General features: G+C 47.5%; 37 protein-coding genes and 2 pseudogenes (1 of these 39 running past the window's edge). 16 read left to right on the top strand and 23 right to left on the bottom strand.

Annotated features, from left to right (window positions below; genetic code table 11):
- The 10 genes from OXH00_08285 to OXH00_08330 all read right to left on the bottom strand — a co-directional run.
- Positions 1 to 436: the 5' portion of a WD40 repeat domain-containing protein gene (locus OXH00_08285; GenBank protein ID MCY3741005.1), read on the bottom strand. Its footprint begins 1,532 nt before the window's first position; the window shows 436 of its 1,968 coding nt (coding positions 1-436); its start codon is at positions 434 to 436; the stop codon falls past the left edge of the window.
- 128 nt (positions 437 to 564) lie between these two features.
- A complete protein-coding gene (locus OXH00_08290; protein MCY3741006.1) occupies positions 565 to 1,302 on the bottom strand; it encodes an NAD(P)-dependent oxidoreductase in 738 nt (245 codons plus the stop codon).
- Positions 1,303 to 1,391: 89 nt separating this feature from the next.
- A complete protein-coding gene (locus OXH00_08295; GenBank protein MCY3741007.1) occupies positions 1,392 to 3,560 on the bottom strand; it encodes a hypothetical protein in 2,169 nt (722 codons plus the stop codon).
- Between the two features lie 228 nt (positions 3,561 to 3,788).
- Positions 3,789 to 4,649, bottom strand: a complete 861-nt coding sequence (locus tag OXH00_08300) for a phytanoyl-CoA dioxygenase family protein (GenBank protein ID MCY3741008.1) — start codon at positions 4,647 to 4,649, stop codon at positions 3,789 to 3,791.
- A 117-nt stretch (positions 4,650 to 4,766) separates the two neighbouring features.
- Positions 4,767 to 5,582, bottom strand: a complete 816-nt coding sequence (locus OXH00_08305; GenBank protein MCY3741009.1) for a serine/threonine protein kinase — start codon at positions 5,580 to 5,582, stop codon at positions 4,767 to 4,769.
- A 116-nt stretch (positions 5,583 to 5,698) separates the two neighbouring features.
- Entirely contained in the window at positions 5,699 to 7,765 is a 2,067-nt protein-coding gene (locus OXH00_08310; GenBank protein MCY3741010.1) for a WD40 repeat domain-containing protein, read from the bottom strand.
- Positions 7,766 to 7,784: 19 nt separating this feature from the next.
- Positions 7,785 to 8,327, bottom strand: a complete 543-nt coding sequence (locus tag OXH00_08315; GenBank protein ID MCY3741011.1) for a hypothetical protein — start codon at positions 8,325 to 8,327, stop codon at positions 7,785 to 7,787.
- 132 nt (positions 8,328 to 8,459) lie between these two features.
- Positions 8,460 to 9,767, bottom strand: coding sequence for a WD40 repeat domain-containing protein (locus OXH00_08320; GenBank protein ID MCY3741012.1), 1,308 nt, complete (start codon positions 9,765 to 9,767; stop codon positions 8,460 to 8,462).
- An 18-nt stretch (positions 9,768 to 9,785) separates the two neighbouring features.
- The gene (locus tag OXH00_08325; GenBank protein MCY3741013.1) at positions 9,786 to 11,783 is read right to left on the bottom strand and encodes a WD40 repeat domain-containing protein; all 1,998 of its coding nucleotides are present in this window, start codon (positions 11,781 to 11,783) and stop codon (positions 9,786 to 9,788) included.
- A 19-nt stretch (positions 11,784 to 11,802) separates the two neighbouring features.
- A complete protein-coding gene (locus tag OXH00_08330) occupies positions 11,803 to 13,773 on the bottom strand; it encodes a WD40 repeat domain-containing protein (protein ID MCY3741014.1) in 1,971 nt (656 codons plus the stop codon).
- Positions 13,774 to 14,090: 317 nt separating this feature from the next.
- Here OXH00_08330 and OXH00_08335 point away from each other — a divergent pair, with 317 nt between their 5' ends.
- From OXH00_08335 to OXH00_08345, 3 genes are all read left to right on the top strand, one after another.
- Entirely contained in the window at positions 14,091 to 14,585 is a 495-nt protein-coding gene (locus OXH00_08335) for an HIT domain-containing protein (GenBank protein ID MCY3741015.1), read from the top strand.
- A gap of 146 nt (positions 14,586 to 14,731) precedes the next feature.
- Positions 14,732 to 15,946: an L-rhamnose isomerase gene (gene rhaI / locus OXH00_08340; protein MCY3741016.1), complete on the top strand. Its 1,215-nt coding sequence runs from the start codon at positions 14,732 to 14,734 to the stop codon at positions 15,944 to 15,946.
- Positions 15,947 to 16,088: 142 nt separating this feature from the next.
- Positions 16,089 to 17,033 (top strand): Gfo/Idh/MocA family oxidoreductase, encoded by a 945-nt coding sequence (locus tag OXH00_08345; GenBank protein ID MCY3741017.1) that lies wholly within the window; start codon positions 16,089 to 16,091, stop codon positions 17,031 to 17,033.
- Here OXH00_08345 and OXH00_08350 read toward each other — a convergent pair.
- Positions 16,961 to 17,365 (bottom strand): transcriptional regulator, encoded by a 405-nt coding sequence (locus OXH00_08350; GenBank protein MCY3741018.1) that lies wholly within the window; start codon positions 17,363 to 17,365, stop codon positions 16,961 to 16,963. The two genes, OXH00_08345 and OXH00_08350, sit on opposite strands and share 73 nt — an antisense overlap.
- Positions 17,362 to 18,153, bottom strand: a complete 792-nt coding sequence (locus OXH00_08355; GenBank protein MCY3741019.1) for an alpha/beta fold hydrolase — start codon at positions 18,151 to 18,153, stop codon at positions 17,362 to 17,364. Before OXH00_08355 ends, OXH00_08350 begins: the two co-directional genes overlap by 4 nt.
- An 86-nt stretch (positions 18,154 to 18,239) precedes the next feature.
- On the opposite strand from OXH00_08355, the gene OXH00_08360 reads away from it, so the two are divergent.
- The 3 genes from OXH00_08360 (at position 18,240) to OXH00_08370 (ending at position 23,799) form a co-directional block, all read left to right on the top strand.
- Positions 18,240 to 18,992, top strand: a complete 753-nt coding sequence (locus OXH00_08360) for a ComF family protein (protein MCY3741020.1) — start codon at positions 18,240 to 18,242, stop codon at positions 18,990 to 18,992.
- 167 nt (positions 18,993 to 19,159) lie between these two features.
- Positions 19,160 to 22,753 (top strand): chromosome segregation protein SMC, encoded by a 3,594-nt coding sequence (gene smc, locus OXH00_08365; protein ID MCY3741021.1) that lies wholly within the window; start codon positions 19,160 to 19,162, stop codon positions 22,751 to 22,753.
- A gap of 77 nt (positions 22,754 to 22,830) precedes the next feature.
- Entirely contained in the window at positions 22,831 to 23,799 is a 969-nt protein-coding gene (locus tag OXH00_08370; protein MCY3741022.1) for a hypothetical protein, read from the top strand.
- Between the two features lie 692 nt (positions 23,800 to 24,491).
- On the opposite strand, the gene OXH00_08375 is transcribed toward OXH00_08370, so the two are convergent.
- The gene (locus tag OXH00_08375; protein ID MCY3741023.1) at positions 24,492 to 25,199 is read right to left on the bottom strand and encodes a hypothetical protein; all 708 of its coding nucleotides are present in this window, start codon (positions 25,197 to 25,199) and stop codon (positions 24,492 to 24,494) included.
- 15 nt (positions 25,200 to 25,214) lie between these two features.
- Complete coding sequence (recG, locus tag OXH00_08380; protein MCY3741024.1) at positions 25,215 to 27,959, bottom strand: ATP-dependent DNA helicase RecG; 2,745 nt, start codon at positions 27,957 to 27,959, stop codon at positions 25,215 to 25,217.
- A 180-nt stretch (positions 27,960 to 28,139) separates the two neighbouring features.
- Here recG and OXH00_08385 point away from each other — a divergent pair, with 180 nt between their 5' ends.
- Positions 28,140 to 28,976, top strand: coding sequence for a phytanoyl-CoA dioxygenase family protein (locus tag OXH00_08385; GenBank protein ID MCY3741025.1), 837 nt, complete (start codon positions 28,140 to 28,142; stop codon positions 28,974 to 28,976).
- 275 nt (positions 28,977 to 29,251) lie between these two features.
- Here the strand turns inward: OXH00_08385 and OXH00_08390 are convergent, their stop codons facing one another.
- The 8 genes and pseudogenes from OXH00_08390 to OXH00_08425 form a co-directional block, all read right to left on the bottom strand.
- Positions 29,252 to 30,175 carry a nucleoside hydrolase gene (locus OXH00_08390; GenBank protein ID MCY3741026.1) on the bottom strand — a complete coding sequence of 308 codons (924 nt, stop codon included), beginning with the start codon at positions 30,173 to 30,175 and terminating at the stop codon, positions 29,252 to 29,254.
- Positions 30,176 to 30,737: 562 nt separating this feature from the next.
- Positions 30,738 to 30,944, bottom strand: coding sequence for a hypothetical protein (locus tag OXH00_08395; protein MCY3741027.1), 207 nt, complete (start codon positions 30,942 to 30,944; stop codon positions 30,738 to 30,740).
- A gap of 105 nt (positions 30,945 to 31,049) precedes the next feature.
- On the bottom strand, positions 31,050 to 31,442 hold the full coding sequence (locus OXH00_08400) for a thermonuclease family protein (GenBank protein ID MCY3741028.1): 393 nt from the start codon (positions 31,440 to 31,442) through the stop codon (positions 31,050 to 31,052).
- A 65-nt stretch (positions 31,443 to 31,507) separates the two neighbouring features.
- Positions 31,508 to 33,541: a tetratricopeptide repeat protein gene (locus OXH00_08405; GenBank protein ID MCY3741029.1), complete on the bottom strand. Its 2,034-nt coding sequence runs from the start codon at positions 33,539 to 33,541 to the stop codon at positions 31,508 to 31,510.
- A gap of 3 nt (positions 33,542 to 33,544) precedes the next feature.
- Positions 33,545 to 33,850 carry a type II toxin-antitoxin system HigB family toxin gene (locus OXH00_08410; GenBank protein MCY3741030.1) on the bottom strand — a complete coding sequence of 102 codons (306 nt, stop codon included), beginning with the start codon at positions 33,848 to 33,850 and terminating at the stop codon, positions 33,545 to 33,547.
- A 111-nt stretch (positions 33,851 to 33,961) separates the two neighbouring features.
- Positions 33,962 to 34,171, bottom strand: a pseudogene (locus OXH00_08415) (helicase).
- Positions 34,107 to 34,451 carry a hypothetical protein gene (locus tag OXH00_08420; protein ID MCY3741031.1) on the bottom strand — a complete coding sequence of 115 codons (345 nt, stop codon included), beginning with the start codon at positions 34,449 to 34,451 and terminating at the stop codon, positions 34,107 to 34,109. Before OXH00_08420 ends, OXH00_08415 begins: the two are co-directional and overlap by 65 nt.
- Before the next feature lie 199 nt (positions 34,452 to 34,650).
- The gene (locus OXH00_08425; GenBank protein ID MCY3741032.1) at positions 34,651 to 36,633 is read right to left on the bottom strand and encodes a hypothetical protein; all 1,983 of its coding nucleotides are present in this window, start codon (positions 36,631 to 36,633) and stop codon (positions 34,651 to 34,653) included.
- 716 nt (positions 36,634 to 37,349) lie between these two features.
- On the opposite strand from OXH00_08425, the gene OXH00_08430 reads away from it, so the two are divergent.
- From OXH00_08430 to OXH00_08460, 7 genes and pseudogenes are all read left to right on the top strand, one after another.
- Positions 37,350 to 38,063: a hypothetical protein gene (locus OXH00_08430; protein MCY3741033.1), complete on the top strand. Its 714-nt coding sequence runs from the start codon at positions 37,350 to 37,352 to the stop codon at positions 38,061 to 38,063.
- Between the two features lie 77 nt (positions 38,064 to 38,140).
- A complete protein-coding gene (locus tag OXH00_08435; GenBank protein ID MCY3741034.1) occupies positions 38,141 to 38,875 on the top strand; it encodes a hypothetical protein in 735 nt (244 codons plus the stop codon).
- Between the two features lie 92 nt (positions 38,876 to 38,967).
- The gene (locus tag OXH00_08440; GenBank protein ID MCY3741035.1) at positions 38,968 to 39,711 is read left to right on the top strand and encodes a hypothetical protein; all 744 of its coding nucleotides are present in this window, start codon (positions 38,968 to 38,970) and stop codon (positions 39,709 to 39,711) included.
- Positions 39,708 to 40,715 (top strand): Gfo/Idh/MocA family oxidoreductase, encoded by a 1,008-nt coding sequence (locus OXH00_08445; protein ID MCY3741036.1) that lies wholly within the window; start codon positions 39,708 to 39,710, stop codon positions 40,713 to 40,715. The genes OXH00_08440 and OXH00_08445 overlap by 4 nt, the downstream gene beginning before the upstream one ends.
- Before the next feature lie 47 nt (positions 40,716 to 40,762).
- Positions 40,763 to 41,053 carry an ArsC family (seleno)protein gene (locus OXH00_08450; protein ID MCY3741037.1) on the top strand — a complete coding sequence of 97 codons (291 nt, stop codon included), beginning with the start codon at positions 40,763 to 40,765 and terminating at the stop codon, positions 41,051 to 41,053.
- 21 nt (positions 41,054 to 41,074) lie between these two features.
- Entirely contained in the window at positions 41,075 to 41,842 is a 768-nt protein-coding gene (locus OXH00_08455) for an NAD(P)-dependent oxidoreductase (GenBank protein ID MCY3741038.1), read from the top strand.
- A 52-nt stretch (positions 41,843 to 41,894) separates the two neighbouring features.
- Positions 41,895 to 42,083: pseudogene (locus OXH00_08460) on the top strand (site-specific DNA-methyltransferase).
- Positions 42,084 to 42,101: 18 nt separating this feature from the next.
- Here the strand turns inward: OXH00_08460 and OXH00_08465 are convergent.
- Positions 42,102 to 42,443, bottom strand: coding sequence for a hypothetical protein (locus OXH00_08465; protein MCY3741039.1), 342 nt, complete (start codon positions 42,441 to 42,443; stop codon positions 42,102 to 42,104).
- A gap of 371 nt (positions 42,444 to 42,814) precedes the next feature.
- Between OXH00_08465 and OXH00_08470 the strand changes: the two genes are divergently transcribed.
- Together OXH00_08470 and OXH00_08475 are read left to right on the top strand one after the other, a co-directional pair.
- Entirely contained in the window at positions 42,815 to 43,888 is a 1,074-nt protein-coding gene (locus OXH00_08470; GenBank protein ID MCY3741040.1) for a hypothetical protein, read from the top strand.
- A gap of 446 nt (positions 43,889 to 44,334) precedes the next feature.
- Positions 44,335 to 45,762, top strand: a complete 1,428-nt coding sequence (locus tag OXH00_08475) for a site-specific DNA-methyltransferase (protein MCY3741041.1) — start codon at positions 44,335 to 44,337, stop codon at positions 45,760 to 45,762.
- Positions 45,763 to 45,934: the final 172 nt, after the last annotated feature.

The following is a 45,934-nucleotide window of genomic DNA, read 5'->3' on the forward strand; positions in this document are numbered from 1 at the left end:
TGAATCCATCGTCTCTAATTCTGAGTTCATCGTCTGCTTCAATGAATCTCTTCTTATGTGTGGCGCCAATGAATCTCTTCTTATGTGTGCCTGTGACCTTATTCCTGACGTGGATGGTACCATCCGAACTTCCAGTGGCGATCGTTTTTCCATCCGGACTGAACGCCACAGCTTTGACTAATGCTGTGTGTCCAGTGAGTAGGTCAATCTCTCGGTAGGTAGATGTATCGTAGAGCCAGACCCCAATACCACTCGCTACTGCGAGTTGTGTCCCATCTGGAGAATACTTTATTTCGGCGATCTTACCTTTCCCAAATCGCGCGATGGCACCTTCAGGGAGATTCATTTGCGTATAGTCTTCGCCGAAGGTGTTGGATAGCAGCAGAAATGAAATGAGAAAAAGCGGCAAAAAAATGGAGAATACCCTAATATTCATAACGAAGGTTCTCCTTTAGCGAAAACCGATTAGCCTCATAGCCTTTTCGCACGCGTGTGTCAGCGACCTTTTTGTAGGAGCGAGTGTTTTTGCTGGGGGGTTTCCCAGTGCTCGCGATCCGTTCCTTTTCACACACGCGTATGCGTCAACGGTTCCCAACCGAGTAGGCGTTTCGCTTTTGAGAGGTTGATTTCCTTCTGTTCGTGGTCTCCCGCGATGAAGAAAGCGTCAAAGCCTTCGTGTTCAACTGAGATGGCAGCGAGGTAGGCAGTCGCTAAGTCTTGCTCATCTGTCCACCAGATGTGCACTGACGAATTTTTCGGTTGGTTGTAACGCTCAAGCCACTGTTCACGTGTAGAAGGTCCCGTAATTCGCAAGGCGATAAGCGACATACCGTGTTCCCGCGCGAAGTATTCGCAGACCTGCTCACCGAAGCCTTTGGTTAACCCATAGACACCGGGATTATCGCGCGGCACGACATCTTCATAAGGGAAGTTGTTTCGCGTCCGCTCATGCACGGTGAAGGTGCTTGTATAAACAGCGTGTCGGATGCCTGCTTCCTTCGCTGCATGTAGAACGATATGCAGCCCCTTGGCGTTTACCTCATAGTTTGCGACAATATCGCTGAAATCCGCGACAGAGGAACGATCACTCGTCGGTTGCAGCATGACCATATAAACGAACGTATCCATCCCTTTCAATGCTTCTTGAACGATGTCGGGGTCGGTAACGGATCCTTGGATATAGTCTATAGCGGTATCCTTAGGCGGGTTGACATCAAGGACTCGGAAATTGTGATGGCTCTTCATGTAAGGGAGCGTCATGGTTCCAACGTGTCCCGAACCGCCTATCAGTAGAACGTTCATTAATTTCTCTCCTATTTCGTCAGTATTGCGTGATTTATCTGAATGTTTATTGGACGGTCAGCATTAATATTTGCTGTGATAGAGACGGGTTACAGTAGTGTGGAGAAATCCCATAAGAGTATCGTGCCATCTGTCCTCCCGCTGGCAAGCACTTTCCCATCGGGACTGAATGTCAGGCTTGAGATGCCCCCCGTATGTCCTGTAAGCGTTTTGAGATGTTCACCCGTGTGAGCATCCCAAACACGGATTTCTCCGCTTAAAGCCCCACTACTGAAATGTCCGTTGCCCCAGTAATACCACCAGTCTCCACTAACGATATAGCTTCCATCTGGACTGAATACTACGCTTGAGACCACATTTTTATGTTCTGTGAGGGTTTTGAGAAGTTCGCCAGTGTGAGCATTCCACAAGCGGACTTCCTCACCGGTGCTGTATGTGCCTTCATAACCCATCCAATGTCCGCTGCCGCTGGCGATAGTGCTTCCGTCTGGACTGAAAACCACACTATTGATTACAGACGTATGACCTTTGAGAGTTTTGAGAAGTTCACCAGTGTTAGCATTCCATAGGCGAATTTCTTGCCCCACACACGTTCCCTGATCCTCGCTTCCACCTAAATATACCAATCTCCCACTCCCACTGGCGATAGTGTTTCCATCCGGACTAAAGGTCACAGTGTTGGCGTTCTCTATATGTCCTGTGAGGGTTTTGAGGGGTTCACCTGTGTTGGCGTTCCATAAGCGGATGGTTCTGTCGTTACTTGCACTGGCGATTGTCTCGCCGTCCGAGCTGAAAGCGACACTATTCACCGAATCCGTATGTCCCATCAGCGTTTTGAGGCGTTTACGTGTGCTGACATTCCATAAGCGGATGGTTCTGTCGTTACTTGCACTGGCGATTGTCTCGCCGTCCGAGCTGAAAGCGACACTATTCACCGAATCCGTATGTCCCATCAGCGTTTTGAGGCGTTTACGTGTGCTGACATTCCATAAGCGGATGGTTCTGTCGTTACTTGCACTGGCGATTGTCTCGCCGTCCGGACTAAAAGCGACACTGTTGACAGCATCCGTATGTCCTATCAACGTTTTAAGGAGTTGATTAGTGTGGGCATCCCATAGGTGGATGTTGTTCCCTCCACAACTAACAATCGTGTTTCTATCTGGGCTGAAAGCCACACTTCCGATTGAACCTATATCTTTTCCTCTGAAGTTATTATCTTCTGAACCTCTATTTTCCCTAAGACCCTCGAGGAATTGGAGAGTATGAGCATTCCGTACAGATATACCTGTTTCGCTTGCAATCGCGCATGTCCTTCCATCCGGACTGAAAGCTGCACTGACCGCAGGAATTTGAACTTCCTTGATGTATTCACCGGTGTTGACATCCCATAAGCAGACACCGTCGGTGCCAGTACTAATGAGCCTATTTCCGTTTGGACTAAAAACCACGCTATTGACAGACTTCGTATGTCCTACAAGATATTTGATGAATTCACCTGTGTGAGCATTCCATAGGCGGATGGTTCCATTACCACTGCCGCTGGCGATCATATTTCCGTCCGGACTAAAAACGACACTGTTGACATCACGACCCTCAAAATCTTCAAAAGCCGTACGTTTTTTGAGGGTTTTGAGGAGTTTGCCAGTCTGAACATCCCACAAGCGGATATTGCTGTCCCATTCATTTCCACTATTGGCGAGCGTCTTTCCATCCGGACTGAAACATACGCTCAAAACTTCATAGGGTCCTCCGAATGATTTGAGAAATTCGCCTGTTGTGATATCCAATAATGTGGTTCCTATACTTCCCATCTCCGCTTCCTCTCCGCTGCCGGTGGCGATAGTCTTTCCATCTGGACTAATTGCAACGCTAAATATAGAGACAGAAATTTTGAAGGTTTGAATATGCTTGCCTGTGTGCCTATTCCACACCCAGGCGGTTCCGTTTTCATTGCCACTCACGATGATACTTCCGTCTGGACTGAATGCGATACTCCTGACAGGTCCCATATTTCCCGTAAGAAGTGCCACTTCGCTATGGACTGTCATATCATAGACCCAAATGCCAGCACTTCCCGCTGCCGCTAAATGCATACCATGCGGTGAATACGCTATTTGTTTGATGTTGCCTTTCCCGAGGCGAGCTTTAGCACCTTCCGGCAAACGCCAACGTGTGCTTTCTTCAGTGAAGCCGTTTGGTTGAGAGAATATAAACAAAAAGATGAACGTCAGGAATATCGAAGAGACGGTTTTCTTCATGGGATAAATCTCCTAAGACTTACGCAAATCGAGTAAATGTAGGACATTTGGACGCAAAAAGTGCTAATTTCGATATATTTAACCCCCTAAATCCCCCTTATCAGGGGGACTTTAAAAAGAAATGCCTGAGTCCTATCTCCAATAGATACACCCAACAGTGTGGTTTCAGATTGTGTTTGTTCTGGCAACCAAATACAATTGATAAGTCGTGCTTCCAGAAAATTGGCGTTATCCTTGATACGCATACGCACGGTGCTGAATCCGCAGATCAAAATTGTCGTTTAGATCCCACGTCGGCATATCTGTTGGCACTTCGTAGGCGAACTGTTCCGCATCCGACGAATATGGATTGGTGCGGCGTTCATGAAGCGCGCGTTGATACATTTTGCAGCGTTGTGTCAGGAACTCCGATTGCCACCACTTGTACCGCTCGTTCCACCGGGGTGTCCGCTGATCGAAGTAGATGACGCGCCGAAGTGTATCGCTCGTGTTGATTTTACTGCCGTGCAAGACTTTGGTATGATGGAGCAGAATGTCCCCCGGTTCAACCTCTGCTGGCACTGCGTCTTCCCGTTCAAAATTGACTTCACCGCGGTCGATAACCTCCTGAGCCTCTTCAATTCCCCAGAGATGGCTCTTCGGGATGACCCAGACACAGCCGTTATCGACGGTTGAATCATCAAGATATATGTCAACGTTGAAGATCGGGTGATTTTCGCGGATTGCATTGCCGTCTCTATGCCATCTGACAGAAGAACCGTGTTTCGGCAGTTTGAAAACAAGGGATTCATAACACGGAATAAAATCGGGTCCAATAATCCGGTGCAATAAATCACCTATAAATGGGTGCCCCAGTAACCTTAGAGAAAATTCATTCGGGTGGGAGTGGAGATAGGTCAGATAGTACGGGATTTTTTCAGGGCCACGGTTGCACCATTCATCTGCCGGTCCGCCTGCCAAAATCTCGTCAATCAGCCGTTGACTTTCGCTTTGTGTAACAGCGAGTTCATCGGGTTGGATAACCCCTTTCAGAATGAGATAGCCGTTATCGTTGAAGAATTGAATTTCATTGTCGGTAATTTTTTTCATTTTTTTAATTATGAACCTCCTATACATCATTCCATGATGGTGTTCGGTGAATTTACAGCGTCTCTGGAAATCTGTTCGGTTTCTTATGCCGCCTGGATCAAATCAAGCCATCAGAATTTAGTCATTAGCAATCGCGGCATGCCACGCCGAAACAAATTCTTGGACGGATTGATGTCTCAATTCTTTGTCCGCATTCGTCGCTTTTTTCGCGACGTGCCATAAGGCATCGTTGCCTTTCCAATCGTCTCGTGAATCGCTATTGTTAGCGAGGAGCACGAAGGCTGTCCGTCCTAACATAAAGACGTTTGTTCTTTCGTCAATGCGCGCACCTTTCTGAAATTCCTCCGGTGCCATAAAGCGAGACGAGCCGTACAACCGGCCGCGATTGTTTATGAAAGGTCCCGGATGGTAGAAGTCGAAATCGTACAGATGTATCTGCTTTTTCTCAAAGTTATAAATGATGCTGCCGTCGTAAAAGTCTTCAGCGATGAAGCCCCTTTTTGCGATGAGGATGTGGACATCATAAATAACGTTAAGTGCATCAATGATTTCAGACGCTGGCAGTGCACAAAACCTATCACGGGGATGGACTTCATCAGTACGGAGTTCCCTTTCCGGACGCAGCCCCTCGCCATCTATCCAGTCGTAGACCAATGTGAAGCCATTGGGTGTGGTGAAAGTATTGTGCAATTGAGGAACTGCTTCGTGCTGGACAGCGGCATGAAAATGAACGGCTTGCTTGAGCCACGCGATATTTTGTGGCGTGTTACCGTGTTTGACGAACCAACGTTGGTTGTCCACCACCATCTGGAATGAGTGATCCCTTGAGTCGTATATTGGAAACCGATATGTGATTTCGCCGATTCGTTCTAAATATACTTCGATATCTACATTAGTTTCGCTGACATCCAGAAGTGGGTGCTCGGTGGGCATTTCTTATGTCCTCATTGGGTGCGACGAAGTTATGGTCTAACCGTGTCGCGTCGGTTTTGTGAGATTGGAATAGCAGTATACACCAAAATGCGAAAAAAGTCATCTTTTTCTTTCATCTACAGATAGGGTATCAAATCCCAGAGAAGGATAGTCCCGTCAAAACTCGCGCTTGCCAAAAGTTCGTTATTCGGTGAAAAAGCGAGTCCTTGGATGTCCGTTGGATGCCCCAAAAATGTGCTGATTAGCTTACCTGTCTCAGTCTCCCACAAATGGATAGGAACCTTCTTAAAACCTTGCTGCCACCATAGACCACCAGCGAAATACTTTCCACATTGCGAAAATGCTAATGCCATCATATTATCATAATGTTTGGGTAAAGATATACATTTATGGATTTGACCGTGTTTTACGTCCCATAACAGGAGTTCTGGTTTTCTTAATCCTCCGCCACATGCTAAATATGAACCGCATGGCGAAAAAACAAATTTTAAATATCTTCCATTCGATAGTGGTGTTTCTACACTTTGTATGACTGCAGAAACTTCACGATGGCTAACGTCCCATAACATGTAATCTGGTCCTTCCTCTCCGCCACAAGTCACATACAAACCGCACGGAGAAAACCCTCCGACATCCCCAACCTTATCGCCTGGAAATTCATGTATCTCTTCACCGCGTTCTACATCCCAAAGTCGAGCAGACGGCTTGACGAACTCTTGACTTAGAAGAAATCTGCCATCTGGACTGAATTCCAATAGTGTAATTCGGGATTGGTCGTGTGGAAGGTATTTAAGTTGGTGTTTGAGTTTACATTGTTCATGCCCACTTTGTGCGTTCCATACAACGATTGTTCCCTCTTCATCAGCACATGCAAGGAGGTTCGCCATAGGTGCGAATGCCGGTCGAACCCACTCTTTTTCATGTTCCATGAATTCAATAGTTGGCAACTCGTCGTTTCCGGTTTCTTGAAGCGTGAGTCTCTTCCCGCTAATGCTGACGACATAGGTTTCCGTACTCGTAGAAGGATATAGGTATTGCCTTTTTCCTGTCGGTTGTGGGCGTTTACTTTCAATGTCCCATAATAATGCCTCAGTATAGTACCTCGACTCAACTCCTAACGTGTTGCCGTCCGCCGAAAATACGACTGAATATGGGTCATAAGTAGGTTGATAGTCAGATGCTTGCGTGTGTGGGTTTCCATAGAACCATACCTTGATACCGCCATCCTCGGATTCGTGTGCTAATCGTGAACCGTTTGAAAAACGGACTGTCCCCCATATTCCGCCAATATCCTCTATAGTAGAATAAAGTTTCTCATCACTTTCCAAATCCCATACAGTAATGATACTTTCACCAAACCTTTCAATATAGGAGATTGCCGTTGCACGCAGAACACCTTCCGGTGAGTAAGATGGATTCATGTCTGCTTCACCAAAATCGGTGTATATCTGAATCTGCTGCCAGTTAACAGTGTCCCAGACGCGGACTGTTCCATCTTCGCTCTCACCGCCGGATGCAAGAAACCTACCACACGGCGAAAAGCAGAGGCGATAGATAGAACCCGTGTGTCCTGTGAGGCAAGCGACTTGTTCACCGCTTTCTGTATTCCATACGATTATTGATTCAGCATCGCTACCTGCCTCGTCCCGACCTGTAGACGCAAGCAGATGAGTATCGGGCGAAAAAGCGATCGGCACGAAGCGACCGCCTTTTTCAGATTCACAACTAAATTTTCCAAGAGGTTCCCCCGTTTCTGGGTGCCAGAGGGTGACAGTACCCGTAGCACTATCGCTTGTAGCGAACCGTTGATTGTTAGGTGAAAAGGTGCAATGATTCCATTCTGTTTCTATTTGTGTTACACGCAAACCTCGCTGGACATCCCACACCTCTATGAGGTTCTCCCAGTCGCTTGTAGCGATCCATTTTCCATTAGGCGAAAAGGTGGCTACAAATACGCCTCGTTCCGCACCCCATAATGCGATGGGTGACATCGTTTCTACTTCATACCACCAAAGTCCTACCCTTGTTCCCACAGCAAGATAGTGTCCATCCGGGGAAAATACCAGAGTTTCCACAAGACCTTGACCCAATCGTGCGATCGCGCCTTCAGGAAGTGCCCAAGTTGTGACATCATCTCCACCGGCACCGACTGGTGCTGGGATTGTTAATTTTTGGTTTTCCACTAAAGCATCTCCTTGTGTTCTACAGATAAGGCTTCAGATCCCAGAGATAAATCACGCCATCATATCCACCGCTGATTAATAAAGTGCCGTCCTGCGAGAACGCAAAACACTGAACATCGGTAGTGTGTCCCCAGAAAGTCGCGATATTTTCACCAGTCGCTACTTTCCACAAACGAATAGGCACCTTCTGCAAACCGTCTTGCCACCAAGCCCCGGAAGCCAAATATTCTCCACACGGCGAAAAGCAAAACGCGATTGGTCTTTGGCTTCCTTCAGGGTGTGGTAGCCTCATGAGGGTTTTCCCGTCTATCGCGTTCCATAACACAGCACCGCCTTGATGTCCACCGACAATTATGTCACCAAATGGCGAAAATGCTACGCCCACGTCGGTATAACGCCCCCTCCTTTTTCCTTGTGATGGTGGTCGAGGTAAATCCATTTCGGCAATCTGTTCGCCTGTATCAACATCCCACAATAAGGCAGTTCGATCCATTGAGATGCTCGCGAGCCGTTTTCCATCGGGGCTAAACGCCAAAGCCCCAACAGATTTTGGATGTCCTATAAGTACTGCACACTTTTCCCAATTCTTCCTCCGAGCCCCACCATTTGATGGAGAAGGTCGTTCCCAGACATGGATATTGCGACCTATATCAACAGCGGCAAATCGGTGTCCTGTTGGCGCGAGTGCCTCTCTCTATATCAGTTCCAACTCAGGAAAAGGGATTTCAGCAATAGGTTCGCTGCTGCCAAACGCCCGCACTTTTAGGGTGTCTTCATCTCTACCCGTAGCAAAGATTTTACCGTTAGCAGATAGATAAACCTTATATGTTTTATCTGGCAGTTCTTTTTCAGTTGGGTGTCGCACGCACTGATTAGAAATGTCCCATAAGAATGCTTTCCGACCCCAGTACGTAGCCACTATAGTTTTTTCGTCCGGCGTGAGGACTAATGAACCGACAGTGACAGCCCTTGTGGGGCCTTGAATGGTCGGGGACGCTTGATCAGTAGGTCTACCTTCCGTCCAGATTTTGATTTCATAATTATCTGTATACGCCAGGTGTGTACCCCTCTCCGAGAAACGCACAAAGGGGCTTGGGCTCTGATATTCAAATGTATCGACTTTTTCGTCCTTTTCTAAATGCCAAATTTCGATCTTAGATTGAGATGGAAAAACCCCTGCGGCGATCAACCCACCCTCCGGTGGATAATAGGGATGCATCTGAGCGTCTTCATGTTTGGTATAGGTTTCCTCAAGGTTTCCAGTTTCCACGTTCCAAACCTGAATTCTGCCGTCTGGTCCCCCTCTGGCAAGAAACCTTCCACACGGCGAAAAGCGGAGCCGCCCCCACCTCTCCTCGGACCATTCAAGTCGAGCAACTTGTTCACCTGTCTCCACGTCCCACACGGCAATGAATTCAGCGGTCCGGCTATCTCTGATGTAACACGTCCCTGCTAATAGGCTTAAATCTGGAGAAAAGTAGGTAGGAAAGACACCATAGGTGGTCGATAAGATCTCAGTTTCGCTGAGTAGTGCACCGGTTTGTGGAGACCAAGCCTGAACTTTTTTGTTATACTCGCGTTCATTAAACACAACGAGACATTCTCCATCTTGAGAAAAAACAGGCTTGGAAAGTCCCCAACGGTCCTGTACCTTCGTAAGTTCCATCTCAGCAATACAGACCTTGTTCCGAATGTCCCACACCCTGATTGCTTCGTGGTATCTATGTAAGGCAATCCATTGACTATCAGGTGAAAATGTAACATTGTCAATATACCCCCTGTCCGTTTCCCACAGCGCGATTGGCGATAGCGTCGAGGGTTCATACAACCAAAGCCCTATATTTGTACCCACAGCGAAGTGCTGTCCATCCGGTGAGAATGTCATATCACTGAGACAACCTCGCCCCAATCGAGTAATCGCACCTTCAGGGAGTGCCCATTTGGCTATGTCACTGTCGTCAAGATTCAACGGCGTAGCTGCTTGTGTATTCCTATTTTCCATCAAATATCTCCTTGTGTTTTACAGATAAGGTGTGAGATCCCAAAGATAAATCGCACCATCATGTCCGCCGCTTACGAGAAGGGTGCCGTCTTGTGAAAATGCGAAACACTGGACATCAGTGGTATGCCCCCAGAACGTGGCGATGTTCTTACCCGTTGCTACCTCCCATAAACAGATGGATGTCTTTTTTAATCCACCTTTCCACCAGGCACCCGCAGCCAAATATCGTCCGCACGGCGAAAAGCACAATGTAATCGGTCGCTGATTTTCCTCTGATTGTGGAATCGTCATGAGTGTTTTGGCATCTGTTGCATCCCACAAGATAATCTCATTCCAGAACCCACCAGCGATGATATCGCCATCTGGTGAAAACGCTATACCTACATCAGTGCTGCGATAACCACCTCGTTCTAAAACAGTTGGCGGCAGTTGTGCAATCTGTTTCCCTGTATCAATATCCCATAATAGAATGGTTCGTTCCTGATACTTCTGAGGCCGTGTAATTGAAATACTTGCAAGCCGCTTCCCATCGGGACTCAATGCCAACGCCCTGCTATGTTCTGGATGTCCTATAAGTGTGGCACATTTTTCCCAGTTTCCGCTCTCGTCGATTTCATTTGATGAAGGTGTGTGTTCCCACACATAGATGTTCCGATCTCCGCCGGCGCGTGCCAACCGTTGACCTGTTAGGGCAAGCGCATCAGTACCTGTCCGCGATGATAACCCGGGTTCAGGGATAGCAATCTCAGCAAGCGGTTCGCTATTTCCAAACTCGCATACCTCTAAGATATTTTCGTCTCCGCCAACAGCAAGGATTTTACCGCTTGAAGTCGGATAAACATCACGTATTCTATCGGGGAGTTCCTCTTTGGTTGGACGTTGCGCACGCTGAGTTGAAACATCCCACAAAAACATGTTCCGGCCCCAGTATGCAGTCACTAAGGTTTTTTCGTCCGACGTAAAAACTAATGAACCGACGGTTCCTGCGTGTCCTTGAATGGTCGGAAATGCTTGAGCGGTGGATCTGCCTTTTGTCCAGATTTTGATTTCACCCTTATTGGTATAAGCCAATTGTGTGCCGCTCTCCGAGAAACGGACAAAGCCATATTTACTCTTATGTTCAAATGTGTCGATTTTTTCGTCTTTTTCTAAATGCTGGATCTCAATCTTGGATTGAGATGGAAAAACGACTGCGGCAATCAAGCCACCCTCTGGTGGATAATATGGATGCATCTGAGCATCCTCATGTTCGGTATAGATTTGCTCAAGGTTTCCGGTTTCTATGTCCCAAACGTGAATTCCGCCCTCTCTACCACTGGCTGCCAGAAACTTTCCACACGGCGAAAAGCAGAGTCTCCCCCACCTCTCCAACCAGTCAAACCGAGCGATTTGTTCCGCTGTTTCCACGTCCCATACGGCAATGAATTCAGCCGTAGGACGGTTATTTATGTCATAACTTGTACCTGCTAACAGGCTTAAATCTTGAGAAAAACAGGTAGGATATACATCGTAGGTGGATGGGATTTCAGTTTCGCTAAGACGTGTCCCTGTGTACGGACACCAAGCTTGAATCTTCTTCATGCGTTGTTGGTGTCCACTAAATACGACAAGGCGTTCTCCATCTTTGGAAAAAACAGGCTTGGAAAGGTCTCTACGATCCTGCCGATCCCGAAATTCCATCTCAGCAATGCAACTCTCGTTCTGGATGTCCCACACCCTGAGTGCTTCGTGAAGTGTATATGAAGCAAGCCATCGACTATCAGGCGAGAATGTAACACGGTCGATAAATCCCCTATCCGTTTCCCACAATGCTATAGGGGTTAGTGCCGAGAATTCGTATAGCCAGAGTCCAATTGCTGTACCAACAGCGAAGTGCTGTCCATCCGGTGAGAATGCCATATCACGGACACTACCACGTCCTAAGCGGGCAGTTGCCCCTTCAGGGAGTGCCCATTTGGCTACGTCACTGTCGTCAAAACTAAACGACATATCTGCTTGCGTATTTCTATTTTCCATCAAAACGTCTCCTTGTGTTTTACAGATAAGGTGTGAGGTCCCAGAGATAAATCGCACCGTCGTGTCCACCACTTACGAGAAGGGTGCCGTCCTGCGAAAATGTGAAGCACTGCACATCAGTGGTGTGTCCCTTGAAAGTGGCGATGTTCTTACCCGTTGCGACCTCCCATAAGCAGATAGCGGTCTTTTTTTCCCCGTTCCACCAAGCACCCGCAGCCAAATATTGACTGCATGGCGAAAAGCACAATGTAACTGACCTCTGATTTTCTTCCGATTGTGGGATCGTCATGAGTGTTTTGCCATCTGCCGCATCCCACAACACAATCTCGTGCCACAGTCCGCCAGCGATGATATTACCGTCTGGTGAAAATGCTATCCCAGTGTCGGATTCACGGTATGATCTGCGCCTTGGTGCCGGTGTTAAAGGGAGTTCAGCAATCTGTTCACCTGAATCAACATCCCACAAACCGGCTTTCCAATCCCGTGACCTTGACATACTTGCGAGTCGTTTTCCATCAGGACTAAACGCCAACCCAGCCGGGCTAAACCGCAACCCGTAAATAAATTCCGCATCGTTGATGACCGTGGTATGCTTTTTCCAACTTTCACCGTCCGAGCACTCCCAGATATGTATGTTGTCGTTTGTATCTACGCTTGCAATTCGGTGCCCTGTGAGAGAGAACGCTTTGGCGCGTCCCAACCCCCCTTCAAATCCAGTCAGTTCAGCAAGCGGTTCACGTTTACCAACCTCCAACACGTTTAATTTCTCTCCATAGACGTTGATGGCAATCATTTTTCCACTCGGAGATCGGTAGACATTATGTGAGCTTGCAGGTAATTTCTCACCCTGTGGATGGTACGAGTGTTTGCTTCTGATGTTCCAAAAAAGAACGTTGTCCCCCCAGCATCCAGTAGCAAGCATCTTTTCGTCTTTCGAGAAAACTAACGTATCCATCGTAGTGATATGTCCAGAGAGCGTTGAAACGGTATGAGCGTTGGAATTATTACCTTTGGTCCAGATTTGGATCTCGCTGGAGTTTGCGAGTGCTAATTGCGTTCCACTATGAGAAAAATGAACCGTGCTTCTGCTCCCGCGGTGTTCAAATTCATCCAGTTTCTCGCCTTTTTCTACCTGCCAAATCTCAATCTTGTGTTCAGAAGCTGCGGCAGTAATCAGTTCACCCTCTGGGAGAAAATATGGATACATTTGGGATTCTCCATAATCGGTATAGGTTGTCTCCAGTTGTTCGCTTTCCACATTCCATACATGTATTGTGCCGTGCCGATTGCCAGCGGCAAGGAATTGTCCACACGGAGAAAAACAGAACCTTCGCACCGGATCGGAGTATCCCGTGATGTTGGCAATTTGTTCGCCAGTCTCTATTTGCCAGATTGTGATTGAATCCGCCTCCCTAATATTCCTACCTACGTTGTCTTTGTCCTTGTTCTTACCCGCCAATAGGCTTAAATCTGGGGAAAAGCAGATCGGATAGACTTGGTAGGGCGGCTGTATTTCTGTTTCCCTTATTTTTTTACCAGTGTGTGAGCACCAAATGTAAAACCTGCTATCTCTCTCATCACTGATCGTGACAATGTGCTGTCCGTCTTGAGAAAAGACAGGGTCGGAAATTTTTCGTTTATCTGGTTTCTCAATCTGTATTACGCAAACGCCGGTCTGAACATCCCATATCTTTACGGTTTCGGAAAAAGTGCGTGTGACAATCCTTTGACTATCGGGTGAAAAACCAACGTGCCCGGTCATTCCGCGTTCTGTATCCCAGAGCGCAATCGGGGATAGCGTCGAGAGTTCGTATAACCAGAGTCCAATTGATGTGCCAACAGCGAAGTACTGTCCGTTGGGTGAAAACGCCATATCACCACCCTTACCGCGTCCCAATCGAGCGATCGCGCCTTCAGGAAGTGCCCACGTCGTCACATCTTCACCGTCTATACTGCGCAGCGCGGTGGCAGCAGAATTTTTATTTTCCATCAAAAATCTCCTACAGAATGCCCGTGATCTATGTTTCACGGACGTGGTTTGTTCATGTTATCTGGAAGGAACACTACATATAAAACGGTTGATGAGAAAAACAGCGTTGGAGAAAAATAAAGCGCGACTGATTGCTGATCGCTGATAGCCGACTGCTAATAATTATCTGCTTGCATGCTTTACTGAAATAGTATATCATATATGTATCAAAAAATATAATCATTTTCGGCGTAGTTTGCAAGCCGAAACTTGCTATACAAATGAGCGTCGCCTGCCTTTATGTGACATGGTGTGCTATATGAAATAGGAACGCTTCCATGCGACACAACCTCTTCGTACCGAATAAAATGCCTTATGCCAAAGGAAAAAACCGACCAGATGTCCCGTGTATCTTGTGTGCAATTGTGGAAAAAAATGATAAAGTCGAACGACTTGAGGTGCATCGAACCGAACGCTTTACGATCTCGCTTAACCTCTATCCTTACAGTCCGGGGCACCTTTTAATCTTTCCGAATCGGCATATCGTTGATGTACGGGAGTTGGATCAGAAAGAGGTTCAAGAACTTCACGAACTCCAATGCCTCTGTTTTGAGGTATTGACGCGCGCTTACCAGCCACGCGGCTTCAATGTCGGTTATAATATGGGTGATGCCTCCGGTGCGAGTATTCCGCATTATCATTTGCACGTTGTTCCTCGATATCCGCGTGAATTGGGGTTCATGGACGTTATCGGCGGCGCACGTATTATCATTGAAGATCCGAACGCCACGCAGGAAAAACTTGTACAGATATTTCAGGAATTGACAATGTAGTTGTCAGTTAACAGTTACCAGTTTTCAGTTACAAGAGGTTTTTGATAGTTCCAGGGTTTCCTCTTTAACTGAAAACTGAAAGATTTTTTCGCAGAAAACAATCGTACTGAAAACTGACAACTATTCTCCACGAAAGGAAAAGCATAATGAGCAATCCGGCGTATAATCTTTTAGCCGAAAACTTAGAGAAACAGGGAATCCAGGTAGAAACAGTCAAGGCTCATCTCAAAGAGCAGCACATTGAAACACCGTCATGGGGCTACGGTAATTCTGGCACTCGATTCGGGGTCTTTGAGCAGCCCGGTGCCGCGCGAAATGCCGCGGAACGTTTAGAAGATGCTGCCACCGTTCACCGCTTCACCGGCATTGCCCCTACGGTCGCACTCCACATCCCGTGGGATAAAACCGACGATTGGGGTGCCTTGAAACAGTACGCAGCGGATGTCGGTATCGGCATCGGTGCGATCAATCCGAACGTCTTCCAAGATCAGGCGTATAAACTCGGAAGCGTCTGCAACCCGGATGCTGAGATCCGGCGACTCGCCATTGACCACATGCTGGAGTGTGTTGACATTATGGAGAAAACAGGTTCCGATCTGCTGAGTTTGTGGTTCGCAGACGGCACCAACTTCCCCGGTCAGTCGAACTTCAGGAAGCGCAAGCAGTGGATGGAGGAAGCGTTAGCCGAAGTCTACGATGCGCTTCCAGATGCCACTCGGATGCTCATTGAATACAAATTCTTTGAACCGGCGTTCTATCATACCGACCTCCCCGATTGGGGTACTGCTTACCTCATGGCGACGAAACTCGGTGAGAAAGCGCAAGTCCTCATCGACTTGGGGCACCATCCACAAAGCACAAATATTGAGTTCATCGTCGCTTACCTCATTGACGAAGGGAAACTCGGTGGGTTCCATTTCAACTGCCGGAAATACGCTGATGACGATCTGACGGTCGGTTCCATCAATCCGCAGGAACTCTTCCTAATTTACACCGAGTTAGTTGCTGCCGAACTTGATCCCGATACGGAAACCGATATTGCTTACATGATTGATCAGAGCCACAATCTGAAACCGAAGGTGGAGGCGAGCATCCAATCTGTTTGCAATCTACAAAAGGCATATACAAAGGCACTTCTCGTTGATCGCGAAGCACTCGCAGCCGCACAAGATGCCGCTGACTTGGTTGAAGCGGAAAGTATTCTTCAACGGGCGCATGAAACGGATGTGAATCCACTGCTGGAGCAGGTCCGCTTGGAGATGGGACGCGACCCACACCCGTTGGCAGCCTATCGGAAAAGCGGTTATTATGAAAAGATTAGTGCTGCGCGCGTCGGTGGCGAAAGTCAAGGTTGGGCATAGGAATGGTAGGATAGACGCAAAAGTTGGAAGCGTGGAAGGTTGGAAGAGTGGGCACCTATCCTTCCTTTCTTCCATCCTTCCAGTCAAACGCTTTTAATCCCATAAGCAAACGCAAGAATCTTGCGTTCGTCTCATAGAAAATATGACCAAAATTAAAATTGGAATTATCGGTTCGGGTGGGATGGCGCGGCACCATCTCTCCCGATTTGATTCAATGGATGTCGCTGAAGTCGTGGCGATCGCCTCCAGAAATGAGCAGACAGGAAACCAACTTGCTGCAGCACATAACGCTGTATTTATCCCCGAATGGCATCGCCTTGTTCAACGTGAAGATATAGACGGCATTGTTATCTGTACACATAACGACAGCCACGGTGAGATTGTACTCGCAGCGTTACAGACGGATAAACATGTCTTTGTGGAATATCCACTCGCCAGTGATATTGGTGAAGGAGAAACGGCATTGAAACTTGCTGAGGAACGAGGTCGTGTGCTCCGCGTCTCACATCCAGAAGTCGTTTCCAACACCCATAAAGCACTCAAGCAGAAAATAGGCGAACTCGGCGACTTGTTACTTACTTCTTTTGTGCGTCTTACACCCGGTCGCGGTGCCCGTCCTGAGATTCTTTTCAATCTACCAGTGTCAGGCACGCCTGCGCATTTCTTTATCTATCATATCTACCCGATTGTGGATTTTTTCGGTGGTGCTGTCTCTGTTAAAAGGAATGAGGTCTACGAAGGATTGAGAGAAAACGGACAGTATGACCGGTTTATTAATACACTGACCGTTGAATTCAAGCGTGGCGGTATCGGACAATGGACATGGGCAGGTGGCATTGCTATTAACACTGCCGAAGAGCATGAACGCTACGTCCTCACCGAAGGCACGATAAGCGATGCAGGAGACGGATGGCACTGCACGACACCCGCTGGCGTAACACCGCTCATAATCCCCGATTCACCACAACCGACGCTTCAGGAGTTATGGCTCTCTGAAATCCGAGATGCTGTTAATCAACCGCCATGTTTAGAGGACGCAGCGGTTGCGCTAGAGTCAGTCCGTATCAGCCTTGCGTCTGGAGAATAAGCAGTGGGCTGGTGAGGATTTTCTGTCTTCAGAGGCTCAATTGAAAGTCTATATCCGAATGCGTTAAGAATGGTTTTGAGCGTATCAACCGTCAAAAATTTGTCGCTTGATAGTTCTTCCGAGAGTGCCTCCGGATCAGCGTTAATTCTCTTGGCAAGTGCTGATATGCCCCCTTCCGCCTCAGCGACGGTTCGGAGTGCCAGTAGGACTACTCGCGGGTCTCCAAAAGTTTGGTATTCTTCCATAATTGCTTGGAGATAACCCTTCACGCGGCTCGGATCAGAGGCGAGGCGTTGAACCATATATTCTCGCCATGTTCCCGAATTTTTCATCGTTGTGCCTCCTTATATAATGTCTGTTGAAACCATGCAACCGATTTGGAGATGACCGCTTGCTCCGCTGCAACGGTATTAAAGGTATGATCCCCTTTATCAATGATTTCAAGTTTTGTCAAAGCATCACGTCCGCGCATCAATTCGTAGTATCTTTTTCCGTGGGAGACCGGGACCGTTTCATCGCCACTGCCGTGAATCACGAGGAGCGCGCCCGTGAACTGCTGGATAAGCGCGGAAGGACTTATTTCAGGGAGTTCTTCATAGAACGCCTTCCCGACAACGTTTGCGTTTGATTGTGCTATTTCTTCTGGTGTCGGCGTATGCTTGGACCTCTCCAAGATTTCCTGCTTCCGATCTGGTGGGTCGTCCGAGAGCGGTGCCCACATCACTGTTGACTTCACGCGTTTATCTTGCCCAGAGACACACGCTGCCACACAACCGCCCATGCTTAATCCCAGAATACCGATGTGTTCAGTATCTATACCCGGCATAGCGGCGAGGACATCAATCGACTTGATAGCATCCGAAATCTCACCACCGATCGTCATCTCTGAAAAATCACCCTCGCTATCCCCAGAACCGCGAAAATCGAAGCGGAGCGCGTAAAACCCTATAGCGGCAAGTTCTCGCGCTGTTTTAACGAATATTCTATGCGGTTCGACCTTTGTCCCAGTGAATCCATGAAAGAAAGCAACCGCTGGACACGGGGTATCGGAAGCCGTTGGTGAATGCAGGACTCCGTTGAGTTGTTGTCCTTTGTTGTAGAATACGATAGGTCTTTCCATTTTGTTTTTTCCTTTCCTTGACATTAAAATCTATTTATGATAAACTTATTATATAATAACTTTTCATTCCAATAAGGTTAAATTTGATGGGAGCAAAGTCAATAGGTTTACAATTATCATCCCAATTACGGGAGATGTTTGAAACCGCAATCGTTTTCCTCTATCCTGCAAAATGCCGCGTCTGTGAGGGTTTTCTTGCCGTTGCTTCCATGCCTTATATCTGCGCGAACTGTTGGCAAGATGTTCAATACATCGAGCCCCCTTGGTGCGATATATGTGGTACACCGGATGTCAACGGGCTTTGCGATGAATGTGCTATTTCCCCGCCTCGCTACGGAAAGTTGAGATCCATCGCATTTTACCACAAGTCGCTCCAACAAGCAATACATCTCTTTAAGTTTGAGAAGAAAAAGGTGTTTGCGCAACCCTTGATTCAACTCATAAATGCGCATATACCTTCGGACTGCGATATTGCAGAATACGACTTTGTGCTGCCGATTCCGATTCATAAAAAACGACTTCGCGAACGCGGATTTAACCAAGCAGCACTGCTTGCCAACGGTATCGCGAAAGTTGGAGACATGCCGGTCCTCGTAAATACTTTGGTTCGGAAGCGACACACGGTCGCGCAAAGCAGCTTGGACAGAGACGCACGACAACAGAACATCATTGGTGCTTTTGAAGTCCGAAACCCGGATGTTATTCGTGGAAAACGACTCCTAATTATTGACGATGTTTTCACAACCGGTGCTACAATTCGTGAAGCGGTCAGCGAATTGTGGACTGCCGACCCCGCTGAAGTCGATGTTTTGACACTTGCGAGGACTTTGGACACCTGAAAATCCTGAAACTTTTTTCATCTATATTGCGTATTATATCAATGTTCAGGATAGAACTAAAGTTGAAGGCGTGCTTTCACCTTGCAAGATAACGGATTTGAAAGCTGCCTTTAAAAGTGCTTATCATTGCGATAATCATTTAAACTTGTAGTGGGAGGGCTGAACCTTTGCACTTAAATAGCATAAAAATTCGTGGATTCAAGAGTTTTGCTGAAGAGATTGAATTGATACTTGAACCCGGCATCACTACCATTGTCGGACCCAACGGTTGCGGAAAAAGCAACGTTTCCGATGCAATTCGATGGGTGCTTGGGGAGCAGAGTGCGCGTGCGCTTCGGTGTACCTCTATGCGAGACCTGCTTTTCAATGGTGGTGCTAATTTCGCGCCCGCACAGAAAACAGAGGTGGCATTACGCTTTTCAAATGTTAATGGCGGCGATCCTAATGCATCCGCAGAAGACGCACCCAATATTGTTCTCGGATCCCCCGAAGTTGAGGTGTCTCGTCACCTCACTCGCGGTGGCGAAAGTCGCTATCTAATCAACCAGAGTCCGTGTCGGCTCCGCGATATCAGCGAACTCTTTATGGATACCGGTATCGGTGTTGATGCTTATTCCGTTATGGAGCAGAGCAAGATTGACCTGATTCTGAACGTGCGCCCCGAAGAACGCCGCTTTCTATTCGATGAGGTTGCTGGCATTACCAAGTATAAGCACCGAAAAAAGACGGCACTCCGTAAACTCGAACAGACGGAGCAAAACCTTGTCCGTATCAACGATGTCATTCAGGAATTACAGCACGAGACGCAGGCACTCAAAGAACAGGCAGAGCAGGCGCGGCATTATAATACGCAACAAGAACAGTTAAAACAGTTTGAATTGGACCTCGCGCATCGGGAATACGATAAACTCCATACCGATTATAGCCAAGCACAAACCGACTTAGATGAGATTTTAACCACCGTCACGACGGCTTCTGAAACGCTTAAAGCTGCTGAAGAGCGCATTGAGGCATCCACAAACCGTCAGTCCGAGTTGGACGAAGCGATCCGTGCCGGGCAGACAGCTCTTCGCGAGATAGAAACACAAATTGAGCAAGTTGAGCGTCAGATAGTTCTTCATAAGGAACGACAGCTCAACATCCAAAAGCAACGCGAACGCGCCCTCCAGACGCTTGAATCCTTGAAGGCACAGCAAACGGCACTACTCACACAGAAACAAGAGCGGACCCAAGAGCACCAGAAGCTTGAGGCATCCCACAAAATAGAGGAGAGCCGATTGGCGGCACGTCGGCAGCTGCTCACACAACTCGCCGAACGTATCACTGCCGCTAAGGTGTCTGTACAAGATGCCCAGACTGCCTTACAGGAAACCGCAACCGAATTGGAAAGCAGCGAGCGCAAACGTCTGGCGATTGAGCACACGTTGAATAGCACCGAGGGCAATCTCAATCGTCTTAAGGAGAATACAGACGCATTAACAACCGAGCACGAGGCTGCTACTGATACTCGCGATGCGATCCAACGCGCTGAAACACAATTGAAGGCGGAATTGGTTCATATTGAAGCCGAGAGGAATCACGTGGAGACGAACCTGCAGGAAAATCAGGACGCCCTCCGCAAGATTGAAGCCGAAATTCAGGGTTTACAGAATACCTTAGGCAGTAACGTCTCACGGCTTAAATCGCTGCAGGAATTACAATCCGCTTATGAAGGATACTACGCCGGTGTTCGGGCGGTAATGCAAGCGAGAACTCACTATCCAGATCAGTTTCAGGGGGTCTGTGGTGTTGTTGCCGAATTGCTCATGACGGATGCCGAGTATGAGGTTGCGATAGAGGTTGCGCTCGGTAGTGATATCCAGAGTGTTGTTACTGAAACTGCTGAGGACGCACAAAGCAGTGTGGCTTTCCTTAAAAAGCATCGCGCAGGTAGAGTGAAGTTTCTCCCGCTGGATTTTATACGGGAACGTAGATTCTATGATGAGGCACTGCTCAACAATCCCGGTGTCATCGGCATCGCTCAGGAATTGATTGACTACGACCCTGAATATGAACCTGCTATGCAACATCTGTTGGGGAATACGCTCGTCATTGAGGATTTGGATGCTGCAGTCGCACTTACCCGTCAGTTCCGTCCGAGGGCACGTCTCGTTACTTTAGATGGAGATATCATTGATACGTCTGGGGCGATCACTGGCGGTCAAATGAGTCAGAAACAGGGTGGTTTACTTGGTCGCGCCCGCGAGCTTGAGACACTTGAAAATGAGATCGGAAAATTGACGCGGAACTCTAATCGAAAAACCGAGAAGCGTAAGGCGTACGCCGCGAAGATAGCGGATTTACAAAAGGCGCGGCAGACGCTCACCGCACAGTGGCAAGATAAACGGGTTGAGAAAGCGTCGGTGACGAAAGACATGGAGCAGGCGAACCTTCAGGTTACCCGACTTGAACACCAACTCGCTGAGATTCGGGCGGAAAACCGAGAATTAAGCAAAGCCGTTGATGCATCACGCGAGGAACAGGAAGCACTTGAGACTGAAATCGCGGCATTGACGCAAAAAAGTACGCGTACCCAACGATGGATTGAGCGCGTATCCGAACAGATTGAGAGCGAAAACAAGAAACATACTGAGGTTTCGGGAAGCTGCCAAGAGATGGAAGTCTTTTTGGCGGGACAGCATCAGAAATTGCAGGGCTTACTCTCCGAGTTGGAAACGATTGAGGAAACGTATCAACGGGCAGCAAAGGATATCGCTGAACAGCAGGCAATTATTGACTCCGATGAACAGACGAAGATTGACCTCGGAGAACAGGTCGCTGCGGCGCAACGCGAATTCCTCCGTTTAGAGGGCGACCGCGCCGAAGCTGAAGCGCATGTTGATGAGTTAACACAAGAACGTGAAGGACTTCTTCAAGAGGTAGCGGTCCTGCAAAAAGAGATGCGAGCCACCCGTAGAAACTTTGAGAGACAGAATAAGGCGCGCCATCAACTCGAAGTCAAAACGACACAGCTTGAGATGCGAATAAAATCGGTCTCGACCCGTATCCACGATAAATATCAAGTCTCGATTGATGCGCTACCGCCACTGATGAATGATGAACAGGCGATGGACGAGATTGATTTACTGGACAATATTGAAAAGTTGAAGGCAGAAATCACAGGCATGGGCGCAGTGAACCTTAAAGCAATTGAGGCTTACGAGGAACATAAGAAGCGACAGGATTTCCTTGTTGCCCAGCGCGATGATGTCCAGCAGTCGATGCAAGCCACCATTCAGGCGATACAAAAGATCAATCAGACCTCAAGAGAGGTATTTCTTGAGACGTTTGAGCAGGTACAGGCAAATTTCCAAGAGGTATTTACACAACTCTTCGGCGGCGGTGAAACGGAGTTACTATTGACGGATCCGTCCGATGTGCTTGAATCTGGTATCGACATTATTGCGCGTCCCCCCGGCAAACGTCCGCAGAGTATCACCCTGCTTTCGGGTGGCGAACGTTCGTTGGTCGCAATAGGACTCTTGTTTGCTGTCTTTAAAATCAAGCCGAGTCCGTTCTGTGTACTTGACGAAGTTGATGCCGCACTTGACGAAGCGAATGTGCTCCGCTTCGCAAATCTCATCCGTGCTTACGTCGAAAATACGCAGTTCATCATCATTACGCACAACCGCCGTACGATGGAAATCGCTGACGCGATGTACGGTGTGACGATGGAACAGGCGGGTATCTCAAAGATTGTCTCTGCCAAGTTTGCCGAATAGCCATCAGCCATCAGCCGTCAGTTAAGAGGTTTCTGGTGAACCTAATACCTCTTTGCTGAAAGCCGAAAGCCATTCTTATGAATAAACTGAATCGTGAGCAACTCACAATCCTCCCGCTCACTGAACGCCGGCACAAGATGACGGTGGCGGATGTCTACCCGTTAGACGCGGCTATCCTACCCTGTGAAAATCCCAATCTCCGTATTGTTGCGGATCGGATTGTTGAGGCGCGTCGTGCCGAGAAGCAAGTCATCTGGATGATGGGCGCACACGTCATGCGGCGTGGCAATTCTCGCTTTATCATCGACTTGATGGAACGTGGCATTATCACGCATATCGCCACTAACGGCGCATGCGCTATCCACGACTTTGAACTTGCACATATCGGCGCAACGCTTGAAGATGTGGAAGCCTACATCTGGGACGGTAAATTCGGGAATTGGGAGGAGACAGGACGCTACCTGAACGAAGCGATTGTTCGGGGTTACCGGGATAAAATCGGCTTTGGGGAAGCAATCGGTAGATTAATCCGAGACGGTGAACAGGGAATCTCTTTTCCGCATCGCGATGTGAGTATGTTTGCCGCTGCGTATCGCTTAGGTGTGCCGTTCACCGTTCACAAGGGGATCGGGTTTGACATCATTGATCAGCATCCTGCTGCCGATTACGCTGCGATGGGATGGACGACAGGCGAGGACTTTCTGCGATTTGCGCACAGCGTTTCACAATTGGAAGGTGGTGTTTTTCTTAATTTAGGTTCTGCTGTGATGGGACCCGAGGTCTACCTCAAAAGCCTCTCAATGGCGCGCAATATCGCAACCCAACGCGGAGACGAAATTCGGCATTTTACGACCGCGAACTTTGACCTCATCGACTTCCCCGATTTCCAAGATGAGGGTTCACCTACTGATGCACACTACTATCACCGCCCGAAAAAGACGATCCTCATCCGAACGGTGAAAGATGGGGGTGAGGGTTACCACATCTCCGGCGATTTTTCCGTTACTGTCCCACAGTTATATCGTCTGATAACAATCTCTTTGTAAGACATCTGTATCTGTCCAATTGCGGTTCCGGTATAAATATCACATCTATATTAACGCAAGTTGCTACCTATTTATTCTCACTGCGAAGCAATAGCACTCCGTATGAGGTTTAACAAATAAATTGGGTAATTGTCCCTACGCGACGTGCGATGAATCGCACTACTACGAACCGATCTACTTGTTATCACACGTCTTAGAATTACCCGATTAAATTCTTAATCTTCATACGGAGTGCGGTCGCTTAAATATGCTATTTCTATAGACATAGCACTCCTACGGAGTGAAGAAAGTGTCCAAAAGCTATATTACAATGCTCAAAATCCGTTGGTAGCAACTTGGGTTATATTATAGTAAATCCCATAATTATTTGCACACGGTAACTCATAGGGACTGGGTAACCCAGCCCCTACGAAGATGCGAAGTGTAAACACATTTTCCGATTTTACAATAATAAACACTGTCCCGATATTCAACATCGTGAACAACAATTGTTCTTGTTTGTCTATTGAAAGTATAGGTGACTCGGTAAGCACCAGCAACGCGTAAACGGAATTTGCCTCTATGTGGTCCTCGGAGTGCCTCGTGGTGATGTGTATCGCAATTTTCGCATAACGATTCCAATTTATTGAGGATTCGTGCTCGGACTGTGGCATCTAAACGCCGTAAATTTGACCTCGCCCGCGCCCTGAACGCTAACGTGTACATTTCAACTTGACTCCAAGTTCTTTGGCAACTTCCTCAAGTGAAATCAATTCTGCGGTTCCTGCTTCGACCTCTGCTACGCTGCGTTCCAGCCTTTCAGCCACCTCCGGACGTAATTCTAATCCCTCATCTGGGTCATAATAGTAATCTTCAAGGAACTGTTCTAACTCCAGATAGCACACGAAAAACTCAAAAAATGCAAATTTCAGCTGCTCTGCGCCCTCAACCGATGACACCATTTTCTGCAGCTTGACAACCTGCACACGCGCTGCAAATAGTTCCCAATTCACAAGCGTCTCCAGGAGCGCACGGAATTCGTCATCCGATAAGGCTAATACCTTTATCTCCGGTTGCGGATCGGTGGTCAGCGGTCTGTTGCTCATCCGTCGTGCTATCCGTCCTGCAGGCGAAGTTTTTCGCACAGCTTCCACAGCTGCGACGCGCTTCTGCAGGGGCGCGAATGTGTCGGATGCCTGCAATATTGAAAGCAGTGATTCCTCAGGTTCTTCTAACTCGAACGCCAGTCCGCAATAGCCTTCATAAAACTCTTGCAACTCAGTTTCCAATGCGTCCTTGTCGGCATTCTCGGCAAGCAAGGCAACGAGTCGTTCACGGGATTCAAAGAGTGAACAAGCGATAATTGGTGCAAGCCATGTACTGAACTCTGCGTGAGTCATGCTCGTTAGGTCGTGTGTCATTGGATTCTCCTTTCGCTAACCAACAGATGCGATTTCCAGATTGTCGCGCCAATGTTTCTGTAACATCCGTTTCAGCAATTGATGTGCCGGTGCGTTCAACTCACGATCGGCTTTGACTAATGACTCCGCCTCTTGTTTCGCTGTTTCCAAGAGCGTAGCATCGTGGATGATGTTTGCGATCTTGAAATTCGGGACCCCCGATTGCCGTGTGCCGAAGAACTCTCCCGGTCCCCGGATGTTCAGGTCTGCCTCTGCGATCTTGAAGCCGTTGTTTGTCCGAATCATCGCTTGAATCCGTTGGTAGGAATCGTCACCTTTTGGCGTCGCGACAAGGTAGCACGCCGATTGGTGCTTGCCACGTCCGACACGTCCCCGCAATTGGTGCAGCTGGGACAACCCAAAGCGTTCTGCGTTTTCAATCACCATTAGCGTTGCGTTCGGGATATCAATACCTACCTCAATCACCGTTGTTGAAACAAGGATGTCAATGTGCTTATTGTTGAACTTTGCCATGACTTCTTGTTTCTCAATGGATTTCATCTGTCCATGCAACAACCCAACGCGTAGGTCTGGAAATACGGCATTTTGAAGATGTTCTGCCATCTCTGTGGCGGCTTTAAGTTCTTCCAGTTTCTCGGACTCTTCAACGAGCGGATAGACAACGTATGCCTGTCTGCCGCGTTGAATCTCCTTCCGAAGGTTACCGTATAACTTTTCCCTGTCCTTCTCCTTTATCCAGTGGGTCTTAATCGTCTGTCTACCGGGTGGCATCTCATCAATGACAGAGACGTTCAGATCACCGTAGAGTGTCAAGGCGAGTGTTCTCGGAATCGGGGTTGCTGTCATGACGAGGACATCTGGTGGGAGTGCCTTGTTGCCCACCTTATTACGAAGTGTTGCGCGTTGCATCACACCGAACCGGTGTTGTTCGTCAATGATAACGAGTCCGAGTCTGTGAAAATCGACACCTTCTTGTATCAATGCCTGTGTACCGACGATGAGGTCTGCAGTGCCATCGGCAATTGCGGCTAACGCTTCTTCACGCTCCGCTTTCGGTAAGTCGCTTTTGAGAAGCACGACGTTTATTTTCTGATTATCCGTATGAGCGGTATCTTTGTGCAAAGACTCGAACATCTCAGAGAGGTTGTAATAGTGCTGTTCGGCGAGAATTTCAGTCGGTACCATCAGCGCGCCTTGGTACCCATTTTCGATGGCGCGGAGCAGTGCCATCGCCGCGACGACAGTTTTTCCTGAACCGACATCGCCTTGAATAAGCCGATTCATGACATTTTTCTGGCGCATATCGTTTTGGATTTCACCGAAAACCCGTTTTTGCGCGCCGGTCAGTTCATACGGAAGCGAGGCGATGAAATCTCGGAGTAGGGTGGGCGTATTGCCTTGTGTCTCGGTGCCAACTTGGAATGCGATACCCTCCTGTGAGATCTTACGGTCTTTTTTCAGTTCCATTCCAACGCTGAGGAGAAAAAACTCTTCAAAAGCGAGTCGTTTTTGCGCTGCTTTTCGATGTGCCTCCGAGGTCGGGAAATGGATCTCGTTGATAGCCGACTGCCTGTCAATCAAGCGTTGCCGTTGACGGAGTTCAAGCGGGAGGATTTCTGGTATCTGCTCTCCGTATGTATCAAGTGCGGTCCGCATCCACATCCGTAGCATTTTCGCTGTAAGTTTTGCTGTCAGTGGATATTTCGGAACAATCCGGTTTGTGTGAATCAGATTGTCTTCCTCAAACAGTTCAAACTCATAGTCGGTCGCTTGGATTTCGTTGTAACGCCGCGAGAACTTGCCACTAACAACAACTTCGGTATCAACGGGGAGCAGCGACTTCATGATACCGATACGTCTTCCGAAATTAACTAACAACGCAACGCCGGTCCCGTCATAAATTGAGATTTTGCCGATGCGTTTCCCTTTCGCAGTCGGAGATGAGGTATGATTAACGACTTTGCCTTGGATCGTCTCCGGTTCATCATCTTCTGCTCTGCCGACCCTATAAATCTCTACCATCTTCGAGCGGTCGATATAATCGCGGGGATAGTATGCCAGTAATTCACCGACTGTTTCGATATTGAGTTCTGCCAAAAGCATCGCGGCACGGCGGGGCCCAATGCCTTTAAGATATTGGAGCGGTTCAGACAGGAAATCGAGGGATGTGAGATCTGTTGAGATTGGGATATCAGAGATCGGCACAGGTGCCGCGGCTTCTTCTGTGAAAGTGCTTTCTGCCTGCTGAGAAGCAACCTCTGTATCTCCGAACAAGGATAAATGTTCTGCTTGCCGTGTATAAGTTGTAGGTACTGCTACGGGTTCCCGCTTTACAGGTGCGTTTTCTGAACGACTTCCTGGTTCCTCAAAGAGCGGCAACATCTCCGTTTGTGTTTTCTTTTTAGAACTGGTGCGTTTTGTTGGCTGCTGACGTTTCTGGGAGGGGGCTGTGCTTGTGTTACTTACATTCGCGAGGTTTCCCTGTCTACCGCCAAGTACGGTATCAATTCGTTTTGTTGCTTCTTCGAGCGTACGCTGTCGTTCGGTTGGTGATGCACCGGCGTAATTTTCAAAGAGACTTGCCAGACCGTTCAGGACCTCTTTTTCAGTTGCATCCAATGTGAAGGCATCACCATTTTTTACCCATAACTGGACGTAGCTTCCCAACCCATTGACGACAACATCGTCTTTACAGCCTTTTCGGAGTTCCTGTTGGAACGGACGGCGGATGGTGCTAAGAATATTTGCGAAATTGTTCATACTTTTATCTTGGTGACAAACCTTTTGACTTTAATATACGATATATCCGCCTTGATTGTAACAAATTAGACGTAAATTCACTGAAAACGTTGAGTGTGATTGCCAAAACAGACTTGACACAACGGTGCAAATTGTCTATAATCCTCTCACATTAACAGACTCGCAACAGAGGAGCAACGTATGCTATCTCCATACTTGACGGATGTCCAACAAAAGGTGTGGCAGACGGAAGGGTATCTGCTCATCAAGAACGTGCTTTCACCTGCTGAAATTGAAACGCTTTTGGCGGCTGTGGATTCAGCGATTGAAACGTATGTCCAAGAGACACCCAGTCTACAAGGCAATAATCGGTTCGGGAAAGGTGCTTATACGATTATCCGAGCAATTGAGCGGACAGATGCCTTAGATCCGCTCACCGATCATCCGCGGACCTTCGGCACGATCCTTTCATTGATGGGGCCATATCTCCAGATTATGGGCACGCAAATCTATGTTCGTCACCCGGATGTTGACGCGTTGATGGGATTTCATACGGATGCCGGTCCCTCGCTGCAACGGATTCATCCACATCCGGATAGTTTGCCTCTGCAATTCAAAATCCAATTTTTCTTGACAGATCTGACTGAACCCGATCAAGGGAATTTTATGTGTGTGCCGGGCAGCCACAAAGTAGATTTCCCCGAGAACGGATTTAAAAAGGGTGAGTATCCGAAAGGTGCGATTCAGGTCATTGCTGAAGCGGGAGATGCCGTCATCTTCCCTTGGGCGTTATGGCACGGTGTCGGTCCAAATCGGACGGATCGCATCCGCAAAAGCGTCACGTTCCGTTATGGACAGATGTGGTCCCGTCCTTATGACTATGACAAACTTCCCGCGGAAGTGCTTGAACGGATGACACCGCGTCGTCGCCGATTATTTGGAGACATGGGTGAAGATCACCATCCAACCGATTACTTCAAGCCGCATGATCAGCTTGAGGTTATTGGCATTGACGAATGGAATCTCACGCTCCCGTAAAATCACACACCCCAGGCCCGGTAGGTGCAGTTTCATGAAGATTAATTTTTTAATTCGGTAATGTCAGAACGTGCGATAATGCACTTCGCATTTGGGTGAGTACACCGCGATGCACATCGCATCTGGGCGAGTACGCCGCAAAAATCGCACTACTACAAGCCAAACCGTTTGTAGTAGGGCAATTCATTGCCCGTTTATTACCGAAATATTTTCTTAAACTTCATCCAACCGCACCGAATCCTATTCTAAAATTGCCCATATCCATTCCGTGTTGCTTAATCCGAGTGCGCTTGTAATTTCTCAAACAGATCCCTAAAAATCGCGTCCCGATTCACACTCGATGCAACGCGCATCAGATGACGGTTGTTGTCAAAACTCCACGTCACTGCTTCCGTCAAGATCGGACTGTGGACAATTTCTGTCGGTACCCACGCCGGGTTGATGAGGTATGCTGTCGCGGATATATCCCATATCACCTTTGACCAAGCAAAGTGGTCGCTTGCGTAATCCTTAAAGATTTCTACGAGGTAATCACCGACTTTGCCTCTACCTTGCACATAGCGTTCCATCTCAGCGACTGTCGTGTGCAGATGTGAGACGACCCCGCGTGCGGGTAGCCAAACGAATGGTACACCGCAGTCCAAAACCACTTGCGCGCTCTGAAGGTCCTGCATAAGGTTGAACTCTCGGGTGTGGGGCCAGTACAACGGATTCCCACCAAGCCAGACGATGACAATGCGTTCGATAATTTCGGGTGCTATGAGGATCGCGGAGGCGACGTTGGTTATCGCTCCCACAGCAACGACATAGAGTGGTTCTTCAGGACTTGCTGTTAATGCCCGTTCAATCATATCGGTGGCAGCATCGCTTGGCACGGGGGTCTCTTTATCAGAGAGAAACGCCCTGGAACCGCGATAGACAAATCCGTCGGCGGGGACATTCAGGAAATCCAAGAGCCTTAGAATTTCATCGTAGCTTTTCTCCATGCCATCTTCGGCGTTCGCTGAGCGGTTGTTGTGGAAAGGCGCAGCATAGAGTGCCTCAACGTTGAGGTGTTCCGGTGAAAGCAGCGCGTGAACGACTGCAAATTGATCGTCGATTTCGTTGTAAGTATCAGTGTCAAGTACCATCCGCACTTGTCCTGTCGGCGGTTGGAGCATCTCCAAGCGTTTTGACGCTGACAGCTTTGGAAAATTCATAAGCCGTTTTAACCTTGCAAATAGAGTATTTTCTTTAGTATATCACGTTTGGGAAAAGATGGGAATTTATTGTTGCGTAGCGAAATGCTGCGAAATTTTCTGCGGGTTGTTTTAATTTGGATTTCCTCAGACTTCTAACAGAACATATCTGAAGTATTAACGCCTGTGAAAAGGACAACACCAAAAACGGACAATTGAATGATCCTGACGTAAGTCCTAAAAATGTTACACCAGTGTAACATTTGATGTAAATTGATTATCGGTATAAACCCAGTCCCTGTAAGGGTTTAGAGGCAATTTTGGTGTTGCTTTCGTTTTGCAAAAAAAAAAATAATTTGGCGAAAAGTGTAACATTTGGTTGGGTTGTCAGTAGGTCGTCGGCAACGATTTATTTTTGCTATCCGGTTTTGAGGGTGCTCATCGGAATCTACGCGCTATGCTCCTTTAATACTTTAGATATTTCTAATTAATTCGAGTTTGTGTATATATGATAACATATATAATATGAGAATTCAAATGAAAAACAAAGTATTCTGCTTTTCTTACTATTTGCTCGGATTGATTAATCATCCAAGGCTTCTTCACTTTCGTCTTCAACGGGACGCTCAATTAAAATTCGTTGTGTGTAGGAATCGTCTTCGTCTGTCATGAAGACGAGAAGCCCGGCATCAAAGGCGATTTCAAGGATCTGTTCAAAGGCTTTATCCATCCGTTCGTCTTTTGTACATTCATCAACTGTGGTCGTTTCAATATCGATAGTTGGTTTCATAGTAACTCCTGCTCGTGGATTGTGAAATTGCTGAGCATCAGCATTTAAATCAGGCATGAGACCTCACTTGTTCTAAATCTCAGGTGGATGGGCGGAAGAGGGATATTAACGCGGAGGGTGCGACCATTTGGCGTGTCCGCTGTAGACCATGATTGCATTTACAAACACGTGGTCTGGATATCGCCATACATCGGCAACTACGCGATCGTGAGAAATACTGACTGGCTTGAATATGACCTGTTTTCCTTCCAGAAATTGTTTCAGATAGCGGATAGCCTTTTCACCTTGAGGCGTCCCGATTTCTGGGGCATCTATATTTTTTAAGCGAATCTTGTGAAACATATTTGGGCGGTTCAACCGTTCCGTAGGAGTTTCAGCAGCGAGGGGGGCTCCAATCAGTCTTTCCATCGGAGTCCGTAGTGCTGTCTGTCGAGAAATTTCAGGGCTGATCTCAAGCGTATCCCCATCAATGACTCTTGTGACAACATGAGTTTGCATCTTTTTGCTCCTTTTCTGAACCTACCGCTGCCTGTAATAGGTATTATTATTGTTAGGGTTCAAGTCTATGGCTTTGGTAAAGTCTTCAATAACGCGGTTAACTTTGCCTTTGTTGTGATAAGCATTGCCGCATAAGCATTATCATCGTTAGGGTTCAAGTCTATGGCTTTGGTAAAATCTTCAAGAGCCAAGTCGTACTTACCTTTCTCGTGGTAAGCCAAACCACGACTGGCATAGATCCTGGCATCTTTAGGGTTCAAGTCTATAGCTTTGGTAAAATCTTTGATGGCCAAGGTATACTCGTTTTTCCTACAGTAAACCACACCGCGATTGATATAGGCATTATCATCGTTAGGGTTCAAGTCTATAACTTTGTTAAAATCTTCAAGAGCCAAGTCATATTTACCATTGTTGCTGTAGACTACACCGCGACTGGTATAGGCACCGGCACTATCAGGGTTCAAGTCTATAGTTTTAGTAAAGTCTTCTATGGCCAGGTCGAACTCACCGTTCCTATCATAAGCCATACCGCGGCTGGCATAGATATCGTCATCATCGGGATTCAAATCTATAGCCTTGGTAAAATCTTCAATGGCGAGGTCAAACTCCCCCTTTATGCCGTAAGCCACACCGCGAAAGATATAGGCATCGGTATCATCAGGGTTCAAGTTTATAGTTTTGTTAAAGTCTTCAATGGCATGGTCAAACTCGTCATCTTCGAGGTAAGCACGGCCTCGGTTGTAATAGGCTGTGGGATGCTCGGGTTCAAGTTGTATCGCCTTGTTAAAGTCTTCAATGGCATGGTCAAACTTCCCTTTTTTGAAGTAAGTCGCACCGCGACTGGTATAGGTACTGATACAGATCTCGCCATCATCAGGGTTCAAGTTTATAGTTTTGTTAAAGTCTTCAATGGCATGATCAAACTCGTCATTTTTGAAGTAAGCACGGCCTCGGTTGTAATAGGCTGTGGGATGTTCGGGTTCAAGTTGTATCGCAGTATTATAATCTCTAATGGCTTGATCATAATCTCCTTTGCTGGTATAAACATTGCCACGATTGTTATAGGCTGATGCATAGTCTGAGTTGAGTTGTATCGCCGTGGTATAATCTTCAATGGCTCGGTCATAATCTCTTTTGTTGGTATAAGCATTGCCTCGGTTGTAATAGGCCTCGGCGTAATTGAGATTCAGTTGTATCGCAGCGTCATAATCTCTAATAGCTCGGTCAACCTTGCCTGCTCTGTCGTAAGCAAGTCCTCGATTGATATAGGCTATAGCATAATCAGTCCTCAATTCTATGGCAGTATTATAGTCTCTAATAGCTCGGTCGTAATTTCCTTTGCTGGTATAAGCATTGCCACGATTGTTATAGGCTGATGCATAGTCTGAGTTGAGTTGTATCGCCGTGGTATAATCTTCAATAGCTCGGTCATAATTCCCTTTGTTGGTATAAGCTGTGCCGCGATTATCGAAGGCTTCCCAAAAATTAGACTTCAACGCAGTCGCTTGATCATAGGCTGAAATGGCTTTTTCCGGCCGGTTCCCCTGATAAAGGAGGTAACCGATAGAAAAAAAAGCATGTGCGGCGAGTTCACTTTCACTCTGTTTAGGAATGTTTGAAGCGGGCTGCTTGCTTTTGTTTGCTGTTTCTATGGGTGCTTCTTCTGCCAACTCTGGAAACCGTTCGGTGAGTTTTGGAACGTAGGCATCTTCATAGTTGGCAATGATCCGAATAATGAATTTCATCAACGGTGCCAAAGGATGACTTTGATTCTCACCAACGGAATAAATTAATTCTTCTAATACATCATCCAACCATTGATATTCATCTTCTGTCAGTTCGATAACACCGTAATGACCATGCCGCTGCCCAAAATCGATTAATCCATCTAATACCCATACTAACCATTGATAGGCACTTTCAGGGTAGATTGTAGACACAACGGGAGCCGACGATTGAATTTCGACCTGAATTTGTATCGGCTCCGACCTCTGAAACAATTGGGATCCGCTTAAGGTAACTCCAGATGAAACGGTATCCAATTCCAAAGGCCCAGGTATTGATGAAACGTCAAATGCGTGTTGTATTTCCATCGCCATAGTTTACCTCTTCCATTTACCTCTATCATACTCGTCATGCGTAAGCACACGCCTAATAGAAACTGTCTGATCTGTATATTCAACAAATGTGATAAGACGTACGTTTCTACCAATGTTGAAGACTGTCAAAGTTGTGTTTTCACCTGCCTTTATTGGCACCGGGTCTGCTTGAGGAAACGTTTCACGCAAATCTACAAAAGACTCAAAAGTTCCTTCCTCCATCAATGTATACCATCGCTGAAGAGCACTTCTGGCAGTTGAATGTCTCTGCGCAAATTTGTCCAGTTTTCTTCGTCCAATGATCTCCATTAGGTGTTTTCAGGAAATGTCCGCTCCTTGATTCAGTTACATTAAGATGGTCGGTCCCAGTTATTATACCATAGAAAAAATTAATTATCAAAAAACAAGAACGAAGAAACGCTATGCCTCGCTCCCAATATCCAACCCCGACAACTTCTCAACAATCCGCACCGTCTCCAAACTGACACTGATAACCTTCCGAATCAGATCCACGATGTAGGTCTCATCATCCGCACGGTTCGGATCGTTTACGATGTCGCTGCGTCTATCTGTCTTCACGCGATACTGATCCACCACCCACTCCAACGCTGAGCGGTTCCCTAACCGATGTCGCGAGATTGTCGTGGAGGTCTTTCGCCTCCCAGTAGCCGCGCGGCAAGCCGAAGTTGTTATCCGTGAGCATACCGTCAACATAAATTGTTGTCCCTTGCAGCGTGCGGAGCGGTTTTTCACAGATAAGCGTTAGATTGTTTTGCCGGGCGTAATGTTGAAGGAGTGTTGCAAAGGCGAGTCTGACCTCGGTTTCGTTTGTTGCACCGAGTTTTTCATACTGTTTAAGTTCTGTGTAAAAGGTTTGTATCGCTTTATGTGTCGGTTTGATGTTCCGCACGCTTTCGTTGAACTCCTGATTTATATTCTACATAGGTTCTATGCTATTATGTCAATTCTGATTGAATTTCTCTTAAAAGCATCAAGGTTTTTGATCATGCCCGGTGCGGTTAGGAGGGAAACACCCAAGCAAAAACACCGCACCTACCGGGTCTGGGTGGACGGTGCGGTTAATGTAATATAGACTTTTAGAAGGACTATTACAGGTCAAATAGAAACGGGTTATTCGCATCGTAATAATATGCGGGTTCCTCTACGGAGGTCCGACTGTCCTTTGTTAAGCGGATAGGTGCCGAGAATTGTTCGATAATCCCCTTTTGCGCCAGCCATTCGCACGCCAATTCAAATGCGAGTCCACGGCTTCCAAAATGCGTATAGATGTCGGTTATTGTGCGTTCCTCGCCCGATTCCTCTAAAAAGTCAAGCAGCGGTTTAAACAACGTCTGTAGGTTATCTTCCAAGTAGGTGTCTACCTGTTCAAGTGCCTCGCGAAGCATCACTTCATCTTTTGGCTTGTCCAACAGATCTATGAAAACAGCGTTGAAAAAGTCAGGATTGTGATCAAGGGCTTGATAGAGAACCTTCCTGCGTGGTGTTTCACCGTGCATAAGCACCTCAATACATGCCAATTGTCTGACCATATATGTTAGGTAGAGAAACGTATAATCGAAATCCCGCTTGAGGTGAAACCATTTCTCGGCTTTCGCGAGTACGGTTGTTGCGAAAGCTGCGGCGTTGAGAAGTTGGGAGTGCTTATCCCGTTCACCGACTTGTAGACAGGACGGGTCTCCGATGGTGAAATTAGCATCTCCATCTACAGAAAGCAAACTATCCTTGGAAAAAAGGACACGACTCTCCGCGAGGATTGAATGGAGCGTGCTGCCTTGTAGCGTTCCTTCTAACATTTTTCTATAAGCACTGCGGGTATAGAGTCGCACCTGGATCGGGACCCCTTCTTCAATTAATTGATACTGTTTCTGTTTGAACCTCGTGCCGTCACGGAGAATCAGGGTGATATGGACAGTGGTTTTTTCCCAGACATTGTCTTCAGCAAGGTTGCTGGTGAGAATCGCCGCGAGGATGTACATATCCTGCTCGAGTGTGTCCGATATACTCTCGACGGCGCGGTGAATTTGTGCGTGGATATCCCCTTTCAAACGCGATTGAGAAGCATCGCGAGCGACAAGAAACACCCTATCAAAAACACTCGCTCCTACAGTGCTATCGCGAGCAGAGCTCGCTCCTACAGTGCCATCGTAGTAATAGGCGGGTTCTTCAACGGCAATTTGGCTCTTCGCCGTGAGTTTCAGTGACATCGAAACTTGCCTGATAATCCCCTTCCATGCCAACCATTGGCACACCAGATTGAGCGATCCTTCACCATCATCATGTAATCCGCGCCCTAAGTCTGCATACAATTCCGTAATCGAGCGCGGTGCTTTCTGCTCAGCGAGATAATCAAGAACCGGTTGGAAAATAAATTGCCGTTCATCAAGGTAGGTGTTGACAGCCTTGAGCGCGTCCTGAATAACTGCCTCGCTCTTTTCGCAGTTAATCAGGTCTGTATAGACACGGTTAAAGAAATCAGGATTGTAGCGGAGCGCAGGTTGAATCACCTCTCTTGCAGGAATTTCATCGTTCAAAAGCACTTCTATCCGTGCTAATCCTTGCACCACTTCCAATAGCGATAGAAAGGAAATCAGGCAATCTTTATTCACGTAAAACTGCTTTTCAGTATAGACAAGGCTCGGCAGCGTGCTGGCGATGACGTTGAGCAGTTGGAACTGTTTATCGCGTTCACCGATGTTATCGCGGTTTGCGTTCTTATCATACCACTCTTGGATAGATGCATCATGGGAAAAGAGGAGCGTGCTGTGCGAGAAATAGGAGTGCATGAAAGACCCCTGTTGCGCGCTCTCAATATTCTGCTTAAAAGCGTTCCGCGGCGTTATACTGGCGTGGATGTTTACGCCGTTTTCAATGAGCGAGAAGAAAGATTGTGTCGGACGGATGGCATCCTTGCCGATGATTTCGACATCGAGGTCCGATTTTTCCCATACTTGGGCATAGGAAAAACTACCCGCAACAATCGCTGCGAGGACATAGGGATCTTTCTGAACCTTTTCGACAAGTGCCTCTACTGCTTCGTGGTACTGCTGTTCGATAACGTCTTGGGATTGCATTGGAGCCTCCTATTTTGATGGAACTTGAAGCCGAATTTTGCTGGAAAAAAATAGGGGATTTACTGTTAAAAAATTATACTATAAATCTGTTAAGAGTGCAAATTAATTTCAGCAGAAGTTAGGGCTATTTGTAGTAGGTTTTACAGCCAATGATGTGCTTGGAAAGTGCACCATTGGGGTCAATTTAGTCCCGTAGGTTGGGTTGAACGGTATTGAAAAGGTATATGTCCGTGTGTCAGTACCCTCAAACCTAACTTGTCATCCTATACATCCAAAAACGCAGTGAAACCCAACTTGAGACCCTCAGGTGTCCCGAAACGGTAAAGGTGTTGGGTTTCTCTCGGTTTTCTGTTTGACGTGGCATCTCTGGTGCGGGCTGAGTGTTGTGTTATTTTTCAGGGTTTTGGGAATATCCGTTCAACCTATAGGAAACACCCCAGCAAAAACACCTACGGGAGGATACGGTTTTTTCTAAAATTGACACCTATGGTGCGGTTAGGAAACCGCCCTACCGGTCCTGAAAAAAATATAGAATTACCGAAATATTTTCTTAAACTTCATCAAACCACACCTATCGGGCCTAGCGGGCAAAATTGGACAAAAAAACCGAAAACTAAATAGTCCTGAGTATAACTCACGGTTTTCTTGCAATAATTTTGGACTTGCGTTAGTATGTACGGCAAGTACTACCTCACACACAAACGGAGAAATACGCGATGAAATGGACAAAATATGGGTGGGTTGCAATGATAGCGATGCTAATCAGCATACCTGTTGTCTTCGCAGCCCATGAAGAAGATAAGGGGCCCGAAAAATTCGGACGTTACGAATTCAAGGAACAAGACATTGCAGAAGCAACGGATGCATGTGATGCCGGTGGAGCGTCGGGACCCGAATTCGTGCCGACAGTTCGTGATAAAGAACCCAACTTGGCACTCCTCAAAGATGCGGAGGCGGAAGCTTCCTCGCAGTTAGAGGGATGGTGTCCGCGTAGACACTGTATTGAATATCTCAACGACGGTTTTTACAACAACTGTCGGAGTTGGATCATCGGCCCGGTGCCGGGGTGGGCGCAGATTGACATGGGTGATGTCGCGAATGTGAACCGTATCTATTTCGCGAGCGATCATGCACAAAATTTCCAAGACCGGACAACCGCTGATTTTGATATTCTCGTCGCGACTACCAAAGCGGATCCAGATTCTGAAGCGAACACATGGACAAAGGTTTACACGCACAAGGGAGACCCTATTAGCGAAACAACTGAGTTCACCTTCAAAGATGTAGAAGCACGGTGGTTGCGCCTCCATATTCGCGCGAACGGTGGCGCGCGTGTTGATGAAATCGAGATTTATGGTGGACGTGATCCGATGGCTGTTGAACCGGACGCGAAACTTACCACAACGTGGGCAGAGATCAAAACAGAGTAGGATTGCTATCTGTAGGCGAGGTTTAAAACCTCGCCTACAACAAATAAGGTAGAAAAGAAAAAGTGCGATATGCCTGCATGAAAACCTTCATCTGGCAGATAACTCTCATCGTTATACTGACGCTGTGTGTTAGTATCGGTTATGCTGAAATTCTGTTTCAGGATGACTTTGAGGCGAAAAACGCGATTGGTCAGCGGGTCATTGATGAAACGAAATGGATGCCTCTACCGAGTTGGAAGCTCAGCGACAACGCGGATCAGCACGCGGTTTTAGGCAAAAAAGTGCTTGATATCTGGGGGCATGGTGCCGGATTAAGTATCGCTGAGTTCCCAGAGGAATTTGATTACTATGCCGATTTCAAGACGATGGAGGGAACCGGCCCCGGGAGTGTCGCACGTTTTGTGTTTCACGCGCAAGAAGATCGAGTGGACCCGCTCAACCTTATTCAGGCAAACAGCATTTATAACTACTACTCGGCATCAATCACGACGGAAGGTGCTAAATACTCACCCCAACATATCCGTTGGGCGCGCCACTTCGTGCGCGAAAGAGTTCGGCAAGTTTGGAGCGTTCCGTTTGCAGACAGACAAAATCGGGAGCGGGACGTTTGGTACCGGGTGAAGTTTGAGGTGCGGGCGAATCAGCAATTTTATGCATACTTGGGTGAAGTTGGTGCAGACCCGAATGAACTCATTTTCGTAGGGACATGGACCGATGTTAAAAAAGGGTTCGCGCAGGGAAAGATTGGCTTCTCAATGATAGGAAATGTTAAAGGGGCTGGGGTGAACGCGCCCAATTCGATAATATCGTAGTGACTACGCCGGGATCTCATCCGCTCCCTGTTGCCCCAAGCGGGAAACTGTCTTTGACATGGGGTGAGCTCAAGCGCGAATAAGGAGACTGAATGCGATATACCATTTTTTTTACACTTATTTTCCTGACACTCGCTTTGTGTGTTAGCACGGTTTCTGCAGAAATCTTATTTCACGACGATTTTGAGCGTCAAGAAATCGACCTCGCTCAATGGGCACCGCAAGCGAGTTGGGGACTTAAGGAGAATGATACCCGACATGATGTGCTTGATAGAAGAGTGCTCGACGTTTGGGGCGGTGGTGCTGGGTTGACGCTTACCGATTTCCCTGAAGAATTCGACTACTACGCCGATTTCAACGCAAAGAACGGCGGTTCGTTGGGGTTCGTTTTCCACGCGAGGAACGACAAATACTTCTATATGCACGAGATTTCAACTGCTGGTTCTAAGTATTCACCGCAACACATCGGATGGCATATAAACCTTGAGAACAACTGGTCCGTCGAAAATACGCCTTTTGCAGATGAAAAAAAACGTAGGCAGAATGTTTGGTACCGCGTCAAGTTTGAAGTGCGCAAGAACTACAAGTTTAAGGCATACCTCGGTAAGGTTGGTGCGAAATGGAATAGTCTTGTCTTTGTGGGTGAATGGAGCGATAGTGAGAAGAGATACGAAAAGGGTAAAATCGGTTTCTACGCGCGAGGCGGTAATCGGGGCGCGGCCGCCCATCACGCGCAATTCGATAATATTTTCGTTACGACCCCGGAATTTAATATTTTTTCCGTCGAACCGAAAGGGAAACTCACGGTGACGTGGGGCAATCTGAAAACACAATGAACTCTCAAAAACCGTTAGCAATCGGTATCATCGGTGCTGGCAATATGGGTAGAAATCATCAGGGGACAATAACCCGTTACGGCGCGGGTGTCGTTGCTGTGCATGACGTGCGACTTGAGGCTGCGCGTGAACTCGCAACGCATGCTGACGGCGCACTTGCTACTACCGATTTAGATGCTTTTTTCGATGTAGAAATGGATGGGGTCGTGATCACAACACCACCCCCCATTCGCTTTGAACCTATCCAGATGGCGTGCGATCGTGGTATTTCTATGATGGTCGAAAAACCGCCTGCACTGAATATGATTGAAGGTAGAAAGTGTCTTGAAGCCATTGAGAAAGCGGATGTCATCGCCGCCGTGGGATTTCAACTCCGTTATCATCCGCTCTATGAGCGGTTAAAGGCGTTAATCGCCGCGGAGACGGTACACCTCGTCCGAACGGTCTGCACCGTCAATTATTACCTCAGTTTCAGTATGGCACCATGGTTCCTGCAGTATGAGATCAGCGGCGGCCCCTTGCCGGAACAAGCAGTGCATGTTTTGGATTGTGCGCGGTTTGTTATGGGGAACCCGAAACCCGTGCAGGCGCATGCATTGGCTATTAAAAATATGGCGTTGGAACGGACGGAATTCGATGCAGAAAACGCCATCCAGATGACCTATCAGTTGGACAATGGCGTTTTCGGAACGCACATGAACCACTGCGGTACCGAAGGATTTACTTTTGAGGTCGAAGTCGTCGGACCGCATTTGCGACTACACGCACACATGACAGATAATACTATTCGCGGGTACCTTAACGGTGAAACTGTTAATGAACCAGCGGTCTCCGAAAACAGTTTAGGCTTAGACAAAACCGAGGCGTGGCTGCGCGCCATTGAAACAGGCGACAGGACACTCATCCGCTCACCTTTTGCTGATGGCGTGCAGACACTCGCCTTAATTGATGCCGCGGTCCAGAGTCGCGACACCGGTAGATTTATCCAAGTGGAGGAACTCTAATGGTGGATTGGATCTATTTTCGGAATAGCTGAAACTCATGCAAAAAAGTGCAAGAGTTTCTTGACACACATAACTTACAAGCAGAAAACCGTACGGACGCTCGAAAAGAACGAATGGATGCTGCAGCAGTATGGGATTTGATGGGCAGTGCGGAGCAGATCGTTGTCGCGAAAGGGAAGCGCGTGGAAACTTTCGTGCCGTCTGATGACACACAAGCACCGATTCTGAAAGCCGTCCTGGGTCGTAGCGGTAGCCTGCGCGCACCGACAGTCCAGAGTGGAGATGTCTTTTTTGTCGGCTACAATGTAGCACTCTATGAGAACCCACCGTTTGTCTAAATCTTACGAGGACGAAAACTGATGGCAACCATTGAAAAGATTTTGATTACGGGTGCAAGCGGATATTTAGCGCAATTTATTATTGACCGGTTGCACGGCGCGTATGAGCTGACACTGACTGACATCGTTGAACCGGATCAAGTGCCTGAGAATACGACCTTTATCAAGGCGGATGTGACAAACGCTTCCGAAATCGAAGCAGCGTGTGCAGCGCAGGATGCGGTTGTGCATCTTGTTGCCTTGGTCCGAGGACGATCCGATAAACCCGCTTCGCTATTTGCTGATGTGATGGTGAAAGGCACATGGAATGTTGCTGAAGCCTGCATCCGACAAGGTGTACGGAAGCTTGTGAACATATCAAGTATATCGACGTGTCCGCCTGCGCCGAGTGCAAAACTGCCTTATGAGGTGGGTGACGATTTCCGGTTCGGACCGGGTGATCTCTACTATGCGCTCGCAAAGTACCTCGGTGAGCGGATCGGCGCAGCATACCATCAGGCACACGGATTAGATGTAATTCATGTCCGTCCAGGGGTTATCGCTGGCGATGGACAAAACCCCGGTCCAGCAGCCCCTGATGTTGTAACGGATCCTTGGTTCGTTTATGTGGATCCGCGAGATGTTGCGCAATGTGTCGCTCGCGCAATTGAGACAGAGACGGTAAAGTATGGGGCGTATAATGCTGTTGCTGGACGTACCGATTCCCGTTTTTCGTGGCAGCAGGCAGAAGACGATTTGGGGTATTCACCAGAACACAACTGGCCAGATATCCCCGGTGGCGAGACGTAAAGATGCTTATGACACCTGAAAACAATGAACCTCAATCAGGAACTACCGATTTATAGAAGCAGCCAATCAGCAAAAGTTACTACAAACAATATATACCTACCTTGATCACGAGAAGGCATCTGGTGCTTTAAATAATAACGGGATTCCGAGGATGGTTCGCGGATATTTCTCTGAAATGGCGTGCGTTATTGGTGAATGTGCCCGCGTTCTAAAACCCAATGCCCGTCTTTTGATAAAAAATGTCACTGTCTGACGTTTGTTAGGGGTTTACCACCCGTTGTCGCTTAAGCGTTTCGATTTCCTGTGTAAGTATTTCAATCTGCTTGGCTTGTGCGTTGTCTTGGACGCTTCGCCAGCCTATCATGATTGTCAAAACAACTAAAGGAATACCTATGAGTGCTATCACAGCGACAAGGATACCTATAAGCCATGCCACTGGTGTTTTTAGGCGCTCTATTTGTTGAGTGACGTGTTTTTGTGTACGGTCTTCGGACTCTTTAATCTTTGCGTCAATTTTCTCGATGTCCTCAACGGTCAACTCACCAAGAGCGGGCAAAGCTACCACAGAAAAGAGTATTGAGAGGACGAGTATCGTTTTCATGAAGTGTTCCAGTCCCAGTTTGTTTTATCCCCCTGCAATGGTGAGAGGGTGGCAGAAACGGAGAAGAACTCCGTTCATTGCAGTGCCACCCTAAACTGGTTCTTTAAGAGTGTATCAGATTCACGAAAAAATAGCAAAGGAAACCTTATCAAGCTTATCAAGTCTCCATAAGACGGAGCAGCCAGTTCCGTGAAAGGTCGTTGGAGGTGTCAGTGGAAGTGTCATTATACCAAAGGGGTTCTCTGTGTACAAAAACTTTCAATTATTTATCAAACTCACGTCTTGATACGGAGAGACACGTAATGTTCAAACAGCATAGTGGTTTACAACGAATGCTTTTTCAATTGGTTCTCGGAGTTTCCCTATTTATAATGGTAGGCACCGTTGCCGCTGCAAAATGGGAAGTCATTTCTGAACTGCCAACGCATCGAACAAGCTTTTCGACCGCTGTGGTGGATGGTAAAATTTATCTCATCGGTGGGACGCTCTTTGAACATGCACGTGGTGTTTTGCGTGATCCGGGTCCTGGTATTTGGCGGGGTCCATTTGGGATGTCCTTGGTGGAGGTGTATGACCCAGAAACCAACACGTGGCAAAGACTCGCTAACATGCCGACTGTCCGGGCAGGCACTGAGACCGCTGTTGTTGATGGCAAAATCTATGTTATGGCAGGATACGCCGGGAAAGACAACCATGGTAAGAATTTCAAATTTCTGAAAGCCGTTGAGATGTACGATCCACAAACCGACACGTGGGTCAGGAAGCAGGACTTGCCGGTTTCCCGTATGCAGTTCGGCATTGGTGCAGTCGCTGGCAAAATCTATGCTATTGGTGGGGTTCTGGATCCAAAGGAGAAGAAACCTGGGCTGCAAGGACGCATTGATCTCGTAGAAGTCTATGACCCTGTTAGTGATACATGGGCAAAGCGGGCGGACATGCCGACAAGACGTGATGGCTTTGCAACAGCAATTATTGATGATACTATTTACGCCATCGGCGGGAATGGCTGGCCGCAAGTCGGTGCGGGAGGTCCTGCTCTTGGAACGATTGAGGTCTATGAGCCGAGAGTCAATCGGTGGACGAAGAGACCTGACATGCCAAATCTGAGGAGGGGCTTTGGAATGGTTGTTATTGCGAATAAAATCTATCTCATTGGCGGCTCCGCTGTGGGAGCGCACGGTGTCCGAGGTGAGCGACTTACGAGTACTGAAGTGTATGACCCGGCTACAAAGAGATGGCGTTTGACTTCTACGCCTACTGCCCCCACCCTATCGCCATTTTCTATGGTGGCAGTCAACGGCAAGATTTATGCCTTTGGTGGCACCACAGAAGATAGGGAATTTTCTCCAACCGTTGAAGTCTTTGATACCGGTTTTCGTGCCGTCACAGCAAAAGGAAAACTCCCAACGCGCTGGGGATCGTTGAAAATAGAACGCCAAAACTAATTTGGTAGGTTTATGTTATGGATTGATGCATTTTTTGGCGTTGCGTCAGGCAAAACATACATATTCGGACATTAATTTATTTTTTGTTGCACATATTTTGTATAGGTGTTAAAATATATCTGACGTTAAGAAAATTCACGGTCTCGCGTGGGTTACGTCAGGGCAGCTTCCTAATTCATTAGGTGCGCCGCAGGTAGTACCAATACCCGCGACGCTTCAGCACTGCCATAGACTCGGTATGACAGCGCTGGTTTCTATTGTATCACAACACACGCTTTGCGTGTGAGATTATTAATGGAAACCAGCACCCTATAGGGAAGGTTGCCGAATTCCTTTCTATTCCCTCGCGCGCCTATCAGCGCACCCATCCCTATAGTCCTGTCATTTTTTTAGACCCAGAGAAGAGGGTATCCCTTTACTCTCATGTTGCAGTCTGTGAGAGGACTATGAACACTCCATTTGCAAACACGCTCTATTACGGCGATTGCCTTGATATTATGGCAGGCTTTCCCGACAGCTATATCGACCTGATCTGCCTCGATCCGCCGTTCAACTCCAACGAAAAATATAACAAGGTTTTCAAAGATTCAGGACTCCGTATCGACCCACAAATCAAAGCATTTGATGATGTCTGGCTCTGGGATGATACGTCTGCGGAACGCGTTGAACGCGTCAAGAACGCAGTTGCTAACCCCGCGTCCAAGGTGATTGCTGGGTTTGAAGGATTCATTCCGCGGAGTAAGATGTTATCGTACACCTCCTACATGGCAGAACGCCTCTTTATGATGCACCGGATACTCAAGAATAAAGGAAGCATCTACCTACACTGCGACCCCTACGCCAGCCACTACCTCAAACTCATAATGGACACTATCTTCGGTGAAAAGAATTTCCAAAATGAGGTGATTTGGTACTACAAAAACGCTTCTCGTGGAAAAAAACGACTTGCTAAGGCACATGACGCGATCCTCTGGTATTCTAAAACGCCTGAAAACTATGTTTTTAACCGTGACGATATTCTTGTTCCATTTGAAAGTGGAATGACAGAATGGCGTTATACCAAAGGTGGACAGACTGGACAAGAAATGCCAAAAGGTAAAACCCCTGATGATGTCATTATAATGCCTGCACTAAACGCAATGGCAAAAGAACGTCTTGATTACCCAACTCAAAAGCCACTTGCCCTCTACGAACGCATCATCAAAGCGTCCTCTAATCCGGGTGATCTTGTGCTTGACCCTTTCGCGGGTTGTGGCACGACCATAGAAGCTGCTGCGAAAAACGGACGGGATGTTATCGGTATAGACATCCTGCCCTTCGCACTCCGTTTGATAAACCGTTACCGCCTTGCCCCTAACGGTATAACACCACTTCCAATCGAAGGGGTGCCTGTTGATATGGACACCGCCCGTCAACTTGCCAAAACCGTTCCGTTCAAGTTCCAAGACTGGGCGATCTCACTCATAGACGGTTTGGCATCCAACCCACAGAAAGTTGGCGATGATGGTATTGACGGGTTTGGGGTGTTCCTTAACCCGCCAGATAACATGGATCGCAAAGCGATTATCGTTCAGGTCACAGGTGCCTCCGGCTCACAGAAGGCGAAGTTTGATAGACTTCACGCGAGTATCCGAAACGAGAACGCCGCGATGGGCATCCTAATCACACTCGATGCGCAAACTGCACAACGCAATTGGAAACATACCTTAGGCCCTATAAAGATGGGCGAAACCACTTACGCCCCTATACAGTGTTTCTCTATTGAGGAATACTATCGAAATGACGAGCGATGGGATCGGATATTGACACTCCCCTCGCTGGCAAATCCGTGGACAGGGAAGCATATGCAGCAGAAGATTTTATTTGATGAGTAAATGAATAAGATGTATGCTTGGTTCGGTCGGCTGGACAGGCAAGAGATAAACAGCGGAGATTTGCCGTTTTCATACATGACACTGGCGTTTGTGTAAGTCCTGTTAAGATTAAAGATAACCATAGGTGTCAATTTAGCGATTTTTGGAGGCGTTTTAGCAACTGTAGATATAA

The sequence above is a fragment of the Candidatus Poribacteria bacterium genome (assembly GCA_026706025.1).
Taxonomy (GTDB): domain Bacteria; phylum Poribacteria; class WGA-4E; order WGA-4E; family WGA-3G; genus WGA-3G.

Coding starts and splice junctions, on each gene's coding strand:
- OXH00_08475 (MCY3741041.1), top strand. CDS start 44,335: ATGAACACTCCATTTGCAAACACGCTCTATTACGGCGATTGCCTTGAT.
- OXH00_08400 (MCY3741028.1), bottom strand. CDS start 31,442: ATGCAAACTCATGTTGTCACAAGAGTCATTGATGGGGATACGCTTGAG.
- OXH00_08445 (MCY3741036.1), top strand. CDS start 39,708: ATGAACTCTCAAAAACCGTTAGCAATCGGTATCATCGGTGCTGGCAAT.
- recG (MCY3741024.1), bottom strand. CDS start 27,959: ATGAACAATTTCGCAAATATTCTTAGCACCATCCGCCGTCCGTTCCAA.
- OXH00_08395 (MCY3741027.1), bottom strand. CDS start 30,944: ATGAAACCAACTATCGATATTGAAACGACCACAGTTGATGAATGTACA.
- OXH00_08425 (MCY3741032.1), bottom strand. CDS start 36,633: ATGCAATCCCAAGACGTTATCGAACAGCAGTACCACGAAGCAGTAGAG.
- OXH00_08305 (MCY3741009.1), bottom strand. CDS start 5,582: ATGCCCACCGAGCACCCACTTCTGGATGTCAGCGAAACTAATGTAGAT.
- OXH00_08335 (MCY3741015.1), top strand. CDS start 14,091: ATGCGACACAACCTCTTCGTACCGAATAAAATGCCTTATGCCAAAGGA.
- OXH00_08435 (MCY3741034.1), top strand. CDS start 38,141: ATGAAAACCTTCATCTGGCAGATAACTCTCATCGTTATACTGACGCTG.
- OXH00_08385 (MCY3741025.1), top strand. CDS start 28,140: ATGCTATCTCCATACTTGACGGATGTCCAACAAAAGGTGTGGCAGACG.
- OXH00_08360 (MCY3741020.1), top strand. CDS start 18,240: ATGGGAGCAAAGTCAATAGGTTTACAATTATCATCCCAATTACGGGAG.
- OXH00_08465 (MCY3741039.1), bottom strand. CDS start 42,443: ATGAAAACGATACTCGTCCTCTCAATACTCTTTTCTGTGGTAGCTTTG.
- OXH00_08345 (MCY3741017.1), top strand. CDS start 16,089: ATGACCAAAATTAAAATTGGAATTATCGGTTCGGGTGGGATGGCGCGG.
- OXH00_08325 (MCY3741013.1), bottom strand. CDS start 11,783: ATGGAAAATAGAAATACGCAAGCAGATATGTCGTTTAGTTTTGACGAC.
- OXH00_08300 (MCY3741008.1), bottom strand. CDS start 4,649: ATGAAAAAAATTACCGACAATGAAATTCAATTCTTCAACGATAACGGC.
- OXH00_08470 (MCY3741040.1), top strand. CDS start 42,815: ATGGTAGGCACCGTTGCCGCTGCAAAATGGGAAGTCATTTCTGAACTG.
- OXH00_08320 (MCY3741012.1), bottom strand. CDS start 9,767: ATGGAAAATAGGAATACACAAGCAGCTACGCCGTTGAATCTTGACGAC.
- OXH00_08390 (MCY3741026.1), bottom strand. CDS start 30,175: ATGAATTTTCCAAAGCTGTCAGCGTCAAAACGCTTGGAGATGCTCCAA.
- OXH00_08410 (MCY3741030.1), bottom strand. CDS start 33,850: ATGGAGATCATTGGACGAAGAAAACTGGACAAATTTGCGCAGAGACAT.
- rhaI (MCY3741016.1), top strand. CDS start 14,732: ATGAGCAATCCGGCGTATAATCTTTTAGCCGAAAACTTAGAGAAACAG.
- OXH00_08370 (MCY3741022.1), top strand. CDS start 22,831: ATGAATAAACTGAATCGTGAGCAACTCACAATCCTCCCGCTCACTGAA.
- OXH00_08295 (MCY3741007.1), bottom strand. CDS start 3,560: ATGAAGAAAACCGTCTCTTCGATATTCCTGACGTTCATCTTTTTGTTT.
- OXH00_08350 (MCY3741018.1), bottom strand. CDS start 17,365: ATGAAAAATTCGGGAACATGGCGAGAATATATGGTTCAACGCCTCGCC.
- OXH00_08290 (MCY3741006.1), bottom strand. CDS start 1,302: ATGAACGTTCTACTGATAGGCGGTTCGGGACACGTTGGAACCATGACG.
- OXH00_08440 (MCY3741035.1), top strand. CDS start 38,968: ATGCGATATACCATTTTTTTTACACTTATTTTCCTGACACTCGCTTTG.
- OXH00_08330 (MCY3741014.1), bottom strand. CDS start 13,773: ATGGAAAATAAAAATTCTGCTGCCACCGCGCTGCGCAGTATAGACGGT.
- OXH00_08430 (MCY3741033.1), top strand. CDS start 37,350: ATGAAATGGACAAAATATGGGTGGGTTGCAATGATAGCGATGCTAATC.
- OXH00_08375 (MCY3741023.1), bottom strand. CDS start 25,199: ATGACACACGACCTAACGAGCATGACTCACGCAGAGTTCAGTACATGG.
- OXH00_08355 (MCY3741019.1), bottom strand. CDS start 18,153: ATGGAAAGACCTATCGTATTCTACAACAAAGGACAACAACTCAACGGA.
- OXH00_08455 (MCY3741038.1), top strand. CDS start 41,075: ATGGCAACCATTGAAAAGATTTTGATTACGGGTGCAAGCGGATATTTA.
- OXH00_08405 (MCY3741029.1), bottom strand. CDS start 33,541: ATGGCGATGGAAATACAACACGCATTTGACGTTTCATCAATACCTGGG.